The organism is Bauldia sp. (genome assembly GCF_020442045.1).
Lineage (GTDB): Bacteria > Pseudomonadota > Alphaproteobacteria > Rhizobiales > Kaistiaceae > Bauldia.
Genome location: NZ_JAGRLA010000068.1, coordinates 1 through 41,108 on the forward strand (window position 1 = coordinate 1; position 41,108 = coordinate 41,108).

Annotated in this window: 34 protein-coding genes and 1 pseudogene; 33 read left to right on the top strand and 2 right to left on the bottom strand. The window is 64.8% G+C overall.

The window, feature by feature from the left end; translation table 11 throughout:
- The 31 genes from nuoG to lpxB all read left to right on the top strand — a co-directional run.
- Window positions 1-1,785: NADH-quinone oxidoreductase subunit NuoG (nuoG, locus tag KDJ86_RS07780; RefSeq protein WP_291744550.1), on the top strand; the 1,785-nt coding region annotated here is incomplete at its 5' end.
- A gap of 5 nt (window positions 1,786-1,790) precedes the next feature.
- A complete protein-coding gene (gene nuoH / locus KDJ86_RS07785) occupies window positions 1,791-2,837 on the top strand; it encodes an NADH-quinone oxidoreductase subunit NuoH (RefSeq protein WP_291744551.1) in 1,047 nt (348 codons plus the stop codon).
- Between the two features lies 1 nt (window position 2,838).
- The gene (gene nuoI, locus KDJ86_RS07790; protein ID WP_291744552.1) at window positions 2,839-3,327 is read left to right on the top strand and encodes an NADH-quinone oxidoreductase subunit NuoI; all 489 of its coding nucleotides are present in this window, start codon (window positions 2,839-2,841) and stop codon (window positions 3,325-3,327) included.
- Between the two features lie 77 nt (window positions 3,328-3,404).
- On the top strand, window positions 3,405-4,007 hold the full coding sequence (locus KDJ86_RS07795; RefSeq protein WP_291744553.1) for an NADH-quinone oxidoreductase subunit J: 603 nt from the start codon (window positions 3,405-3,407) through the stop codon (window positions 4,005-4,007).
- Window positions 4,007-4,315 (top strand): NADH-quinone oxidoreductase subunit NuoK, encoded by a 309-nt coding sequence (nuoK, locus tag KDJ86_RS07800; protein WP_291744554.1) that lies wholly within the window; start codon window positions 4,007-4,009, stop codon window positions 4,313-4,315. The genes KDJ86_RS07795 and nuoK overlap by 1 nt, the downstream gene beginning before the upstream one ends.
- A 7-nt stretch (window positions 4,316-4,322) precedes the next feature.
- Complete coding sequence (gene nuoL / locus KDJ86_RS07805; protein ID WP_291744555.1) at window positions 4,323-6,371, top strand: NADH-quinone oxidoreductase subunit L; 2,049 nt, start codon at window positions 4,323-4,325, stop codon at window positions 6,369-6,371.
- A gap of 10 nt (window positions 6,372-6,381) precedes the next feature.
- The gene (locus tag KDJ86_RS07810) at window positions 6,382-7,944 is read left to right on the top strand and encodes an NADH-quinone oxidoreductase subunit M (RefSeq protein WP_291744556.1); all 1,563 of its coding nucleotides are present in this window, start codon (window positions 6,382-6,384) and stop codon (window positions 7,942-7,944) included.
- A gap of 28 nt (window positions 7,945-7,972) precedes the next feature.
- Window positions 7,973-9,406, top strand: a complete 1,434-nt coding sequence (gene nuoN / locus KDJ86_RS07815) for an NADH-quinone oxidoreductase subunit NuoN (RefSeq protein WP_291744578.1) — start codon at window positions 7,973-7,975, stop codon at window positions 9,404-9,406.
- Window positions 9,406-10,173 (top strand): biotin--[acetyl-CoA-carboxylase] ligase, encoded by a 768-nt coding sequence (locus tag KDJ86_RS07820; RefSeq protein ID WP_291744557.1) that lies wholly within the window; start codon window positions 9,406-9,408, stop codon window positions 10,171-10,173. Before nuoN ends, KDJ86_RS07820 begins: the two co-directional genes overlap by 1 nt.
- Window positions 10,174-10,244: 71 nt before the next feature.
- Window positions 10,245-11,852: a ribonuclease J gene (locus KDJ86_RS07825; RefSeq protein WP_291744579.1), complete on the top strand. Its 1,608-nt coding sequence runs from the start codon at window positions 10,245-10,247 to the stop codon at window positions 11,850-11,852.
- Window positions 11,853-11,861: 9 nt separating this feature from the next.
- Window positions 11,862-12,266 carry a methylmalonyl-CoA epimerase gene (gene mce / locus KDJ86_RS07830; protein WP_291744558.1) on the top strand — a complete coding sequence of 135 codons (405 nt, stop codon included), beginning with the start codon at window positions 11,862-11,864 and terminating at the stop codon, window positions 12,264-12,266.
- A 13-nt stretch (window positions 12,267-12,279) separates the two neighbouring features.
- A complete protein-coding gene (locus KDJ86_RS07835; RefSeq protein ID WP_291744559.1) occupies window positions 12,280-12,549 on the top strand; it encodes a DUF1467 family protein in 270 nt (89 codons plus the stop codon).
- A gap of 461 nt (window positions 12,550-13,010) precedes the next feature.
- A complete protein-coding gene (gene proS, locus KDJ86_RS07840; protein WP_291744560.1) occupies window positions 13,011-14,333 on the top strand; it encodes a proline--tRNA ligase in 1,323 nt (440 codons plus the stop codon).
- A complete protein-coding gene (locus KDJ86_RS07845) occupies window positions 14,302-15,654 on the top strand; it encodes a lipoprotein-releasing ABC transporter permease subunit (protein ID WP_291744561.1) in 1,353 nt (450 codons plus the stop codon). The genes proS and KDJ86_RS07845 overlap by 32 nt, the downstream gene beginning before the upstream one ends.
- On the top strand, window positions 15,651-16,361 hold the full coding sequence (locus tag KDJ86_RS07850) for an ABC transporter ATP-binding protein (RefSeq protein ID WP_291744562.1): 711 nt from the start codon (window positions 15,651-15,653) through the stop codon (window positions 16,359-16,361). The genes KDJ86_RS07845 and KDJ86_RS07850 overlap by 4 nt, the downstream gene beginning before the upstream one ends.
- Window positions 16,362-16,365: 4 nt before the next feature.
- Window positions 16,366-17,295 carry a lytic transglycosylase domain-containing protein gene (locus tag KDJ86_RS07855; protein ID WP_291744563.1) on the top strand — a complete coding sequence of 310 codons (930 nt, stop codon included), beginning with the start codon at window positions 16,366-16,368 and terminating at the stop codon, window positions 17,293-17,295.
- A 298-nt stretch (window positions 17,296-17,593) separates the two neighbouring features.
- On the top strand, window positions 17,594-21,064 hold the full coding sequence (gene dnaE, locus KDJ86_RS07860) for a DNA polymerase III subunit alpha (protein WP_291744564.1): 3,471 nt from the start codon (window positions 17,594-17,596) through the stop codon (window positions 21,062-21,064).
- A gap of 451 nt (window positions 21,065-21,515) precedes the next feature.
- Window positions 21,516-22,613, top strand: a complete 1,098-nt coding sequence (locus KDJ86_RS07865; protein WP_291744565.1) for a 30S ribosomal protein S2 — start codon at window positions 21,516-21,518, stop codon at window positions 22,611-22,613.
- A gap of 15 nt (window positions 22,614-22,628) precedes the next feature.
- The gene (gene tsf / locus KDJ86_RS07870; protein ID WP_291744566.1) at window positions 22,629-23,546 is read left to right on the top strand and encodes a translation elongation factor Ts; all 918 of its coding nucleotides are present in this window, start codon (window positions 22,629-22,631) and stop codon (window positions 23,544-23,546) included.
- Window positions 23,547-23,632: 86 nt separating this feature from the next.
- On the top strand, window positions 23,633-24,355 hold the full coding sequence (gene pyrH / locus KDJ86_RS07875; protein WP_291744567.1) for a UMP kinase: 723 nt from the start codon (window positions 23,633-23,635) through the stop codon (window positions 24,353-24,355).
- 56 nt (window positions 24,356-24,411) lie between these two features.
- Window positions 24,412-24,960 (top strand): ribosome recycling factor, encoded by a 549-nt coding sequence (frr, locus tag KDJ86_RS07880; RefSeq protein ID WP_291744568.1) that lies wholly within the window; start codon window positions 24,412-24,414, stop codon window positions 24,958-24,960.
- Window positions 24,961-25,009: 49 nt separating this feature from the next.
- Complete coding sequence (locus KDJ86_RS07885; RefSeq protein ID WP_291744569.1) at window positions 25,010-25,741, top strand: isoprenyl transferase; 732 nt, start codon at window positions 25,010-25,012, stop codon at window positions 25,739-25,741.
- 35 nt (window positions 25,742-25,776) lie between these two features.
- Window positions 25,777-26,577, top strand: a complete 801-nt coding sequence (locus KDJ86_RS07890) for a phosphatidate cytidylyltransferase (protein WP_291744570.1) — start codon at window positions 25,777-25,779, stop codon at window positions 26,575-26,577.
- Window positions 26,571-27,815: a 1-deoxy-D-xylulose-5-phosphate reductoisomerase gene (dxr, locus tag KDJ86_RS07895; RefSeq protein WP_521085264.1), complete on the top strand. Its 1,245-nt coding sequence runs from the start codon at window positions 26,571-26,573 to the stop codon at window positions 27,813-27,815. The genes KDJ86_RS07890 and dxr overlap by 7 nt, the downstream gene beginning before the upstream one ends.
- A gap of 14 nt (window positions 27,816-27,829) precedes the next feature.
- Window positions 27,830-28,975, top strand: a complete 1,146-nt coding sequence (gene rseP / locus KDJ86_RS07900; protein WP_291744581.1) for an RIP metalloprotease RseP — start codon at window positions 27,830-27,832, stop codon at window positions 28,973-28,975.
- Window positions 28,976-29,185: 210 nt separating this feature from the next.
- On the top strand, window positions 29,186-31,462 hold the full coding sequence (gene bamA, locus KDJ86_RS07905; protein WP_291744571.1) for an outer membrane protein assembly factor BamA: 2,277 nt from the start codon (window positions 29,186-29,188) through the stop codon (window positions 31,460-31,462).
- A gap of 70 nt (window positions 31,463-31,532) precedes the next feature.
- A complete protein-coding gene (lpxD, locus tag KDJ86_RS07910) occupies window positions 31,533-32,612 on the top strand; it encodes a UDP-3-O-(3-hydroxymyristoyl)glucosamine N-acyltransferase (protein ID WP_367116773.1) in 1,080 nt (359 codons plus the stop codon).
- Window positions 32,602-33,060, top strand: coding sequence for a 3-hydroxyacyl-ACP dehydratase FabZ (gene fabZ / locus KDJ86_RS07915; RefSeq protein ID WP_291744572.1), 459 nt, complete (start codon window positions 32,602-32,604; stop codon window positions 33,058-33,060). Before lpxD ends, fabZ begins: the two co-directional genes overlap by 11 nt.
- A 9-nt stretch (window positions 33,061-33,069) precedes the next feature.
- Window positions 33,070-33,858: an acyl-ACP--UDP-N-acetylglucosamine O-acyltransferase gene (gene lpxA, locus KDJ86_RS07920; RefSeq protein ID WP_291744573.1), complete on the top strand. Its 789-nt coding sequence runs from the start codon at window positions 33,070-33,072 to the stop codon at window positions 33,856-33,858.
- A gap of 28 nt (window positions 33,859-33,886) precedes the next feature.
- Window positions 33,887-34,750 (top strand): LpxI family protein, encoded by an 864-nt coding sequence (locus KDJ86_RS07925; RefSeq protein ID WP_291744574.1) that lies wholly within the window; start codon window positions 33,887-33,889, stop codon window positions 34,748-34,750.
- Window positions 34,747-35,982 carry a lipid-A-disaccharide synthase gene (lpxB, locus tag KDJ86_RS07930; RefSeq protein ID WP_291744575.1) on the top strand — a complete coding sequence of 412 codons (1,236 nt, stop codon included), beginning with the start codon at window positions 34,747-34,749 and terminating at the stop codon, window positions 35,980-35,982. Before KDJ86_RS07925 ends, lpxB begins: the two co-directional genes overlap by 4 nt.
- Here lpxB and gltA read toward each other — a convergent pair.
- Together gltA and gltX are read right to left on the bottom strand one after the other, a co-directional pair.
- Window positions 35,955-37,268, bottom strand: coding sequence for a citrate synthase (gene gltA / locus KDJ86_RS07935; protein ID WP_291744583.1), 1,314 nt, complete (start codon window positions 37,266-37,268; stop codon window positions 35,955-35,957). The two genes, lpxB and gltA, sit on opposite strands and share 28 nt — an antisense overlap.
- A 110-nt stretch (window positions 37,269-37,378) precedes the next feature.
- Entirely contained in the window at window positions 37,379-38,800 is a 1,422-nt protein-coding gene (gltX, locus tag KDJ86_RS07940) for a glutamate--tRNA ligase (protein ID WP_291744576.1), read from the bottom strand.
- Window positions 38,801-39,000: 200 nt separating this feature from the next.
- Between gltX and KDJ86_RS07945 the strand changes: the two genes are divergently transcribed.
- The gene (locus KDJ86_RS07945) at window positions 39,001-40,680 is read left to right on the top strand and encodes a glutamine--tRNA ligase/YqeY domain fusion protein (RefSeq protein ID WP_291744577.1); all 1,680 of its coding nucleotides are present in this window, start codon (window positions 39,001-39,003) and stop codon (window positions 40,678-40,680) included.
- A 68-nt stretch (window positions 40,681-40,748) separates the two neighbouring features.
- Window positions 40,749-41,108: pseudogene (locus tag KDJ86_RS07950) on the top strand (hypothetical protein); the annotation flags it as partial.

The following is a 41,108-nucleotide window of genomic DNA, read 5'->3' on the forward strand; positions in this document are numbered from 1 at the left end:
CCGCTGGATTGCCCGATCTGCGATCAGGGCGGCGAGTGCGATCTGCAGGATCAGGCGATGGCCTTCGGCGTCGATGCCTCGCGCTACCAGGAAAACAAGCGCGCGGTGGAAGACAAATATATCGGCCCGCTGGTCAAGACGATCATGACGCGCTGCATCCACTGCACGCGCTGCATCCGCTTCTCGGCCGAGGTCGCCGGCGTTCCCGAGCTCGGCGCGACGGGCCGCGGCGAGGACATGGAGATCACCACCTATCTCGAACGGGCGATGAGCTCCGAATTGCAGGGCAACGTCATCGACCTCTGCCCGGTCGGCGCGCTGACCTCGCGTCCCTATGCCTTCCAGGCGCGTCCGTGGGAACTGGTCAAGACCGAGTCGATCGACGTGATGGACGCGGTCGGGGCGGCGATCCGCGTCGACACGCGCGGCCGGACGGTCATGCGGATCATGCCGCGGCTCAACGAGGCGGTGAACGAGGAGTGGATCTCGGACAAGACCCGCTTCATCTGGGACGGACTCGGCGCCCAGCGGCTCGATCGCCCGTATATCCGGCGCGGCGGGAGGCTTGAGCCGGCGACCTGGTCCGAGGCCTTCGCGGCGATCGCCGAGAAGACGGCGCATAGCGATCCGAAACGGATCGCGGCGGTGGCGGGCGATCTTGCCGGCGTCGAGGAGATGTACGCGCTGAAAGCGCTGATGGACTCCTTCGGAACCCCGCACATCGATTGTCGTCAGGACGGCTCCAAGCTCGATCCCTCGGCGGGGCGGGCAAGCTACATCTTCAATCCGACGATCGAGGGGATCGACTCCGCCGACGCGGTCCTGATCGTCGGCGCCAACCCGCGCCATGAAGCCGCTGTCCTCAATGCGCGCATCCGCAAGCGCTGGCGACGCGGCGGCCTCAAGGTCGGATTGATCGGCGAAAACGTCGACCTGACATACCCTTACGAGTATCTCGGAGCCGGACCGGACACCCTGTCGAGCCTTGCCTCCGGGGATCACGGCTTCGCCGAGACGCTTGCCAAGGCGAAACGGCCGCTGGTGATCGTCGGCCAGGGGGCGCTCGCCCGTCCCGACGGAGACTCCGTGCTGAAGCTCGCGGCCAAGCTCGCGACCGGCGGCGAGAGGGACGAAGGCTGGAACGGCCTCGCGGTCCTGCATGCGGCCGCGGCGCGGGTCGGGGCGCTCGACCTCGGCTTCGTCCCCGGCGACGAGGGACACGACGTCATCGGCATGGTTGCCGCCGCCGCCGCCGGCGAGATCGACGTGATGTTCCTGCTCGGCGCCGACGAGATAACCGTCAACGCCCTCGGCGAGACCTTCGTCGTCTATATCGGCAGCCACGGCGATGCCGGCGCTCACCGGGCCGACGTCATCCTCCCGGCCGCTGCCTATACCGAGAAATCGGCGATCTACGTCAACACCGAGGGACGCGTCCAGATGACGGCGCGCGCGGCATTCCCGCCGGGCGAGGCCCGCGAGGACTGGGCGATCATCCGCGCCTTGTCGGACGTTCTCGGTCACAAGCTGCCCTTCGACTCGCTGGCCGAGCTGCGGGCGGCGCTTTACCGGGACAAGCCGCATTTCATGCGTGTCGACCAGATCGAGGCCGGATCGGTCGACGAGGTGATGGCATTGGCGGGCGAGGCCGCCGCGCCGGCCTCCGAGCCGTTCACCAATGTCATCGGCGACTTCTACCTGACCAACCCCATTGCCCGCGCCTCGGCGGTGATGGCGGAGTGTTCGGCCCTGGCTGCCGGCAGGCTGGCGAGCGCGGCGGAGTAGGGCGAATGGACGGCTTCTTTTACGACTATGTTGTGCCGGCCATCATCTTCGTGGCGCAGAGCCTGCTGCTCATCGTCGTCCTGTTGATCTTCGTCGCCTACCTGCTCTACGCCGACCGCAAGATCTGGGCGGCCGTGCAGATGCGCCGCGGGCCGAATGTCGTCGGGCCCTGGGGTCTGCTGCAGTCCTTCGCCGATCTGATCAAGTTCGTGCTGAAAGAGCCGGTGGTTCCTTCCGGCTCCAACAAGGGCGTCTTCCTGCTGGCTCCGCTGGTCACCACGACGCTCGCCCTTTCCGCCTGGGCGGTGGTGCCGGTCGCGGCGGGCTGGGTGATCGCCGACATCAATGTCGGCGTGCTCTACATCTTCGCGATCTCGTCGCTCGGCGTCTACGGCATCATCATGGCCGGCTGGTCGTCGAACTCGAAATACCCGTTCCTCAGCGCGCTCCGCTCTGCCGCCCAGATGGTCTCCTACGAGGTCTCGATCGGCTTCGTCATCGTGACCGTGCTGCTCTGCGTCGGCTCGCTCAACCTTACCGACATCGTCGTCGCCCAGTCGGAAGGGCTGGGCACGAAGATCGGCCTGCCCAACAGTTTCCTCGACTGGCACTGGCTGGTCCTGCTGCCGATGTTCGTCATCTTCTTCGTATCGGCGCTGGCCGAGACCAACCGGCCGCCGTTCGACCTGGTCGAGGCGGAATCGGAGCTGGTCGCCGGCTTCATGGTCGAATATTCCTCGACCCCGTACATGCTGTTCATGCTCGGCGAATACGTCGCGATCGTGCTGATGTGCTCGCTGACGACCATCCTGTTCCTCGGCGGATGGCTGCCGCCGGTGGCGGTGCCACCCTTCACATGGATCCCGGGCGTCATCTGGTTCGTCCTGAAGGTCACGCTGGTCTTCTTCATGTTCGCGATGGTGAAGGCTTTCGTTCCGCGCTACCGCTTCGACCAGTTGATGAGACTTGGCTGGAAGGTCTTCCTGCCGATCTCGCTGTTCATGGTCGTAGCGGTCGCATTCGTCCTGCAACTGACCGGTTGGGGAGCCTGATATGAGACTCGGCCAGGCCGCCAGATCGCTGTTCATGATCGAGTTCATCTCGGCCTTCTGGCTGTCGATGGGCTATTTCTTCGCCAAGAAGGCGACGCTGAACTACCCCTTCGAGAAGGGGCCGGTGTCGCCGCGCTTCCGCGGCGAGCACGCGCTGCGCCGCTATCCGAACGGCGAGGAGCGGTGCATCGCCTGCAAGCTCTGCGAGGCGATCTGCCCGGCACAGGCGATCACCATCGAGGCCGGGCCGCGGCGCAACGACGGCACGCGTCGCACGACCCGCTACGACATCGATATGGTGAAGTGCATCTATTGCGGCTTCTGCCAGGAGGCCTGCCCGGTCGACGCGATCGTCGAGGGACCGAATTTCGAATTCGCCGCCGAGACTCGCGAGGAGCTTTACTACGACAAGGCAAAGCTGCTCGCCAACGGCGACCGGTGGGAGCGCGAGATCGCCTCGAACATGGCGGCGGACGCGGCCTTCCGATGAAGCGTTGGACGGGGGCGGGGCAAATGGCTAAGACACCGGCGCCAGCGGGCGACGGCAATCGGGTGGGACGCTGACAGATGGTTCTCAGCGCGATCTTTTTCTATCTCTTTTCGGCCGTGGTCATCGCCTCGGGCGTGATGGTGATCGGGGCGCGGAATCCGGTTCATTCGGTGCTGTTCCTGATCCTCGCCTTCGTCAATGCCGCCGGACTCTTCGTTCTGCTCGGCGCCGAATTCCTGGCCATGATCCTCATCGTCGTCTATGTCGGCGCGGTCGCGGTGCTCTTCCTGTTCGTGGTGATGATGCTCGACGTCGATTTCGTCGAGCTGCGGCAGGGCTTCCTGAACTACCTGCCGGTCGGCGGCCTGATCGGCATCGTTCTGCTGGCGGAATTGCTGCTGGTGGTGGCCGGATGGACCTTCGCCGGCGATACCATGCCGACGTCGCCAGCACCGGCGGGCATGTCCAATACCGCGGCCCTCGGCGAGATCCTCTACACGAAGTACATCTATTTCTTCCAGGCGGCCGGGATGGTGCTTCTCGTGGCGATGGTCGGCGCGATCGTGCTGACGCTGCGCCATCGCGAGAGCGTCAAGCGGCAGTCGATCGCCGATCAGGTGGCGCGCACGCCGGCGACGGCGATCGAGGTCCGCAAGGTGGAATCGGGGAAGGGAATCTGATGGCGATCGGGCTGGGGCATTATCTGGCGGTCGCGGCGATCCTGTTCACGCTCGGGATCTTCGGCATCTTCATCAACCGCAAGAACGTGATCGTCATCCTGATGTCGATCGAGCTGATCCTTCTCGCGGTCAACATCAACCTGGTGGCGTTCTCGTCATTCCTCGGCGACATGGTCGGCCAGGTCTTCGCTCTCCTGGTCCTGACCGTCGCGGCGGCGGAAGCCGCGATCGGCCTTGCCATCCTCGTTGTCTTCTACCGCAACCGCGGCTCGATCGCGGTTGAGGACATCAACCTGATGAAGGGCTGACAGCGGCATGTATTCAGCCATCGTCTTCCTGCCGCTGCTCGGCGCGATCATCGCCGGTGCGATTTCGATCTTCGGCGCGCATGAGCGCACCCGCCCGGCCGTCACCAACGGCCATGGCCACCGCCGCGGCCGCGGCCATGGCGAGGGCGAGAACGGCGCCGACGAACACGGCCACGACCATGAGCCGGCCGCGGTCGGTTCGCGCCAGGCGGAATACATCACCTCGGGTTTCCTGATCATATCGGCGGTGCTTTCGTGGATCGCCTTCTTCACGGTGGGGCTGGGCGACGAGCCGACCCAGCGCTACCAGGTCTTCAACTGGTTCTCCTCCGGAACGCTGTCGGTCGATTGGGCGCTGCGCATCGACACCCTGACCGTGGTGATGCTGGTCGTCGTGAACACCGTATCCTCGGTCGTCCACGTCTATTCGATCGGCTATATGAGCCACGATCCCAACCGGCCGCGCTTCTTCGCCTATCTGTCACTCTTCACCTTCGCGATGCTGTCGCTGGTGACGGCCGACAATCTCGTCCAGCTCTTCTTCGGCTGGGAGGGCGTGGGTCTTGCCTCGTATCTGCTGATCGGCTTCTGGTACCAGCGGCCGGCGGCGAATGCCGCCGCGATCAAGGCCTTCGTCGTCAATCGCGTCGGCGACTTCGGCTTCGCCCTCGGCATCTTCGCCGTCTTCGTCGTGTTCAACTCGGTCGAGTTCGAGACGATCTTCGCCAATGCGCCGACGATCGCCGGAACCCGGATGCAGTTCCTGTCGTGGAACGTCGACACGATGACCGTGATCTGCCTGCTGCTCTTCCTCGGCGCGATGGGCAAGTCGGCGCAATTCCTGCTCCATACCTGGCTGCCGGACGCGATGGAGGGCCCGACACCGGTCTCGGCGCTGATCCACGCGGCGACCATGGTGACCGCGGGCGTCTTCATGGTGGCCCGTCTGTCGCCGCTCTTCGAGCAGGCCCCGACGGCGCTGGCCTTCGTCACGCTGATCGGCGGCACCACCGCCTTCTTCGCTGCTACGATCGGCCTGGTCCAGAACGACATCAAGCGGGTGATCGCCTATTCGACCTGCTCGCAGCTCGGCTATATGTTCGTCGCGATGGGGGTGGGGGCCTATTCGATCGGCATGTTCCACCTGTTTACCCACGCCTTCTTCAAGGCGCTGCTTTTCCTTGGCGCTGGATCGGTGATCCACGCCATGTCCGACGAGCAGGACATGCGCAAGATGGGCGGGTTGCGGAAGGTCATTCCCAAGACCTACTGGATGATGGTTATCGGCAGCCTGGCGCTGACCGGATTCCCGCTCACCGCCGGCTATTATTCGAAGGACGCTATCATCGAGGCATCCTTCGTCGGCACCAATACCTTCGCCGGTTATGCCTTCGTGATGTCGACCGCGGCCGCGATGCTGACGGCCTTCTACTCGTGGCGGTTGATCTTCATGACCTTCCACGGCAAGCCGAGGGCTTCCGCCGAGGTCATGAACCACGCCCATGAATCGCCGCTGGTGATGCTGGTGCCGCTCTATGTCCTCGGGCTCGGCGCGCTGTTCGGCGGCATGGTCTTCTACAACTTCTTCATCGGCACCGGTTTCGAGGACTTCTGGAAGGGCGCCGTCTTCTTCTCCGAGGAAAACCACACCCTCGAGGAAATGCACCACATTCCGTTCTGGGTGGTCTGGGCGCCGACCACGATGATGGTGATTGGCACCGCGATCGCCTACTGGTTCTACATGGTGAACACGGACGTGCCGAAGCAGCTCGCGGCCCGCAACGACTGGCTCTACCGCTTCCTGCTCAACAAGTGGTACTTCGACGAGCTCTACGACTTCCTGTTCGTCCGCTCGCTGAAATGGCTCGGCCGCTTCCTGTGGAAGAGGGGCGACGGGTGGCTCATCGACGGCTTCGGCCCGGATGGCGTGTCCGCCCGGGTGATGGACACCACGGCGCGGATCGTGAAGCTGCAGTCCGGCTATCTCTATCACTACGCCTTCGCGATGCTGATCGGCGTGGCGTTTCTTGTCACCTATCTGATGTTCGCGGCGTGAGGGGCGTCCAATGAGTGAATGGCCGATCCTCTCGACGATCATCTTCCTGCCGCTGGTGGGGGCGCTGCTGGTGCTCGTGATCCGCGGCGACGACGAGATCGCCCAGCGCAACATCTTCAACGTCGCGGTCTGGACGACGACGGTGACGTTCATCCTGTCGCTGTTCGTCTGGATCAACTTCGACAGCGCCGATCCCGGCTTCCAGATGGTCGAGCGGGCCGAGTGGCTTGGCGGCGGGATCACCTATCATATGGGGGTCGACGGCATCTCGATGCTGTTCGTCATCCTGACGACCTTCCTGATGCCGCTCTGCATCATCGCCAGCCGCCTGACGGTCAAGACCCAGTTCAAGTCCTATATGGTCGCCTTCCTGGTGATGGAGACGCTGATGATCGGCGTCTTCTGCTCGCTCGACCTGGTGCTCTTCTACCTGTTCTTCGAGGGCGGGCTGATCCCGATGTTCCTGATCATCGGCATCTGGGGCGGTCCGCGCCGCGTCTATGCGAGCTTCAAGTTCTTCCTCTACACGCTGCTCGGCTCGGTGCTGATGCTGCTCGCGATCATGGCGATGTACTGGTATTCGGGCACCGTCGTGCCGTGCGACGCGTCGGCCGGCGGCATCGCCGCGACCTGTTCGACGACCGATATCGTCAAGCTGATGGATGTCCAGTTCCCGGCCAGCATGCAGTTCTGGCTGTGGATCGGCTTCTTCGCGAGCTTCGCGGTCAAGATGCCGATGTGGCCGGTCCATACCTGGCTGCCGGACGCGCATGTCGAGGCGCCGACGGCGGGTTCGGTGATCCTCGCCGCGATCCTCCTGAAGATGGGCGGCTACGGCTTCCTCCGCTTCTCCTTGCCGATGTTCCCGCTGGCCTCAGCCGATCTCGCGCCGTTCATCTTCACGCTGTCGGTGGTGGCGATCATCTACACCTCGATCGTCGCCCTGATGCAGAAGGACATGAAGAAGCTGATCGCCTATTCGTCCGTCGCACATATGGGCTTCGTGACGATGGGCATCTTCGCCATGACGACCCAGGGCGTGCAGGGCAGCATCTTCCTGATGCTGTCGCATGGTCTCGTCTCCGGCGCGCTCTTCCTTTGCGTCGGGGTCGTCTACGACCGCATGCATACCCGCGAAATATCGGCCTATGGCGGCCTGGTGAACCGGATGCCGCTCTACGCGCTGGCCTTCATGGTCTTCACCATGGCTAATGTCGGCCTGCCGGGGACGATGGGCTTCGTCGGCGAATTCCTGACGCTGGCCGGCACCTACAGGGTCAATACCTGGGTCGCCTTCCTGGCGACGACCGGCATCATCCTCTCGGCGGCCTATGCCTTGTGGCTCTATCGCCGGATCATCTTCGGGAAGCTGGAAAAGGGGAGCCTGAAGGACATTCTCGACCTTTCGCGACGCGAACAGCTGATCCTGGCGCCGCTGGTGATCCTCACGCTGTTTTTCGGCTTCTTCCCGGGGCCGATCATGGATGTGACGGCGGCGTCGGTCGACCAGCTGGTCGCCAATTACGAAGCCGCGCTGTCCGCCGCCGGCCAACTCGCTTCGGCTTCGCCATGACGATACGGCGCGGAGAAAGCACGTGACCATGTTCCCGGATCTCCTGCCGGCTCTGCCGGAGATTCTGCTGGCCGTCGGGGCGCTCGCGCTGCTGATGATCGGCGTCTTTGTCGGCGAGAAGTCGACGTCGCTGATCAACGGCCTGTCGATCGCGTTGCTGGTCGTGGCCGGTATCGCCGTGATCGCGGGACCGGGCGGCGGCGTCACCTTCAGCGACGCCTTCATCCTCGATCCGTTTGCCCGCTTCATGAAGGTGCTGGCGCTGATCGGCTCGGCCATCGCCATCGTCATGTCGATCGGCTACGCGCGGGCGCGGAAATTCGAGCGCTTCGAATATCCGGTCCTCATCGTCATCGCGACGCTCGGCATGTTGATGATGATCTCGGCCAACGACCTGATCGCGGTCTATCTCGGCCTCGAGCTGCAGTCGCTGTCTCTCTACGTGATCGCCGCCATCAACCGGGATTCGGTGCGCTCGACCGAGGCCGGGCTCAAGTATTTCGTGCTGGGGGCCCTGTCGTCCGGCATGCTGCTCTACGGCGCCTCGCTGGTCTACGGCTTCACCGGGACCACCACCTTCGCCGGGATCGCCTCGGCATTGACCGCGGAGGGGGCCTCGCTCGGTCTCGTCTTCGGCCTCGTCTTCCTGATCGCGGGGCTTGCTTTCAAGATTTCGGCGGTGCCGTTCCATATGTGGACGCCGGACGTCTATGAAGGCGCGCCGACGCCGGTCACCGCCTTCTTCGCCGCGGCGCCGAAGGTCGCGGCTGTCGCGCTGTTCGTCCGCGTGGTGGTCGGGCCTTTCGCGCCGATCACCCATGACTGGCAGCAGATCCTCTCCTTCCTCGCCATCGCCTCGATGGTGCTCGGCGCCTTCGCCGCCATCGGGCAGCGCAACATCAAGCGGCTGATGGCTTATTCCTCCATCGGCCACATGGGATATGCGCTGGTCGGATTGGCGGCGGGCAGCGAGGCCGGCGTCCAGGGCGTCATCCTTTATGTCTCGATCTATCTGGCGATGACGGTCGGCGCCTTCGCCTGCATCCTGTCGATGCGCCGCCGCGAGGGCATGACCTACGAGATCAACGATCTCGCCGGGCTCGCCAAGACCCATCCGGTCATGGCCTTCATGTTCGCCGCGATCCTCTTCTCGCTGGCGGGGATACCGCCGCTCGCCGGCTTCTTCGCGAAATTCTACGTGTTCCTGGCGGCGATCGAGGCCGAGCTCTACGTGCTGGCGGTTATTGGCGTGGTCGCCAGCGTCATCGGCGCCTACTACTATCTCCGGATCATCAAGATCATGTATTTCGACGATCCGGCGACGAGTTTCGAGCCGATGCCAACCGAATTGCGGGTGGTGCTTGGCGTCAGCGGCGCCTTCGTCCTGTTCTTCATCATCTTTGCCGGCCCGCTCGGCGGCGCGGCGGGACTGGCTGCCCAGACCTTCTTCCCGACGGGTTGATGGACGAGACCGGCCTGCCATCCGGCTACCGCCGCGAGGCGCATGACAGCGTGACCTCGACCAGTTCGGTCGTACTGGAGCGCGCCCGGAACGGTGACCCGGGCGGGCTCTGGGTGACGGCGCGGGACCAGACCGAAGGCCGGGGGCGACGCGGCCGCCACTGGACGACGGGAGAGGGGAATCTCGCAGCGTCCCTCCTTCTGGTCGACCCGGCGCCTCCGCCGATCGCCGCGACCATTTCCTTTGTCGCCGGGCTGGCGCTCCACCGCGCGATCGTCGGGCTCGCCGGCATCGCTCTCGTCGAACGGCTCAAGCTGAAGTGGCCGAACGACCTCCTGCTTGGCGGGCGCAAGGTCGCGGGGATACTGGTCGAGGGCGAGAAGATGGCGGATGGGCGGTTCGCCGTGGCGGTCGGGATCGGTGTCAATTGCCTGTCCCATCCGCAAAGCGAGGCGACCTTCGCGGCCGATGACCTGATGACGGGGGGCGTCGCGATCGAGAGCGAACGCCTCTTCGCGGGATTGGCATTCACCATGGCGGACGAGATCGAGCGCTGGGATCGCGGCGGCGGTTTTGCCGAGGTCCGCTCCGCCTGGCTCGACCGCGCCTATGGGATCGGCGAGCGGATCACGGTCAATCTCAACGATCGCGTCATCGACGGAAGCTTCGAAACCCTGGATGACGACGGGCGGCTGGTGCTTGGGCGGCCGGGCGGTGCCCGCGAGACGATCAGCGCCGGCGATCTCTTCTTCGCGGGCCGGGCCTGAGAGTGAGCGGCTTGGCACGGTCCCGCGAAGAGCTGGTATTCCTTCCGCTCGGCGGCGTCGGCGAGATCGGGATGAATCTCGGCCTCTACGGCTATGGCCCCGCCCACCACCGGACGTGGATCGCGGTCGATTTCGGCATCGCCTTTCCGGGCGAGGAAGCGCCCGGCGCCGACGTGATCTTCCCCGACATCTCCTATCTGGAGGAAGAGCGGATCAACCTCGCCGGGATCCTGATCACCCACGCCCACGAGGACCACTACGGGGCGCTGATCGACCTGTGGCCACGGCTTCGCGTGCCGGTCTTCGCGACTGCCTTCACCGCGGGCCTCCTGAACGCGAAACGCGCATCCGAACCGGGCGCCGAGACGATCCCGGTGACCATCGTCGCGCCCGGCGGCCGCTTCAAGGCGGGACCATTCGAGGTTGAATACATCAACGTCACCCATTCGATCCCGGAAGCCAACGCGCTGGCGATCCGCACGCCACTCGGGCTCGTGCTCCATAGCGGCGACTGGAAGCTTGACGACACGCCGGTCATCGGCCTGCCGACCGACGAGAAAAGGCTCCGGGAGATCGGGGAGGAGGGTGTCCTGGCGCTGGTCTGCGATTCGACCAACGCCTATCGCGACGGCCGCAGCCCGAGCGAGCGCGAGGTGGCGCTCGAGATCGAGGACGTCGTCGCGATGGCGCGTGGGCGGGTCGCCTTCACGACATTCTCGTCCAATGTCGGCCGTATCCGGTCGATCGCCCTTGCCGCGGCAAAGGCGGGCCGGGAAGTCGTGGTCGTCGGCCGGGCCATTCGACGGATGCTCGACGTCGCCGGAGAACTCGGGATCCTGGCCGGTCTGCCGCCTTTCCTGGAGGAGGAGGCTTACCAGCATCTGCCGCGTAACAAGGTTGTCGCTCTGCTGACCGGGAGCCAGGGCGAGTCGCGTGCCGCGCTTGCCAGGATCGCCGGCAACGACCACCGCCATGTCGCCTTCGACAAGGGCGATCTGGTCGTCTTCTCCTCCCGCGCGATACCGGGCAACGAAGTCCCGATCAACCGGATCATCAATTCGCTGGTCGCCCGCGGTGTCCGCGTCATGACCGACCGCGACCGGCTGGTCCACGTCTCCGGCCATCCGCGCCGGGAGGAGATGCGCCACCTCTACGGATGGCTGAGGCCGGAGATCGCGGTGCCCGTGCATGGCGAAGCGATGCATCTCGAGGCGCATGCCGAGCTTGCCGAGGAGCTCGGCGTGAAGTCGGTGCTGCGGATCGAGAACGGAACGATGGTGCGCCTGGCGCCCGACGCCCCCGGTGTCGCCGACGAGGTCGAAGCCGGGCGCCTCTATCGCGATGGCCGGCTGATCGGCGCGCTCGACGAGCTCGGTATCGCCGAAAGGCGGCGCCTGTCCTTCGCGGGCCACGTTTCGGTTTCCGTGGTGATCGACGCGAAGGGGGAACTGCTCGCTGATCCGCAGGTGGGCCTGGTCGGCGTGCCGGCAATCGACGCGGCGAACCGGCCGTTGTCCGAAAGCGTTCTGAACGCGGCGCTTGGCGCCATCGAGTCGATCCCGCGGCGCCGCCGGCATGCCGAGATCGTGCGCGAGGCCGTGCGGCGCGCGGTCCGCGCGGAGGTCGCGGGCATCTGGGGCAAAAAGCCGAATTGCACGGTGTTCCTAACGGTCGTATGAGGGGCGATCATGATCGGCCGCCTCAATCACGTCGCCATCGCCGTGCCCGACCTCGCGGCCGCGGCCGCACACTATCGCGATCGCCTGGGCGCCAACGTGTCGGATCCCGCCGAGCAACCGGAACACGGTGTCACGACGGTCTTCGTGGAACTGCCGAACACCAAGATCGAGCTCCTCGAGCCGCTCGGCGAAAATTCACCGATTGCCACCTTCCTGTCGCGGAACCCGGACGGCGGCATCCATCATCTCTGCTACGAGGTCGATGACATCGGCGACGCCGGCCGGAAGCTGGCCGGCTTGGGCGTCCGGATTCTTGGCAGCGGCGAGCCGAGGCCAGGCGCGCACGGAAAGCCCGTGTTGTTCCTTCACCCGAAGGATTTCATGGGCACGCTGATAGAACTCGAAGAGGCCTGAGGCGGCGTCCACCATGAACCTCGTCAGCATCATTGCTGTCTATTTCGTCGTCTGGTGGATCGTCCTGTTCGCGGTGCTTCCCTGGGGCATGCGCACCCAGGAAGAGGAGGGCGAGGTGATCCTCGGCACGGACCCGAGCGCGCCCCACAACCCAAAGCTGCTGAAGAAGGCAATCGCAACCTCGATCGTTGCCGCGATCGTCACCTTCGGCATCTGGTTCGGGGTGGATTACCTTGGCTATGGCGTCGAGGAACTCGGCGAGCTTTTCCTGCCGGGGCAATAAAAAAAGCAAGGCTTTTCAGCCTTGCTTGCCGAGTTCCGCGTCTTTAACCCTTTTTGCCTTGCCCACCGATCCAATTGGCTGATTGAATCTTTTCCTCAAAGCAGGGCGGCTGCAACCGTCAGGTGCGCCAAAAGGGATCTTCCTCCCAAGACTTAGACCGCGATGCCTTTTTGTCTGGGTGTCGGGTTGGTCTTCGAGAACCGTTTCCCTAGCCCTTTTTATGGGACGGACCGTAGCGAAACTCGGAGCGCTTGTCATCTATTTGTGCGCCGTCGGCATATTTTTTTTGCAGTCTTATGACCGGCGTAAGTGCCGGTGCGCGGCGTGGGGACGGTTCGGGTTGGGCGGCCTTCCTGCCGGGGCCGCGGTGAAGCGTCCTCCGGGCCTCGCGGGGCTTGTGTTTTGCGCGGCGTACCGATTGACTGCGCCACGTCAGCGTCCTTGAGGAATCGCCCGAAACCATGCGCCTGTCCCGGTATTTTCTCCCCATTCTCCGCGAAACGCCGAAAGAGGCGGAGATCGTATCGCATCGCCTGATGCTGCGCGCCGGCATGCTCAGGCAACAGGCGGCCGGCATCTATTCCTGGCTGCCGCTCGGCGAGCGCGTGCTCGCCAGGATCGAGCAGATCGTGCGCGAAGAACAGGACCGGGCAGGGGCCATCGAGATCCTGATGCCCACGATCCAACCGGCCGACCTGTGGCGCGAAAGCGGGCGCTACGACGACTATGGCAAGGAGATGCTGCGAATCGTCGATCGCCACGAGCGCGACATGCTCTACGGGCCGACCAACGAGGAGATGGTGACGGATATCTTCCGCGCCTATGTCTCGTCCTATCGCTCGCTGCCGCTGAACCTCTATCACATCCAGTGGAAGTTCCGCGACGAGGTCCGGCCGCGCTTCGGCGTCATGCGGGGGCGCGAATTCCTGATGAAGGACGCCTATTCCTTCGATATCGACGAAGCGGCCGCCCGCGTCTCCTACAACAGGATGTTCGTGGCCTACCTCAAGACGTTCAAGCGGATGGGCCTGACCGCCATCCCGATGCGGGCGGAAACCGGCCCGATCGGCGGCGATCTCAGTCACGAATTCCTCGTCCTCGCCGACACCGGCGAATCCGGCGTCTATTGCCACAGGGACGTTCTCGACCAGACCGTTCCCGGCGACGACTTCGACTATGGCGGTGATCTCGATGCGGTCATAGCGCCGTGGACCGCCTATTACGCGGCCACCGAAGACGTCCATGATCCGGAACGATTCGAACGCGAGGTGCCGGAGGAGAAGCGCCTCCACACCCGTGGCATCGAGGTCGGCCAGGTCTTCTATTTCGGCACGAAATATTCCGTCCCGATGAAAGCCAATGTCGCCGGGCCCGACGGTGTCGAGCGGCCGGTGCACTGCGGCTCATACGGCATCGGCGTCTCACGGCTCGTCGGCGCCATCATCGAAGCGTCGCACGACGACGACGGAATCATCTGGCCGGACAGCGTCGCGCCGTTCACGGTCGGGCTTATCAACCTGAAGCCCGGCGACGGGCCGACCAGCGATGCGGCGGAAGGACTCTACGACCGCCTCACGAAAGCCGGAATCGCAGTCCTCTACGATGATGTCGACAACCGCGCCGGAGCGAAATTCGCGACGATGGATTTGATCGGGCTGCCCTGGCAGGTCATTGTCGGTCCGAAGGGAATCGCTTCGGGCGAGGTCGAGATCAAGCGACGCGCCACCGGCGAACGAGAGACGCTGACGATTGATGCTGCAATCAACCGACTCGTTGCCGGATAGGCCGACGACCGCCGCGGCCGCCCGGCCGGTAGGGGGAAAGGCAGCGCCGGCCAAGCGCCTGCCGGCGGGTACCGGTCCGTTCTCGCGCTTCGAGTGGATGCTCGCCGGCCGCTACCTGCGGGCACGCCGCCGCGAGGCGTTCATTTCCGTGATCGCGGGTTTCTCGTTCATCGGCATCATGCTCGGCGTCGCGACGCTGATCATCGTCATGGCGGTGATGAACGGCTTCCGGGCGCAGTTGATCGACAAGATTCTCGGCCTCAACGGCCACCTGATCGTGCAGGCGATGGATTCGCCGCTCACCGACTATGATCCCGTGGCGCAGCGGATCGCGGCGGTGCCGGGCGTGGCATCGGCGATCCCGCTTGTCGAGGGCCAGGCGCTGGCCAGCGGCTCGAACGCCTCCAACGGCGTGCTGGTCCGGGGCATTCGCGACGCCGACCTGCCGCATATCCGCGGCATTGCCGACAACGTGCAGCTCGGCAGCCTGGTCGATTTCGAAGCCTCGGGAGGTGTCGCGATCGGGACCCGCCTGGCGGCATCGCTCGGGCTGACGATCGGCAGCAACCTGACGCTGGTGTCACCGAACGGAAACGTGACGCCGCTCGGCGTAACCCCGCGCATCAAGGCCTATCCGGTGACCGCGATCTTCGAGATCGGGATGTCGGAATACGATTCGAGCTTCGTCTTCGTGCCATTCGCGGAGGCGCAGGCCTTCTTCAATCTCGGTGACGAGGCAAGCGCGATCGAGATCTACCTCGACAGCGCCGACAGCGTAGACGAGCTGCGGCCGGCGATCGAAGAGGCGGCCGACCGGCAGATACTGCTGACCGACTGGCAGCAACGCAACGTGACCTTCTTCTCGGCGCTCGAGGTCGAGCGGAACGTGATGTTCCTGATCCTCAGCCTGATCATCCTGATCGCCGCCCTGAACATCATCTCGGGGCTGACCATGCTGGTGAAGGAAAAGGGACACGCCATCGCGATCCTGAGGACGATGGGGGCGACCCGCGGCGCGATCATGCGGATCTTCTTCATCATCGGATCGGCGATCGGCGCGATCGGCACATTCGCCGGGTTCCTGCTCGGCGTTCTCATCTCGCTGAATATCGAGACGATCCGCGAGTGGATCGCGTCCTTCTTCACCACCGACGTCTTCTCCTCGGAGCTCTATTTCCTCAGTCAGCTCCCCGCCGACATGGACCCCGGCGAGACGCTGTCGGTGATCCTCATGGCGCTGGCGCTGTCGTTCCTCGCGACTCTCTATCCGGCATGGAGCGCGGCGCGGCTCGATCCGGTCGAGGCGCTGCGATACGAATGAGCACCGATGCGCCCGCCGAACGGCAGATCCGTCCGATCCTCAGCCTTCGCGGCGTCGAGCGCCACTTCAACGAGGGCCCGAGCCGGCTGACCGTCCTGTCCGGTGCCGATTTCGACCTTCGCCCCGGCGAGCTGGTGGCGCTCGCCGCGCCGTCCGGCGCCGGCAAGTCGACGCTGCTCCAGATCGCCGGGCTGCTGGAGAAACCCGACTCCGGCGACGTCGTCATTGCCGGACGCTCGGCCGGCAAGCTCTCCGACGCCGACCGGACGGCGATCCGGCGGGTGCAGATCGGCTTCGTCTATCAGTTCCACCATCTGCTCGGCGAATTCAGCGCGCTCGAAAACGTCATCATCCCGCAACTGATCCGCGGCCTCTCGAAGCCGGTCGCGACCCAGCGGGCGATGCAACTGCTCGGCTATATGAAGGTGAAGCAGCGCGCCGACCATCGCCCGGCGGAGCTCTCGGGGGGCGAGCAGCAGCGGGTAGCGATCGCCCGCGCCGTCGCCAATGCCCCGCGGCTCTTGCTGGCCGACGAGCCGACCGGCAACCTCGACCCGACCACCGCCGGCTATGTCTTCGACGGATTGACCCGCCTGGTGCGCGCGTCGAAACTCGGCGCTCTGATTGCGACCCATAACCACGACCTCGCTGCTCGCATGGACCGGCGGATCACCCTGGAGGGAGGCAAGGTCGTCGAGCTGGAGTAGCGGTATGCCGAGACCGGCGCCCGCGGCGATCCTGGTGGCTTTGCTCCTGCCGCTCCCGGTCCATGCCGAGGAGGAGGCGGCCCCGGCCCTCGATCTGGCAATGCCGGCCAAGGTGCTCGCCAACCGGGACGCGCCGGTGGAGAAGCCCGCCGCCGATGACCCGAAGACCATCTGCTCGCTGATCGAGGATGCCGCGGCGGCGCACCGCCTGCCGGTCGGCTTCTTCACCAGGCTGATCTGGAAGGAGAGCCGGTTCCGGCCCGACGCTCTGAGCCCCAAGGGCGCGCAGGGCATTGCCCAGTTCATGCCCGGTACCGCCGCGCTGCGCGAACTCGCCGATCCCTTCGACCCGATCGAAGCGATACCCGCATCCGCCCATTACCTGCGGGACCTGACCGATCAGTTCGGCAATCTCGGCCTTGCGGCCGCCGCCTATAATTCGGGCGAGAGGCGGGTGGAGACCTGGCTCGCAGGCTCCGGCGGCCTGCCGTTCGAGACCCGGAGCTACGTCCTGTCCATCACCGGCTGGACGGCCGACGAATGGAACAGCGAGGCGGCGGCCGGCTTCACCAGGACCACGGAAGGGCGGAAGGAGGACTGCCTGGAGCTGGCGGCGCGCCTTGCGAAGCCCGGAGCCGGTTCGCAGCTGGTTGCCGAATACAAGAAGGCGGACTGGGCGCCCTGGGGCGTGCAGGTCGCCGGTAACTTCTCGCTCAACCGCGCGATGGCGGCGTATAGCCGGCAGCAGGCGCGCTACGCCTCGGTGCTCGGTGGCCAGACCCCGATGGTCGTGCGCGGCGTCAATCGCAGCATGGGCAACGCCCCGGTCTTCCAGATCCGCGTGCCGGCCCAGACGCGCCAGGAAGCGAGCGACATCTGCAGGCGGCTGAAGGCGGCCGGCGGCGCATGCCTCGTCCTGAAGACGGGGCGGTAGGATCGGATGTGGTTGCCCCGAGCGACGTCTCCATCCCGAGGACCCAGGAAAGCGGTGCTTGACAAAAGAACAAAACAAGAACATACTCCATCTCCAACAAGCGAGGGATCTGGAAAATGACCGCTTTCGTCAAGGACATAGCCGCTCTGATCGTGATCACCACCTTCATCGCCTCGATTGGCGTGATGTCGGAAGCCGTGCGCCTCGTCATGTGACGATTCCGCCCGGGGAATAACCGGGCGTCGGCGTGGACATGCGGGCGGCCCTTGGCGACACTTGGTGCCTGGAGGATCGCACCATGAGTCGCATCGCCGAAGAGGTCGGCTTCGTCCACCTGAGGGTCCATTCCGCTTTCTCGTTGCTCGAGGGAGCGCTGCCGCTCAAGAAGCTGGCGGCGCTCGCAACGGCGGACCGGATGCCGGCGCTCGGCATCACCGACACGGGGAACCTCTTCGGTGCGCTCGAGTTCGCCGAGAAGATGGCCGGGGAGGGCATCCAGCCGATCGTCGGCTGCCAGCTTGCCGTCGATTTCGGCGACGATGGGGGGAGCGAGCGGTCGGGCATGGGTGGCGGGCCCGCGCAGAAGCGCCTTTCCAGCGTCGTGCTGATCGCCGCGGGCGAACAGGGCTACTGGAACCTCGTCAAGCTTGTCTCCAGGTCGTTTCTCGAAAGCGACGCCGGCGACAGGCCGCACGTCGCCATCGATGACGTCGCGCCGCTGGCGGATGGCCTGATCGCGCTGACCGGCGGGCCCGGTGGCCCGGTTGACGAGGCGATAGCCGCGGGCAACATGCATCTTGCCGCCGAGCGTCTCGATCGGCTCTCGGCGCTCTTCCCCGACAGGCTCTATGTCGAGCTCCAGCGTCACGGACTGGCGGCCGAGAAGCTTGTCGAGCCGCTAATCGTCGAACTCGCCTATGCCCGCGACCTGCCGCTGGTCGCCACCAACGAATGTTTTTTCCCGACCCGTGACGACTACGAGGCCCATGACGCGTTGATCTGCATCGCGGAAGGCACGGTGATCGGCGACGACAACCGGCGGAGGCTCACACCGGAGCATTACTTCAAGAGCCGGGCGGAGATGGTCGAATTGTTCGCCGACCTGCCGGAGGCGGCCGCGAACACCGTCGAGATCGCCATGCGGTGCGCTTTCTGGCCGAGGGTCCGGAAGCCGATCCTGCCGCGTTTCGCCGGCGCCGATGCCGATCCGGAAACCGCCGACGCGGCGGAGGCCGAGCTGCTCCGCGAGACGGCGCGGAAAGGTCTGGCCAGACGTCTGGAGGTCCACGGCCTGGCGCCGGGCCGGACCGAGGCCGACTACAACGAACGGCTCGAATTCGAGCTCGGCGTCATCGAGCGGATGAAATATCCCGGCTATTTCCTGATCGTCGCGGATTTCATCCAATGGGCGAAGTCGCAGTCGATCCCCGTCGGCCCGGGCCGCGGTTCCGGCGCGGGGTCGCTGGTCGCCTGGGTGCTCACCATCACCGACCTCGATCCCTTGCGCTTCGATCTGCTGTTCGAACGTTTTCTCAATCCCGATCGCGTCTCGATGCCGGACTTCGACATCGACTTCTGCCAGAACCGGCGCGACGAGGTGATCCACTACGTCCAGCAGAAATACGGCGCCGACCACGTGGCGCAGATCATCACCTTCGGCAGCCTCCAGGCGCGGGCCTGCCTGCGCGACGTCGGCCGCGTGCTGCAGATGCCATACGGGCAGGTGGACAGGATCGCCAAGATGATCCCGTTCAATCCGGCCGCGCCGGTTTCGCTGGAAAAGGCGGTCGCCGACGAGCCGCGCCTCCAGGCGATGCGGGAGGAGGAGCCGGTCGTCGACCGGCTGTTGACCGTCGCCAACAAGCTTGAGGGGCTCTATCGCCACGCCTCGACCCACGCCGCCGGCATCGTCATCGGCGACCGGGCACTCGACCAGCTGGTGCCGCTCTATCGAGACCCGCGCTCAGGCATGCAGGTCACCCAGTTCAACATGAAATGGGTCGAGAATGCCGGCCTCGTGAAGTTCGACTTCCTTGGCCTGAAGACCCTTACCGTGCTTGATATCGCCGCCCGGATGGTGCGCGAACGCGGCATCGACCTCGACCTCCTGCGTATTCCGCTGGATGATCAGAAGACCTTCGACATGCTGACCCGCGGCGAGACGGTCGGCGTGTTCCAGGTTGAAAGCGCGGGCATGCGGCGGGCACTGGTCGACATGCGGCCGGACCGCTTCGAGGACCTGATCGCCCTGGTCGCGCTCTATCGCCCCGGCCCGATGGCCAACATCCCGAGCTATTGCGCCCGCAAGGCCGGCAAGGAACGGGTCGAATACCTCCATCCCGAGCTTGAGGCGATCCTCGCGCCGACCTACGGCATCATCACCTATCAGGAACAGGTCCAGCAGATCGCCCGGGTGCTGGCCGGCTATACGCTGGCGGAGGCGGATCTTCTCCGCCGTGCCATGGGCAAGAAGATCAAGGCGGAGATGGACGCCCAGCGCGGCCGTTTCCTCGAAGGCGCGACCGAGCGGGGCATCGATCGCGGGCTCGCCAACACCATCTTCGATGCCTGCGCCAAGTTCGCCGAATACGGCTTCAACAAGTCCCACTCGGCGCCCTACGCCTTCATCACCTACCAGACCGCTTATCTGAAGGCGAACTTCCCGGCGGAGTTCCTCGCCGCCTCGATGACGCTCGATACCGGCAACACCGACAAGGTGGCCGAGTTCCGTCGCGAGGCCATGCGGCTTGGAATCACCGTCGAGGCGCCGTCGGTCAACCGGTCCGGGGTGGAATTCGACGTCGAGGACGGCCGCATCCTCTATTCGCTGTGCGCGATCAAGGGGGTCGGCGCCCAGGCGGTGGCGCATCTGGTCGAGGCACGCAAGGACGGCACGTTCCGCGATCTCGCGGATTTCGCCGGCCGCATCAATCCGAAACTCTTCAACAAGCGGACGCTGGAAAGCCTCGTCTGTGCCGGCGCCTTTGACGAGATCGAGCCGGACCGGGCCCGGGTCTTTGCCGGCGTCGACCGGATCATGGGGCTGGCGACCCGCCGCCAGGACAGCGCCGCGGTCGGCCAGGCCGAGCTGTTCGGCGGAGGAGGGGCCGAGGCCGAGCCGATCGTCCTGCCGGTCGCCGAACCGTGGGTGGCGGCGGAGAAGCTGCAGCGCGAACATGACGCGGTCGGCTTCTATCTGTCCGCTCATCCGCTGGACGAGTACCAGCCGGTGCTCGAACGGATGCGGGTGCAGACCTGGTCCGAGTTTGTCGAATCCGTCCATCGCGGCGCGACGGCCGGTCGCCTTGCCGGCACGGTCACCGCGAAGCAGGAACGCCGGACCCGCACCGGCAACCGGATGGGCGTGGTGCAACTCTCGGATCCGAGTGGGTCCTACGAGGCCGTGATCTTCTCCGAGAACCTTGCCCAGTACCGCGAGCTCCTCGAGCCGGGGCGATCGGTGGTGGTCCTGGTCAGCGCGGAAGATCGGCCGGAGGGCATCAATATCCAGATCCAGTCCGTTGAACCGCTTGATAAATTCGTCTCCGGTCTCAAGCAGATTCGAGTCTATCTCCGCGACGAGGCGCCGCTTGCCAGCGTCCAGCGTCATCTCGCGCCAAAGGGCGAGGGGTCCGTCAGCCTGATCCTGCTGCTCGAGGAAGGGCGGCGGGAAATCGAGATGGACCTGCCCGGCCGCTATGCGGTCTCGCCCCAGATCGCCAGCGCCCTCCGTGCCGTGAACGGCGTCGTCCAGGTCGAGCTCGTCTAGAGCCAACGGCGGAATTTTCCGCAAAATCCGATACATGCAAGACATTTCTCACTCGCGACATCCGTTCACGATTCCGTGATCGGCCTGGTGGAATTTGCATTGCCGAGGGCGGCAGCGCCCGCGACATGCCCGGACGGTCGCGACCGAATATCCGACGAGGCCCGGCGAGGACCGGCGACCGATGACCTTGCCGGTTTCCAGGCGGCGGAACCGGTCAGCGGTGGCGGGGGCAGGAGAACCTCCGGGGATTGGCGTCGGCATGCCAGCCGTGCGCTGACACCCTATTGCACCGGCCCATACCAATCCCTATAAGACCGCCATCACACACGCGGGGGTTCGGTCCGCTCGTCCGGAATATCCGGCCGAAACGGTCCGACCGGTGCCTGATCCCAGGCTTGCGGCATATGCCGCGTCCCCGCGGAGGACGAACCGGTGAAGGAGACAGGTAGTCATGGCACTGCCCGATTTTACTATGCGCCAGCTGCTGGAAGCTGGTGTTCACTTTGGCCACCAGAAGCATCGCTGGAACCCGAAGATGGCGCCGTATCTCTACGGCGTCCGTAACAACATCCACATCATCGACCTCGCGCAGACGGTGCCGATGCTCCATCGCGCCCTGCAGACGGTGAGCGATGCGGTCGCCCAGGGCGGCCGGGTGCTCTTCGTCGGCACCAAGCGCCAGGCGACCGACCCGGTCGCCGCCGCCGCCGGCCGCTGCGCCCAGTATTACGTGAACTCGCGCTGGCTCGGCGGGATGCTGACCAACTGGAAGACGATCTCGCGATCGATCCAGCGGCTGCGGGAAGTTGACGAGACCCTCGCCGGCGAGGCGACCGGACTGACCAAGAAGGAACGCCTGACGCTGACCCGCGAGCGCGACAAGCTCGAGAAGGCGCTGGGCGGCATCAAGGATATGGGCGGGGTTCCCGACCTGATCTTCGTGATCGACACCAACAAGGAAGCGATCGCGATCAAGGAGGCGACCCGCCTGGGTATCCCGATCGCGGCGGTCGTCGACTCGAACTGCGATCCGGATGACATCACCTACCCGATTCCGGGCAATGACGATGCCGGCCGGGCGATCACCCTCTACTGCGACCTCGTCGCCCGCGCCGCGATCGACGGCATCTCGCGGGCCCAGGGCGACGCCGGAATCGACATCGGCGCGGCTGAGGACGTGGCCGAGCCCGCGCTCGAGGAAGCCGTGGTGGCGACCAACGGCGCCGGCGACGTGACGATGGCGGCGGCCGAGGTGGTCGAGCCGCAGACCATGGAAGCCGCGCAGGTGGCTGCCGCGGAAGAGGAAGAGGAACCCACCGGGCCGCTGTTCGTGGCGCCCGAGGGAGATCCGGACGATCTGAAGAAGATCAGTGGCGTGGGGCCGGTTCTGGAGCAGAAGCTCCACAGCCTCGGCATCACCAAGCTCGATCAGATCGCCAACTTCTCCGACGAGGAGATCGAGAAAGTGGATTCGGCACTCAACTTCAAGGGCCGGATCCAGCGGGACGACTGGATCGGTCAGGCCAGAGCCCTGACCGGCGAAGACTGATTCAAAGGTACCGACATGGCTATCTCAGCAGCACAGGTTAAGGAACTCCGCGACCAGACGGGCGCGGGCATGATGGACTGCAAGGCGGCGCTGACGGAGACCGACGGTGACATCGAGGCGGCGATCGACTGGCTCCGGACCAAGGGTCTGTCGAAAGCGGCCAAGAAGGCCGACCGCGTGGCTGCCGAGGGGCTGATCGGCGTCGCCACCGGCGATGGCAAGGCGGTCATGGTCGAGGTCAATTCCGAGACCGACTTCGTCGCCCGCAATGCCGACTTCCAGGCGCTCGTCAACGGCATTGCCGAAGCCGCCCTGACGACCGACGGCTCGATCGAGGCGATCAACGCGGCGCGGATGCCATCCGGCGGGACGACCGTCGAGGAGGCGATCAAGAATGCGATCGCGACGATCGGCGAGAACATGACGCTGCGGCGCTCGGCGGTCGTGTCGGTGAGCCCCGGGGTCGTGGCCTCCTATGTCCATAACGCGGTCGCGCCGGGCCTCGGCAAGATCGGCGTGCTGGTCGGCGTCCAGTCGGGCGGCGATGCCGAGAAGCTTGCCGCGATCGGCAAGCAGGTCGCGATGCATGTCGCCGCTGCCAATCCGCTCGCGGTGCGGGAGGAAGAGGTCGATCCGGCCGTGGTCGCGCGCGAGCGGGCCATCTTCTCCGAGCAGGCGCGGGAATCCGGCAAGCCGGAATCGATCATCGAGAAGATGGTCGAGGGCCGCATCCGCAAGTTCCATGAGGAAGTTGTCCTGCTGTCGCAGGCATTCGTCGTCGATACGGAGAAGACCGTAGGCGAGGCCATCAAGGCGGCGGAGGACGGTTCGCCGATCGAGGTCACCGAATTCGTCGTCTTCCGGCTTGGCGAAGGCGTCGAGAAGGAGGAGAGCGATTTCGCCGCGGAAGTTGCCGCCGCTGCCGGCGGCTGAAGCCGGACGGCGCCTGCAAAAGTGACATCGTCCCGGTCATCGTGTATCGGGGAAGCCCTTCGGCGATCCTCTACGAATCGGGACGAATGACCGGGCGACCGCAGTACGAAAGAGTCCTCCTCAAGCTCTCCGGCGAAGTCCTTGCCGGGGAGGCCGGCAGCGGGATCGATCCGTCAGTGGTCGATCGCCTCGCCGGCGAGATAGCCGAAGCGCGCAGCCTCGGCAGCAGGATCGGCGTCGTCGCCGGGGGCGGTAATTTCGTCCGTGGCGCAACATTCGCCGGCAATGGCGGAAACCGGGTCGCCGGCGACCAGATGGGCATGCTCGGGACCGTCATGAACGCCATCGCATTCCGCGAGGCGCTCGAAAGACGCGGTGTCCCGGCCCGCATCTTCTCGGCAATGCCGGTGCCGACGGTCTGCGAGACCTTCACCCAGCGGGACGCGGACCGGGCCTTCGATGCCGGCGAGGTCCTGCTCTTTGCCGGCGGGACGGGCAACCCGTTCTTCACCACCGATACGGGAGCCGCGCTGCGCGCCGCCGAGATGGACTGCGACGCCCTGTTCAAGGGCACCCAGGTCGACGGGATCTATTCCGCGGACCCGAAACGCGACCCGAATGCCGTCCGTTACGACCGCCTGACCCATGAAGACGTGCTGGCCAAGGGGCTGCGGGTGATGGACGCGGCCGCCGTATCGCTTGCCCGCGACAACGGTATTCCGGTAATCGTGTTTTCGATCCTTCAGCCTGGCTCGATCGTTGCTATTCTGAAGGGTGAAGGGCAATCGACGATCGTCACCGACAGTTGATGCCACCGACCGCCACGTGTGGGTCGGAAGGGATCGTCAGCCGATAGGAAATCGACATGGACCTGAATGACCTCGATCGCCGCATGAAAGGCGCCATCTCCGTCCTCAAGACCGAACTCGGAGGACTGCGGACAGGGAGGGCCTCGGTCAACCTGCTCGAACCCATCCACGTCGAGGTCTACGGCGCGTCGATGCCGCTCAACCAGGTGGCGACGATCAGCGTTCCGGAGTCGCGCATGCTGTCGGTTCAGGTGTGGGACAAGTCGAATGCCCAGGCGGTCGAGCGCGCCATCCGCGAGTCCAATCTGGGGCTCAATCCGATCAGTGAGGGGCAACTGCTGCGCATCCCGATTCCGGAGCTCAATGCCGAGCGCCGCCAGGAACTGGTCAAGGTCGCGCACAAATACGCCGAGCAGGCGAAGGTCGCGGTTCGCCATGTCCGGCGCGACGGGCTGGACACCCTGAAGAAGGAAGAAAAAGAAGGGGGCATGGGTGAGGACGAGAGCCACGGCCTGGCTGATCAGATCCAGAAGCTGACCGACGGCTCGATCGTCGAGATCGACGAACTGCTTGCCCAGAAGGAAGGCGAAATCACTCAGGTCTGAGGGCGATCCGCTGGGCGCCGCCATGAGACCGCAGGCCAGAGAGCGTAGCTTGGTCACGGATGCGAAAGCCGGGGGAGGCACGCCGCCAGTCCATGTGGCGATCATCATGGACGGCAACGGGCGCTGGGCGGAAGCACGCGGCCTGCCGCGCAGCGAGGGCCACCGGCGTGGGGTCGAGGCGGTTCGCCGAACCGTCACGGCGGCTTCCGATCTCGGCATCGGCTACCTGACGCTCTTCAGCTTCTCTTCGGAAAACTGGTCGCGGCCGCCGGCCGAGGTCGAGTTCCTTTTCGGGCTCCTTCGCATGTTCATCCGGCGTGACCTTGCCCGGCTCCATCGGCAGGGCGTACGGATCCAGGTGATCGGCTCGCGCCACGAGCTGCCGAAAGACATAGCCGCCCTGATCAACGAAGCCGAGGCGAAGACCGCCGGGAATACCGGCCTGTGCATGGTCGTCGCCTTCAACTATGGCGGCCGGGACGAGATCGCGCGCGCCGCGCGTGAGATTGCGCGCAAGGTTGCCCGGGGCGGCATCGATCCCGCCGAGGTCGACGAGGCGATGATCGCCTCACACCTCGATACCGCGAATATGCCGGATCCGGATCTCGTCATCCGGACCAGCGGAGAGATGCGGCTCAGCAACTTCCTGCTCTGGCAATCCGCCTATGCTGAATTCGTCTTCCTGCCGCTCCACTGGCCCGATTTTGACGATGCGGCGCTGAAATCGGCCATTGCCGAGTTTTCCCAGCGTTCGCGCCGCTTTGGCGGAAGGCTCAAGTGAATGTCCTGGAGCGCGGCGCGCATCCGGCTGGTTCGATGACGGTTGCCCCCGACCTCCTGCCAAGGATCGCCTCGGCGATCGTGTTGGGCGCGGTCGCCCTTGCCGGCGCATGGTGGGGCGGGATGGTCACGGCCGTCCTGGTGGCGGCAGCTTCGGCCATCGTCCACCTTGAATGGACCGGCATCACCGAAGGGGCCCAGCGCGCGGCACTGGCTTTCACCGGCGCGGTCGCCGCGATCATGATCATCGCCGGCGCCGGATATCCCGAGGTGGCGGCGGCGGTCGGATGCATCATAGCGATCGTGGCAGCCGCCCTCGGTCCGCGACCATGGCGCCCGGCCGGCATCGTCTATGCCGCGGCCTTCGGGCTGTCGCTGCTCGCGCTCCGCGACTCGGCCGACGGGCTGGCCGCGATCGGCTTCCTGTTCGCGGTCGTCTGGGCGACGGATATCGGCGCCTATTTCGCCGGCAGGGCGATCGGCGGGCCGAAGCTCTGGCCCGCGGTGTCGCCCAGGAAGACCTGGTCGGGCGCAATTGGCGGGCTGGGCGCCGCGGTGATCGCCGGCCTTGCGGTCGCATGGGCGGTTGACATTCCGATTGTTGCCGCCCTGGTTCCGGTCGCCCTGGCACTGTCGATTGCCGGGCAGTGCGGAGACCTGTTCGAATCCTCCGTCAAGCGTCACTTCGGGGTCAAGGATTCCGGGACGATCATTCCGGGTCACGGCGGTATGATGGATCGGGTGGATGGCCTTGTCTTCTCGGCCGTCGTCGCTGTTCTGGCGGGCTTGGTCCATAGTGGTGGGATCGACGCAGCAAGAGGACTGATCAGGTGGTGAGCATCCCCGTTTCATCGGCTCCGGAAGACGCTTCCGCGGTGACCCCGCCGGAGCGGGTGAAGCGTATCTCGATTTTCGGCGCGACCGGCTCCATCGGCACCAACACGCTCGCCGTCATCGCGGACCGGCCGGGCGCGTTCGAGGTCGAGGCGGTGACGGCATTCGGCAATGCCGAGAGCCTTGCCCGGGTGGCGAAGCAGGTTGGGGCCAAGGTGGCGGTTATCGCCGACCGCAACAGCCAGAGCACTCTCGAGGCAGCGCTTTCCGGCACCGGAATCGAAGCCGCGTCGGGGGAAAAGGGGATAGAGGAGGCCGCGTCGCGACCCGTCGACATCGTGGTCGCCGGAATCGTCGGCGCGGCGGGGCTCTCGCCGACACTGGCGGCGATCCAGGCCGGCTCGAACATCGCGCTGGCCAACAAGGAATGCCTGGTTTGCGCCGGGGACCTTTTCATGAAGGCGGCCCAGGAGGCCGGATCCACCATTCTTCCCGTCGATTCCGAGCATAATGCGGTCTTCCAGGCCTTGGGCAGCAATAATCTCGACGACGTCGACAAGATCATCCTGACGGCCTCCGGCGGCCCGTTTCGCGACTGGACCAAGCAGGCCATGGCCGCGGCTTCGCCCGAGGAGGCCATCAAGCATCCCAACTGGTCGATGGGCCCGAAGATCAGCGTCGATTCGGCCACCCTGATGAACAAGGGGCTGGAGCTGATCGAGGCCCATCATCTGTTCGGGGTCGGAAACGACCGTCTCGACGTCCTTGTCCATCCGCAATCGATCGTCCACGGCATCGTCGCCTTCAAGGACGGGACGATGATCTCGGCGATGAGCGCTCCGGACATGCGCATGCCGATTGCGCATTGCCTGTCGTGGCCGCAGCGCGGCGATGATGCCGGTCTCGGTCTCGACCTCGCCAAGGTCGGCAAGCTGACGTTCGAGAAGCCCGATACCGACCGTTTTCCGGCTCTGCGGGTGGCGCGGGATGCGTTGGATGCCGGCGGTTGGGCAACGAATACGCTCAACGCCGCCAACGAGGTCGCGGTCGCCGCCTATCTGGCGGGCAATATCGGCTTCCTCGAAATAGCCCGATTGGTCGAGGATACGATTGCCGAAGTCGCTTCGGCAGGCCTCGACCGGACGCCGGAAACCATCAAGGACGCTCTCGCGCTCGACAAGGAAGGGCGACGCATCGCGACCGGGCTGATCGCCCGGTACCAGCAAAAGTCATCTCGCTAGGGAAGAATCTGCGCATGGAAGCCCTCGGCTTTCTTGAAAATTTCGGTTCGACGGCGATCGGCTATGTCGTGCCGTTCCTTTTTGTCCTGACGATTGTCGTGTTCTTCCATGAACTCGGGCATTTCCTGGCCGCGCGCCGATGCGGCGTCGGGGTCAAGGTGTTCTCGGTGGGGTTCGGGCCCGAGCTTGTCGGCTTCAACGATCGCAAGGGAACGCGCTGGCGGCTCTCGATGGTCCCGCTCGGCGGCTATGTGCGATTCGTCGGCGACGAGAACGAGGCGAGCCAGACCGACGCCAGGGCGCTCGCCGAAATGGACGAGGATGAACGCCGCCGGGCCTTCGCGACCAAGAGCGTCGGTGCGCGGGCCTTCATCGTCGCGGCCGGCCCGATTGCGAACTTCATCCTGGCGATCGTCATTTTCGCTGCGATTTTCTCGATTTACGGCAGGCAGGTGACGACGCCGCGGGTCGACAATGTGGTGGCCGGCAGTCCGGCCGAACGCGCCGGTTTCGAGGCCGGCGACATCATCGTCGAGATCGATGGTCAGCCGATTGGGGATTTCTCGCAATTACAGCGCATTGTGAGCATCAGTTCAGATGTCGCGCTGACATTCGTGGTTCAGCGCGGGGAGGAGCGGGTCACCCTGACGGCGACGCCGGAACGCCAGGAGATCACGGACCGCTTCGGCAACAAGCATCGCGTCGGAATCCTCGGGATTCAGCGCAATACCACCGGCGCCGACATCAAGGTCGAGACCTACTCGCCGATCCAGGCGGTCGGGCTGGCGGCGTCCGAGACCTGGTTCGTGACCGAACGGACGCTGTCCTACCTCTTCGCCGTCGTCGTCGGGCGGGAATCGGCCGATCAGCTCGGCGGGCCGCTCCGGGTCGCGGAAGTATCGGCCCAGGTCGCAACGATCGGATTCGTTGCGTTGATCAATCTGGCGGCAATCCTCTCGATTTCGATCGGGCTGATCAATCTCTTCCCGGTGCCGATGCTGGACGGGGGGCATCTCCTGTATTTCGCCGTCGAGGCCATCCGCGGCCGACCGCTCAGCGAAAAAGCCCAGGACGTGGGCTTCAGGATTGGCTTCGCAGCCGTCGTGATGTTAATGATTTTCGCAACCTGGAACGATATTATTCATTTGAGTTCCTTGTAAAAACGGGCTTCGATGCGTGTCATCGGAGCAACGCTTGGACAGATTCGGCGGCCGGGTGTGGGGGCAGGGTTGCGTGGGTTCGAAAAGGCTGTAAATCTCGCCGCCGGACGACCGGACAGGGCGAATCTCGCTGGGGTTTGCCGTGGCTCGGGGCGAGGAGCACGGGGTATTTCTATCCAAATGAATTCATTTATGTTTTTAGTTCGGAGAGTGGCTCTCGTCCTGATGCTCTCGCTGGTTGCTCTCGGGGGCGTCGGCTCATCGGGCTTCGGGCCGACGGCCGCGGAGGCCGCGACGGTTTCCCGCATCGTTGTCAAGGGCAATACGCGCGTCGAGGCCGAGACCGTCCGCAGCTACGTGCTGATCGTCCCCGGAAAGCCGTTTTCCAACGCGGATATCGATGAATCGGTTAAGGCGCTGTACGGGACGGGCTTGTTTTCCGACGTCAACATCACGATCAGCGGCAGTTCACTGGTCGTCGTCGTCGAGGAAAATCGCGTCGTCAATTCGGTCATCATCAAGGGCAACAAGAAGGTCAAGAACGACGAGCTTTATGCCCTGTTGCAGACCAAACCCCGTGGTGTGGCGACCGAAGCCAAGCTGCAGGGCGACGTGCAGCGGATGACGGACTACTACGCGACCCAGGGCCGCAGTACCGCTACCGTCACATATGAAGTCACGGATCTTGCCGATAACCGGGTCGACGTCGTCTACATCATCGACGAGGGCGATCGGACGGCCATCGGCCGGATATCCTTTGTCGGCAATAACGCCTTTTCCGAGTCGCGCCTTCGCAGCGTCATCACCTCGCGCAAGCGCAGCATCCTGACGATGCTGAACCGGAAGGACGTGTTCAACGAGGCCAAGCTCGCGGCCGACCAGGAGGCTCTCCGTCGGTTCTACATGAGCCACGGCTACGCCGATTTCCGCGTGATTTCGGTCGACTGGGACTATGACGAGGCGTCGAGCCGCTACTCGGTTGTCTTCACGGTCGACGAGGGGGGCCGCTATCGCTACTCGTCGATCAATATCGACTCGACCATCCCCGGCGTCGATACGAGCAGGCTGATGCGCTTCGTCCGCACCAAGCCGGGGCGGATCTTCGATTCCCGTCAGGTGGAGAAGACGGTCGAAGATCTGACGATTGAGCTCTCCCGCGCCGGCTATTCCTTCGTTCAGGTCCGCCCGCGCGGCGATCGCGACTACGACAACCACACGATCTCGATCACGTATCTGATCGACGAGGGACCCCGCGTCTATGTCGAGCGGATCGAGATTTTCGGCAACACGAAGACCCGCGACTATGTGATCCGTCGCGAGTTCGATCTTTCCGAAGGCGACCCCTACAATCGCGTCCTTGTCGATCGCGCGGAACGGAAGCTCCGTGACCTCGGGTATTTCAAGACCGTCGACATCCAGACGGAGCCGGGGTCGGCGCCGGACAAGGTGATCCTCGTCGTCCGGGTCGAGGAGGAATCGACGGGTGAATTCTCGGTCGGCGCCGGTATCTCGACCGACGGCCTGGTCGCGGAAATCTCGCTCGACGAGCGCAATTTCCTCGGCCGTGGCCAGCGGTTGCGGATTTCGGTCGGCTTCGGTGCCGATCAGCAGCAATACAGCATCTCGTTCACCGACCCGTATTTCCTCGGCTACAACATCTCGGCCGGCGTGGACGCGTACAAGACCATCCAGAATCGGTCCAGCTATCGTCCCTACATGAACGACATCATCGGGGGCGGCTTGAGGCTTGGACTGCCGATTACCGACGATCTCGTCCTCAACCTGAACTACAAGCTCAATCAGAAGACGATCTCGCAGACGAAGAAGCAGACCGCGGCCTACTTCCCGAACGGCGTCTACGTGACCTCTTCCGCCGGCTACGAGCTCACCTATTCGACGCTCGACAGCAATATCGATCCCCGTGAAGGCGTCTGGCTGAACGGGGCGCAGGACTTTGCCGGTATCGGCGGCGACGTCAGCTACATGAAGTCGATCGCCGAAGCGCGCTACTACCAGCAGCTCCTGCCTGACAAGGATGTTGTCGGTATCGTCCGGGTTGCCGGCGGCAATATCACCGGTCTTGGCCAGAAGGTTCCCGTCTACGACAACTTCTTCAAGGGCGGCGAGACGATCCGCGGCTTCGAGAGCTACGGCTATGGCCCGGTGGACATCGCGACCGGCACCCATGTCGGCGGCAAGAACTACTGGGTCGCGACGGCGGAGGTTCAGTTCCCGTTCCCGGGTATTTCGCCTGATTTCGGCTTCCGCGGCGCGCTCTTCGCCGACGCCGGCAACGAATTCGATGTCGATGTGCCGAAGGGTGCCGGCCCGGTCAACAATGCCAACCAGATCCGGTCGTCGGTCGGTGGGTCGGTCATGTGGGCGTCGCCGATCGGCACACTGCGGGCGGACATGGCCTATGTGCTCAGCAAGGCCAAGACCGACAAGGAACAGTGGTTCCGCTTCAGCGCCGGCAGGACATTTTGATCGAAGCGGATTTGGCTGAGGGGTCGCCGGGTCAACGGCGGCCCTTTGCCGATTCCGGGACCGGACGATAATGGATCCCGCCTTTTTCCAGCGCGCTCAGCCGATCTCCCTGGAACGCGTTGCCGTGATTACCGGCGCCGTCATCGCCGATCCAGCACAGGCCGATCGGATGGTCGGTGGCGTTGCGACGCTCGAACGCGCCGGTCCCGATGACGTGACCTATATGGGGCATCGCAGCCTGTCGGACGCGCTTGGCGCCACCCGCGCGGCGGCGTGCTTCATTACCGAACGGGACGTCCTCCTGGCGCCGCCGTCGACCGTGGTGCTCGTCACCGCGTCGCCGGAGAGGGCATTCGCCATTCTGACCGGCTATTTCTATCCGGACTCGCTCCGTCCCATGCCGGTGTGCGGGGAGGCGGGTGTTTCGCCCGCTGCCCATGTCGCGGAAAGCGCCCGCCTGGAAAAGGGGGTGACGGTCGAAGCCGGCGCGGTCGTCGGTCCAGGTGCCGAAGTCGGTGCCGACAGCCTGATCGCTGCGGGCTCGATCATTGGCGCGGGCGTGAGGATCGGCCGCGAAAGCTCGGTTGGACCAAGCGCCAGCGTTCTTCATGCGCTGATCGGCAACCGCGTCGTCCTTCATCCGGGCGTGCGGGTGGGGCAGGACGGGTTTGGCTACGTCCCTGGCGCGGCCGGACACCTGAAAATACCCCAGGTCGGGCGGGTGATCATCCAGGATGACGTCGAGATAGGGGCAAACACGACGATCGACCGGGGAAGCAGCCGGGATACCGTGATCGGAGAGGGGACCAAGATCGACAATCTGGTCCAAATCGGTCACAACGTCGTCATCGGGCGCCATTGCCTGATTGCCGGGAATGCGGGTATTTCCGGGAGTGTGGTGATGGGGGATTTCGTCATGATCGGCGGTGGAACCGGCGTCAGGGATCACGTCTCGATAGGCAACAACGTGAAGATCGCCGCGGCCGCGGCCGTGCATTCCAATATTCCGGATGGCGAGACCTGGGGCGGATATCCGGCGATGCCGATCGATCGCTTCTACCGGCAGATGCGGACGCTGCAGCGCATCGTCAGGGGCGACGTGGTGATGCGCGGTCCGGGAAGCACCAAGGAGGGTCCGGATGGCGAATGACGCGACCCAGCTTGTCGATATCGACATTCAGACGATCTACAAACTGCTGCCGCACCGGTATCCGTTCCTGATGGTCGATCGCATCGTCGATATCGATGGCGACAATTCCGCCATCGGAATCAAGAATGTCACTGTCAACGAACCCTATTTCGCCGGTCATTTCCCCGGCCAGCCGATCATGCCGGGTGTCCTGCTCATCGAGGGCATGGCGCAGACGGCGGGCGCGATCTGCATTCTCGCGCGCGGTCAGGACAGCCCGAAGGTCGTCTATTTCATGACCATCGACCAGGCGAAGTTCCGCCGCCCGGTGATGCCCGGCGACCGGGTCGAATACCACGTCAAGAAGATCAGGAACCGCAGCAATATCTGGAAATTCAACGCCGAAGCGATAGTCGACGGCAACAAGGTGGCACAAGCAACGATCAGCGCCCTGATAGCGGACGAGTAGCCCCTCGAAATGGCAGAAATCCATCCCACGGCGATCGTTTCGGACGGCGCCCGCATGGGCGCGAATGTCAGCGTCGGACCGTTTTCGATCATCGGGCCGGATGTGGTCCTGGAGGACAACGTCGAAGTCCAGTCCCACGCGCTGATCGATGGCCACACGACGATCGGCGCCCGGACCAGGATCTACTCCTATGCCGCGATCGGCGGTCCGCCCCAGGACACCAGCTATGACGGCGAGCCGACCAAGGTCCTGATCGGCGCCGATTGCATCATCCGGGAACAGGTGACGATCCACCGCGGAACCGCACGCGGCCGCGGCACGACATCGATCGGCGACCGCTGCTTTCTGATGATCGGCTGCCATGTCGCCCACGACTGCGTGGTCGGGGACGAGGTGGTGATGGTGAATTCGGCAACGCTCGGCGGCCATACCGAGATCGGCAATCACGCGATCCTCGGCGGCCTGTCGGCGATCCAGCAACGCTGCCGGATCGGCGCCCACGCCTTCATCGGCGGGCTATCCGGGATAACCACGGACGTCATCCCTTTCGTTTCCGCCATCGGCGATCGGGCCGAGATCGGCGGTCTCAATATTGTTGGTCTCAAGCGCCGCGGCTTCGACAGACCGACCATCCATGCGCTCCGCGCCGCCTACAAGGCCGTCTTCGAAGGCGGCGGCACCCGCGAGGACCGGGTCGCCAGGGTTGCGGAGAAATACGCCGACGTCCCGGCTGTGATAATGATTGTCGACTTCATCCGCGCCGGCGGCGATCGGCCGCTTTGCATGCCGCGCGACTGATCGGGCCGGGCGCCGGGATAGACAGACCATGGCCGTGACCGAAGGCGAACCGATCGGGATCGTTGCGGGCGGAGGCTCCGTGCCGCTTCACGTTGCCGAAGCCGCGCTCCGGGCCGGCCGCAAGCCCTTCATCGTCGCCATCGACGGCGAGGCGGAGGAGGGCATCGCCGCTTACCCGCACGAAGTCCTCAAATGGGGCCAGATCGGACGGATGCAGTCGGTCTTCGTCGCCCATGGCGTCAAAGAGCTGGTGATGATCGGCAATATCAGGATCCGGCCGGATTTCAGCAAGTTCAAGCTGGATCTCGGTGCGATCCGGGTCATCCCCAAGGTCCTTGCACTGCTCAAGAACGGCGACGCCGACCTGCTGAGCGGTGTCGTGACAATCATGGGCGAGCTTGGATTCACGGTGATCGGCGCGCACGAGATCGCGCCGGAACTTGTCGCGACGGAAGGGCCTCTCGGCCGTCACAAGCCGGACACCGTGGCCGGCCGCGACATCGCCAGGGCGATGCGCGCCGCGCGGGCGATCGGCGTCATCGACGCCGGCCAGGCGGCGGTCGCGATCAACGGCCGGGTCGTCGCAATGGAAGCGGCGGAAGGCACCGACGGGATGATCGACCGGGTCGGCGCACTGAGGCGCGCCGGGCGGTTGAAATGGAGCGGACGGCGGGGCGTCCTCGCGAAATGCGCCAAGCCGCAGCAGGATCTTCGCGTCGACATGCCGACGATCGGGCCGAAGACGGTCAGGGCGGCGGCCGAGGCCGGTCTCGCGGGGATCGCGGTCGAGACCGGCAGGGTGATGATCGTCGACCGCGACGATGTCATTGAGCTCGCGGACCGGGCGGGTTTGTTCATAGCCGGCGAAACATCCAGGGCAGACGTGGAGTGACAGAGCGTCCGTTCACGGCATTTCTCGTTGCCGGCGAAGAATCCGGTGATCATCTCGGCGCGCGCCTGATGGAGGCGATGAAGGAACGCCTGGGCGACAACATCCGTTTCGCCGGTGTCGGCGGCAGCCGGATGGAGGCGCTCGGGCTGAAGTCGCTCTTTCCGATGCACGAGATCGCCTATCACGGCGTCACCGCGATCATCGCCAACCTGCACCGGATCGTGGCGAAGCAGCAGAACACGGCCAGGGCCGTCACCGCGGCGAACCCCGATGTCCTGGTCGTCATTGATTGTCCTGGCTTCAATCTTGGCGTCGCGAGGCGTGTGCGGAAGTGGGCGCCGACGATTCCAATCGTCCAGTATGTGTCGCCGACAGTGTGGGTCTGGCGTCCGGGGCGGGCGCCCTGGATGGCCGGCTTCATCGACCATCTGCTCGCCATTCTGCCCTTCGAGGAGCAGGTCCATGAACGGCTTGGCGGGCCGACATGCACCTATGTGGGCCATCCCCTGACCCAACGTCTCGACCGGTTGAGGCCCGGGCCGGGGGAACGTCGGCCGCTGTCCGATGGCGAGAAGCCCGTATTCGTGGTCCTGCCCGGAAGCCGCCATGGCGAGATCAAGCGGCTGATGGAGCCCTTCGGGGAGACGGTGGCGAACATCGTCGCCGAGCATGGCCCGATGGAGGTTCTGCTGCCGGCGGTGCCGCGCTTTGCCGATGAGATCCGGGCGCGAACCGCGGAATGGCGGGTAAAGCCGACGATCGTGGTCGGGGAAGACGAGAAATACGCCGCCTTCCGCCGCGCCAGTCTTGCGCTTGCCGCTTCCGGCACGGTGACCCTCGAGCTCGCGCTTTCGGGTGTGCCGATGGTCGTCGCCTACAAGGTCGACTTCATCGTCAAGCCCTTCAAGCAGCAGTTGTCGCGGATCAACTCGATCGTACTGCCGAACCTGATCACCGGCACCAACGAGATACCGGAATTTCTCGACGGGGAGGCGACACCACGCAACCTCACCACGGCGCTCGGCCGGCTTCTCGGAGACACCCCGGAACGGCAGGCGCAAATCAGCGCCTTCGGCCGTCTCGACGCGTTGATGGCGCTCGAATCGGGAACGCCGAGCGGACTCGCGGCCGACATCGTCATCGAGACGGCCCGAAAGGGGCCGACCGCGATCCGTTCGAAAAAGCGCCGCTCGGGCGGCCAGGCTCAGCGCCGCTTGGAAACGGGCACGTAGTCCCGGCGCACCTCGCCGGTGTAGAGCTGGCGCGGGCGGCCGATCTTCTGGGACGGGTCCTCGACCATTTCCTTCCACTGCGCGATCCAGCCGACGGTGCGCGCCAATGCGAAGAGAACGGTGAACATCGTGGTCGGAAAGCCGAGTGCTTTCAGCGTGATACCTGAATAGAAGTCGATATTCGGATACAGCTTCTTCTCGATGAAATACTCGTCGGTAAGGGCGATCCGCTCGAGTTCCATGGCGACCTCGAGCAGAGGATCGTCCTGGATGCCGAGCTCGGCAAGAACCTCATGCGAGGTCTTCTGCATGATCTTGGCGCGCGGATCGTAATTCTTGTAGACGCGGTGGCCGAAGCCCATCAGCCGGAACGGGTCGTCCTTGTCCTTGGCCCTGGCGATGAATTCGGGAATCCGGTCGGCGGTGCCGATCTCCTGCAGCATGTTGAGGGCCGCTTCGTTGGCGCCGCCATGGGCCGGACCCCAGAGGCAGGCGATGCCGGCGGCGATGCAGGCGAAGGGGTTGGCGCCGGACGAGCCGGCGAGGCGGACCGTCGAGGTCGAGGCGTTCTGTTCGTGGTCGGCATGGAGGATGAATATCCGGTCCATCGCCCGCGCCAGGACGGGATTGACCTTGTAGTCCTCGCACGGCACCGCGAAGCACATCCGCAGGAAGTTCGACGCGTAGTCGAGGGAATTCAGCGGATAAACGAATGGCTGACCGACGTGATATTTGAACGCCATCGCGGCAATCGTCGGCATCTTGGCGATCATCCGGAGCGACGCCACCATGCGCTGGTAGGGGTCCGAGATATCGGTCGAGTCGTGATAGAAGGCCGACATCGCGCCGACCACCCCGCACATGATCGCCATCGGATGCGCATCGCGGCGGAAGCCGGTCAGAAAGCGGCTCATCTGTTCGTGGATCATCGTGTGATAGGTCACGCGATGATCGAAATCGGCCTTCTGCGCCGCCGTCGGCAACTCGCCATAGAGAAGCAGGTAGCAGGTCTCGAGAAAGTCGCCATGCTCCGCGAGCTGGTCGATCGGATAGCCGCGGTAGAGCAGGATGCCTTCATCGCCGTCGATGAAGGTGATCCTGGATTCGCACGACGCCGTGGATGTGAAGCCAGGATCATAGGTGAAGCGCCCGGTCTGCCGATAGAGCGTCGAAATATCGACAACATCCGGCCCGAGGGTGCCGCTGCGGATTGCAAAATCATTGCTTTGCGATCCGATCGTCAGAGTTGCATTGTCGTTCTTTTCCGCTGCCGCGGGGGCTTCCATTTCGCTCGCGTTGGCCACGGCAGCCTCCATATTTTGAGGTGGTATCGAATTGGCGGCGATTATATTGCTGCGGCGCGGCAAGTCCATGCGGCAGATGGAATCGACCGATCCTATCGCGCCTGATCGCCAATCCGGCCAAGGGATTCGGGCTTTCCGAGGATTTCCAGGACATCGAATATCCCGGGTGATGTGGTCGTTCCGGTAAGGGAGGCACGCAAAGGTTGCGCAACCTTGCCCAGCTTGAGCGATGCGCCTTCGGCAAAATCCTTGACGACCGGCTCCAGGTGTTCGGTGGTCCATATCGAACATGCTTCCAGCTTCGGCAGAAGCGCGGCAAGGACAGTGCGCGCATCGGCGGTGAGCAGATCCTCCGCCTTTTCGTCGAGTGGCAAAGGGCGCTCCGCCACGACGAAACCTGCCCGCTCGACCAGCTCGACCAGCGTCTTGGCGCGTTCCTTGAGCAGCGGAATGGACGCTTCGAGGCGCCGGCGGCGCTCGTCATCGAGCTTCGCGGCGAAGTCCGCGCCGCCCTTGAGATGCGGGAGTTCGGCGAGGAGGATCGCCGGGAGCTCCGCGTCGCTCATCTCCCGAATGTAATGGGCATTGATGCTTTCGAGCTTGGCGAAATCAAAGCGCGCCGCACCGCGTCCGATCCCGTCGAAATCAAACCACGCGACCATCTCCTCCGCCGACATGATCTCGTCGTCGCCATGACTCCAGCCGAGCCGGACGAGGTAGTTCCTCAGAGCTTCCGGCAGGTAGCCCATCGCCCGATAGGCGTCGACGCCGAGCGCACCGTGCCGCTTGGACAGTTTAGCGCCGTCGGAGCCGTGAATCAGCGGGATATGTGCCATCTCGGGCAAGCTCCAGCCGAGCGCGTCGTAAAGGATCTTCTGGCGTCCGGCATTGGTCAGATGGTCGTCGCCACGGATAATGTGGGTGACCCCCATGTCGTGGTCGTCGACGACGACGGCCAGCATGTAGGTCGGGGTGCCGTCCGACCGCAGGATGACGAAGTCGTCGAGGTCGGCATTGGGGAAAGCGACCCGGCCCTGGACGTGATCCTCGATGACCGTTTCCCCGTCCCGCGGCGCCCTGATGCGGATCGAGGGGGCGACACCGGCGGGCGCCTCGGACGGGTCGCGATCGCGCCAGCGCCCGTCATAGCGCGCCGATCGGCCTTCGGCGCGGGCGAGCGCCCGCATCTCGTTCAGTTCCTCTGCCGTTGCGTAACAGCGGTAGGCGAGGCCGCGGGCAAGAAGGTCGTCTGCGACCTCGCGATGGCGCCCGGCCCGCGCAAACTGGTGGACCGGCTCGCCGGACCAGTCGAGGCCGAGCCAGGTCATGCCATCGAGAATCGCGGTGATCGCGGCATCGGTCGAGCGCTCCCGGTCGGTGTCCTCGATCCTCAGCAGCATCCGGCCGCCGGTATGCTTCGCGTAGAGCCAGTTGAACAGCGCGGTGCGGGCGCCGCCGATATGCAGATAGCCGGTCGGCGAGGGGGCAAAGCGGGTTACGACGGGTGTGGTCATGGTCAGATGGCGGGCCTTTCCGGTTTGCCGGCTCGTTTAGCACAGGCGACGGGCGCCATGTCAGGGAATTGGGAACGCGAATTCACGCCTCGGCGCTTGATTTCGAACCGCGTCCTTGGCCTTTGCGACGGGATTTGGCACATAAGCCCGTCTCCGGGCCGGCGACGCCGCCGAATTCGGAAGAAAACAGGAACCAACCGATGTCATCGACCGAAGCACCGTCAGAAGCCGGACAGGATTTCATTCGCGACATCATCCGTCGGGACCTCGATTCCGGTGCCGCTGAAGGCGTGGTCACCCGCTTCCCGCCGGAGCCGAACGGCTACCTGCACATCGGTCATGCCAAGTCGATCTGCCTCAACTTTGGGGTCGCGGCCGAATTCGGCGGGCGGTGCAACCTGCGCTTCGACGATACCAACCCGACGAAGGAGGAGCAGGAATTTATCGACGGCATCATCGAGGATGTCCGCTGGCTGGGCTTCGACTGGGGCGCGCGCGTCCGCTATGCCTCCGACTATTTCGAGCAGTTGTACGAGTGGGCGGTCCACCTGATTCGCGCGGGCAGGGCCTATGTCGACGACCAGAGCCAGGAAGAGATGCGGGCGAGCCGGGGCACGCTGACCGAACCCGGCCGGAACAGTCCATGGCGGGATCGAACGGCGGAGGAGAATATCGACCTGCTCGTGCGGATGCGGGCCGGGGAATTCCCGGATGGTGCCCGCGTGCTGCGCGCCAAGATCGACATGGCCGCCGGCAACATCAACCTGAGGGATCCGGTGCTTTACCGTATCCTCCACGCCAGGCATCCGCGAACCGGGACCGACTGGTGCATTTACCCGAGCTACGATTTCGCCCATGGCCAGTCAGACGCCATCGAGGGGGTGACGCACTCACTCTGCACGCTTGAATTCGCCGATCACCGGCCGCTTTACGACTGGTTGATCGAGCACCTGCCGGTGCCGTCGCGGCCGCGCCAGTACGAGTTCGCGCGACTGAACCTGACCCATACGCTGCTGTCGAAACGCGTGCTGACGGAGCTGGTTCGCGGCGGCCATGTCGACGGCTGGGACGACCCACGCATGCCGACCCTGTCCGGATACCGGCGCCGCGGCGTGCCGCCCGAAGCGATAAGGGACTTCGTGAAGCGGATCGGCGTGGCCCGTGCCGACAGCATGGTCGACGTGGCGATGCTCGAGGCGTCGATCCGCGAGACGCTCAACCTCACCGCGGAGCGTCGGATGGTGGTGCTCAACCCGCTGAAGGTGGTGATCGAGAACTATCCCGAAGGCGAGACGGAACAGCTCGACGCCGTCAACAATCCGTCCAATCCGGACGCGGGGACCCGTCCGGTCACCTTTTCTCGCGAGATCTACGTGGAGCGCGACGACTTCATGGAGGACCCGCCGAAGAAGTTCTTCCGCCTGGCGCCCGGACGCGAGGTGCGCCTGCGTTATGCCTATTTCGTCACCTGCCGCGAGGTGATCAGAGACGCCGATGGCGAGGTCGTCGAGCTGCGCTGCACCTATGATCCCGAGACGCGGGGCGGCAACACGCCGCCGGACGGCCGCAAGGTCAAGGGCACGATCCACTGGGTCTCCGCCGCGGATTCGGTTCGCGCCGAAGTCCGTCTCTACGAGCCCCTGTTCACCGATCCGGAGCCGGAGGCCGGCGGCTTCGCGGCCGCGATCAACCCGGCCTCGCGCCAAACGCTGGTCGACTGCCGGCTGGAGCCCGCGATCGTCCAGGAGAATAGCGACGACGCCATGCAGTTCGAGAGGCTTGGCTATTTCGTCCGCGACCCCGTCTCGACCAGCGATCATCCGGTCTTCAACCGGACGGTCGGTCTCCGCGACAGTTGGGCCAAGGTCGCCGGGAAATAGCCTGATGGTGTATTCCGCTACCGATACGCGCTGATGTAGCATCGGCGGTCGGGGAGGCGCCTCCGGCCATGAGCGACCTGAGACCGGAAGGGAAGGGCGGCACGCCAACGGCCGAACGGCCGGGGACGGTCCATTGGGCCGGTCGTCGCCGGCATTGGTTCCCCTTCGATCCCGTCCGGCTTTGGCTGGGTGCCACTTTCGAGCGCGAGATGGAGGCAGGGCGGGCATTCCTGTGGCTGCCCGTCCTCTTCGGCATCGGCATTCTTGTCTATTTCGCGCTGCCTGCCGAGCCATCGCTCGCGGCCTTGGCGGTCGTCTCGCTTCTTCTCGGCGTTGCGAGCTGGACCGCCCGGACACGCCTCGGCCTTTTCCGGGTCCTCGTCGCATTGACGGTCGTGACGCTCGGCGCCGGCGTCATGAAGGCCCGA

Excerpts from the sequence above, each read along its gene's own strand:
- gltX (WP_291744576.1), bottom strand. The coding sequence starts at position 38,800 with ATGACCACACCCGTCGTAACCCGCTTTGCCCCCTCGCCGACCGGCTAT.
- proS (WP_291744560.1), top strand. The coding sequence starts at position 13,011 with ATGCGCCTGTCCCGGTATTTTCTCCCCATTCTCCGCGAAACGCCGAAA.
- nuoH (WP_291744551.1), top strand. The coding sequence starts at position 1,791 with ATGGACGGCTTCTTTTACGACTATGTTGTGCCGGCCATCATCTTCGTG.
- KDJ86_RS07925 (WP_291744574.1), top strand. The coding sequence starts at position 33,887 with ATGGCCGTGACCGAAGGCGAACCGATCGGGATCGTTGCGGGCGGAGGC.
- KDJ86_RS07850 (WP_291744562.1), top strand. The coding sequence starts at position 15,651 with ATGAGCACCGATGCGCCCGCCGAACGGCAGATCCGTCCGATCCTCAGC.
- nuoN (WP_291744578.1), top strand. The coding sequence starts at position 7,973 with ATGTTCCCGGATCTCCTGCCGGCTCTGCCGGAGATTCTGCTGGCCGTC.
- KDJ86_RS07845 (WP_291744561.1), top strand. The coding sequence starts at position 14,302 with ATGCTGCAATCAACCGACTCGTTGCCGGATAGGCCGACGACCGCCGCG.
- KDJ86_RS07945 (WP_291744577.1), top strand. The coding sequence starts at position 39,001 with ATGTCATCGACCGAAGCACCGTCAGAAGCCGGACAGGATTTCATTCGC.
- nuoK (WP_291744554.1), top strand. The coding sequence starts at position 4,007 with ATGGCGATCGGGCTGGGGCATTATCTGGCGGTCGCGGCGATCCTGTTC.
- pyrH (WP_291744567.1), top strand. The coding sequence starts at position 23,633 with ATGACCGGGCGACCGCAGTACGAAAGAGTCCTCCTCAAGCTCTCCGGC.
- tsf (WP_291744566.1), top strand. The coding sequence starts at position 22,629 with ATGGCTATCTCAGCAGCACAGGTTAAGGAACTCCGCGACCAGACGGGC.
- KDJ86_RS07810 (WP_291744556.1), top strand. The coding sequence starts at position 6,382 with ATGAGTGAATGGCCGATCCTCTCGACGATCATCTTCCTGCCGCTGGTG.
- KDJ86_RS07825 (WP_291744579.1), top strand. The coding sequence starts at position 10,245 with ATGAATCTCGGCCTCTACGGCTATGGCCCCGCCCACCACCGGACGTGG.
- nuoI (WP_291744552.1), top strand. The coding sequence starts at position 2,839 with ATGAGACTCGGCCAGGCCGCCAGATCGCTGTTCATGATCGAGTTCATC.
- frr (WP_291744568.1), top strand. The coding sequence starts at position 24,412 with ATGGACCTGAATGACCTCGATCGCCGCATGAAAGGCGCCATCTCCGTC.
- lpxA (WP_291744573.1), top strand. The coding sequence starts at position 33,070 with ATGGCAGAAATCCATCCCACGGCGATCGTTTCGGACGGCGCCCGCATG.
- mce (WP_291744558.1), top strand. The coding sequence starts at position 11,862 with ATGATCGGCCGCCTCAATCACGTCGCCATCGCCGTGCCCGACCTCGCG.
- dnaE (WP_291744564.1), top strand. The coding sequence starts at position 17,594 with ATGAGTCGCATCGCCGAAGAGGTCGGCTTCGTCCACCTGAGGGTCCAT.
- rseP (WP_291744581.1), top strand. The coding sequence starts at position 27,830 with ATGGAAGCCCTCGGCTTTCTTGAAAATTTCGGTTCGACGGCGATCGGC.
- nuoL (WP_291744555.1), top strand. The coding sequence starts at position 4,323 with ATGTATTCAGCCATCGTCTTCCTGCCGCTGCTCGGCGCGATCATCGCC.
- KDJ86_RS07855 (WP_291744563.1), top strand. The coding sequence starts at position 16,366 with ATGCCGAGACCGGCGCCCGCGGCGATCCTGGTGGCTTTGCTCCTGCCG.
- KDJ86_RS07835 (WP_291744559.1), top strand. The coding sequence starts at position 12,280 with ATGAACCTCGTCAGCATCATTGCTGTCTATTTCGTCGTCTGGTGGATC.
- lpxD (WP_367116773.1), top strand. The coding sequence starts at position 31,533 with ATGGATCCCGCCTTTTTCCAGCGCGCTCAGCCGATCTCCCTGGAACGC.
- KDJ86_RS07890 (WP_291744570.1), top strand. The coding sequence starts at position 25,777 with ATGACGGTTGCCCCCGACCTCCTGCCAAGGATCGCCTCGGCGATCGTG.
- gltA (WP_291744583.1), bottom strand. The coding sequence starts at position 37,268 with ATGGAAGCCCCCGCGGCAGCGGAAAAGAACGACAATGCAACTCTGACG.
- KDJ86_RS07820 (WP_291744557.1), top strand. The coding sequence starts at position 9,406 with ATGGACGAGACCGGCCTGCCATCCGGCTACCGCCGCGAGGCGCATGAC.
- KDJ86_RS07865 (WP_291744565.1), top strand. The coding sequence starts at position 21,516 with ATGGCACTGCCCGATTTTACTATGCGCCAGCTGCTGGAAGCTGGTGTT.
- KDJ86_RS07795 (WP_291744553.1), top strand. The coding sequence starts at position 3,405 with ATGGTTCTCAGCGCGATCTTTTTCTATCTCTTTTCGGCCGTGGTCATC.
- fabZ (WP_291744572.1), top strand. The coding sequence starts at position 32,602 with ATGGCGAATGACGCGACCCAGCTTGTCGATATCGACATTCAGACGATC.